At 32.1% G+C, this 57,671-nt stretch carries 60 protein-coding genes (2 of these 60 only partly in view); 31 read left to right on the top strand and 29 right to left on the bottom strand.

The genetic code is table 11. The features are described 5' to 3' along the window. The 3 genes from E9099_RS10445 to E9099_RS10440 form a co-directional block, all read right to left on the bottom strand. A protein-coding gene (locus tag E9099_RS10445; protein WP_205960996.1) for a hypothetical protein crosses the window boundary here: on the bottom strand, positions 1 to 1,249 show its 5' portion. The gene continues 1,106 nt to the left of window position 1, outside the view; 1,249 of the gene's 2,355 nt are visible here — the first part of the coding sequence; its start codon is at positions 1,247 to 1,249; its stop codon lies off the left edge, out of view. A gap of 43 nt (positions 1,250 to 1,292) precedes the next feature. Continuing rightward, a complete protein-coding gene (locus E9099_RS19205) occupies positions 1,293 to 1,439 on the bottom strand; it encodes a hypothetical protein (RefSeq protein WP_168800738.1) in 147 nt (48 codons plus the stop codon). Positions 1,440 to 1,517: 78 nt separating this feature from the next. Then, positions 1,518 to 4,031: a leucine-rich repeat domain-containing protein gene (locus E9099_RS10440; protein WP_136583566.1), complete on the bottom strand. Its 2,514-nt coding sequence runs from the start codon at positions 4,029 to 4,031 to the stop codon at positions 1,518 to 1,520. A 219-nt stretch (positions 4,032 to 4,250) separates the two neighbouring features. Between E9099_RS10440 and E9099_RS10435 the strand changes: the two genes are divergently transcribed. The 11 genes from E9099_RS10435 to E9099_RS10385 all read left to right on the top strand — a co-directional run bounded on the left by E9099_RS10435 (position 4,251) and on the right by E9099_RS10385 (position 15,897). Continuing rightward, positions 4,251 to 9,251 carry a DUF4132 domain-containing protein gene (locus E9099_RS10435; RefSeq protein ID WP_136583565.1) on the top strand — a complete coding sequence of 1,667 codons (5,001 nt, stop codon included), beginning with the start codon at positions 4,251 to 4,253 and terminating at the stop codon, positions 9,249 to 9,251. Between the two features lie 285 nt (positions 9,252 to 9,536). Then, complete coding sequence (locus tag E9099_RS10430; RefSeq protein ID WP_136583564.1) at positions 9,537 to 9,950, top strand: hypothetical protein; 414 nt, start codon at positions 9,537 to 9,539, stop codon at positions 9,948 to 9,950. An 11-nt stretch (positions 9,951 to 9,961) separates the two neighbouring features. Beyond that, on the top strand, positions 9,962 to 10,303 hold the full coding sequence (locus E9099_RS10425) for a hypothetical protein (protein WP_136583563.1): 342 nt from the start codon (positions 9,962 to 9,964) through the stop codon (positions 10,301 to 10,303). Positions 10,304 to 10,324: 21 nt separating this feature from the next. Beyond that, positions 10,325 to 11,056, top strand: a complete 732-nt coding sequence (locus tag E9099_RS10420) for an SIMPL domain-containing protein (protein ID WP_136583562.1) — start codon at positions 10,325 to 10,327, stop codon at positions 11,054 to 11,056. 130 nt (positions 11,057 to 11,186) lie between these two features. Further along, a complete protein-coding gene (locus tag E9099_RS10415; RefSeq protein WP_136583561.1) occupies positions 11,187 to 11,861 on the top strand; it encodes a DUF1444 family protein in 675 nt (224 codons plus the stop codon). A 218-nt stretch (positions 11,862 to 12,079) separates the two neighbouring features. Continuing rightward, positions 12,080 to 12,739: a hypothetical protein gene (locus E9099_RS10410; RefSeq protein WP_136583560.1), complete on the top strand. Its 660-nt coding sequence runs from the start codon at positions 12,080 to 12,082 to the stop codon at positions 12,737 to 12,739. A gap of 380 nt (positions 12,740 to 13,119) precedes the next feature. Further along, positions 13,120 to 13,743: a hypothetical protein gene (locus E9099_RS10405; protein WP_136583559.1), complete on the top strand. Its 624-nt coding sequence runs from the start codon at positions 13,120 to 13,122 to the stop codon at positions 13,741 to 13,743. 92 nt (positions 13,744 to 13,835) lie between these two features. Then, positions 13,836 to 14,210: a hypothetical protein gene (locus E9099_RS10400; protein ID WP_240788881.1), complete on the top strand. Its 375-nt coding sequence runs from the start codon at positions 13,836 to 13,838 to the stop codon at positions 14,208 to 14,210. 326 nt (positions 14,211 to 14,536) lie between these two features. Beyond that, on the top strand, positions 14,537 to 14,890 hold the full coding sequence (locus tag E9099_RS10395; RefSeq protein WP_136583558.1) for a hypothetical protein: 354 nt from the start codon (positions 14,537 to 14,539) through the stop codon (positions 14,888 to 14,890). After that, positions 14,796 to 15,308, top strand: coding sequence for a hypothetical protein (locus E9099_RS10390; protein ID WP_168800737.1), 513 nt, complete (start codon positions 14,796 to 14,798; stop codon positions 15,306 to 15,308). The genes E9099_RS10395 and E9099_RS10390 overlap by 95 nt, the downstream gene beginning before the upstream one ends. A 193-nt stretch (positions 15,309 to 15,501) precedes the next feature. Then, a complete protein-coding gene (locus tag E9099_RS10385; protein WP_136583556.1) occupies positions 15,502 to 15,897 on the top strand; it encodes a lysozyme inhibitor LprI family protein in 396 nt (131 codons plus the stop codon). Between the two features lie 111 nt (positions 15,898 to 16,008). Here E9099_RS10385 and E9099_RS10380 read toward each other — a convergent pair whose 3' ends face one another. From E9099_RS10380 to E9099_RS10310, 15 genes are all read right to left on the bottom strand, one after another. Then, positions 16,009 to 16,440, bottom strand: coding sequence for a hypothetical protein (locus E9099_RS10380; protein WP_136583555.1), 432 nt, complete (start codon positions 16,438 to 16,440; stop codon positions 16,009 to 16,011). An 18-nt stretch (positions 16,441 to 16,458) separates the two neighbouring features. After that, positions 16,459 to 16,971, bottom strand: a complete 513-nt coding sequence (locus tag E9099_RS10375; protein ID WP_136583554.1) for an endonuclease V — start codon at positions 16,969 to 16,971, stop codon at positions 16,459 to 16,461. A gap of 20 nt (positions 16,972 to 16,991) precedes the next feature. Next, positions 16,992 to 17,786 (bottom strand): alpha-ketoglutarate-dependent dioxygenase AlkB, encoded by a 795-nt coding sequence (locus E9099_RS10370; RefSeq protein ID WP_136583553.1) that lies wholly within the window; start codon positions 17,784 to 17,786, stop codon positions 16,992 to 16,994. A 17-nt stretch (positions 17,787 to 17,803) separates the two neighbouring features. Then, positions 17,804 to 19,021, bottom strand: a complete 1,218-nt coding sequence (locus tag E9099_RS10365; RefSeq protein ID WP_240788880.1) for a hypothetical protein — start codon at positions 19,019 to 19,021, stop codon at positions 17,804 to 17,806. A 2-nt stretch (positions 19,022 to 19,023) separates the two neighbouring features. Beyond that, complete coding sequence (locus tag E9099_RS10360; protein ID WP_136583551.1) at positions 19,024 to 19,482, bottom strand: hypothetical protein; 459 nt, start codon at positions 19,480 to 19,482, stop codon at positions 19,024 to 19,026. Positions 19,483 to 19,567: 85 nt separating this feature from the next. Beyond that, the gene (locus E9099_RS10355; RefSeq protein WP_136583550.1) at positions 19,568 to 19,996 is read right to left on the bottom strand and encodes a hypothetical protein; all 429 of its coding nucleotides are present in this window, start codon (positions 19,994 to 19,996) and stop codon (positions 19,568 to 19,570) included. A gap of 107 nt (positions 19,997 to 20,103) precedes the next feature. After that, positions 20,104 to 20,760 (bottom strand): suppressor of fused domain protein, encoded by a 657-nt coding sequence (locus E9099_RS10350; RefSeq protein ID WP_136583549.1) that lies wholly within the window; start codon positions 20,758 to 20,760, stop codon positions 20,104 to 20,106. Between the two features lie 41 nt (positions 20,761 to 20,801). After that, positions 20,802 to 21,407 (bottom strand): SMI1/KNR4 family protein, encoded by a 606-nt coding sequence (locus E9099_RS10345; protein WP_136583548.1) that lies wholly within the window; start codon positions 21,405 to 21,407, stop codon positions 20,802 to 20,804. A gap of 12 nt (positions 21,408 to 21,419) precedes the next feature. Continuing rightward, a complete protein-coding gene (locus E9099_RS10340; protein WP_136583547.1) occupies positions 21,420 to 21,839 on the bottom strand; it encodes a hypothetical protein in 420 nt (139 codons plus the stop codon). Between the two features lie 20 nt (positions 21,840 to 21,859). Beyond that, the gene (locus E9099_RS10335) at positions 21,860 to 22,618 is read right to left on the bottom strand and encodes a DUF2314 domain-containing protein (RefSeq protein WP_136583546.1); all 759 of its coding nucleotides are present in this window, start codon (positions 22,616 to 22,618) and stop codon (positions 21,860 to 21,862) included. 25 nt (positions 22,619 to 22,643) lie between these two features. Further along, on the bottom strand, positions 22,644 to 23,171 hold the full coding sequence (locus E9099_RS10330; protein WP_136583545.1) for a hypothetical protein: 528 nt from the start codon (positions 23,169 to 23,171) through the stop codon (positions 22,644 to 22,646). A 16-nt stretch (positions 23,172 to 23,187) separates the two neighbouring features. Beyond that, positions 23,188 to 23,895, bottom strand: a complete 708-nt coding sequence (locus E9099_RS10325; protein ID WP_136583544.1) for a DUF1963 domain-containing protein — start codon at positions 23,893 to 23,895, stop codon at positions 23,188 to 23,190. Between the two features lie 285 nt (positions 23,896 to 24,180). Continuing rightward, entirely contained in the window at positions 24,181 to 25,338 is a 1,158-nt protein-coding gene (locus E9099_RS10320) for a DUF4831 family protein (RefSeq protein ID WP_136583543.1), read from the bottom strand. Between the two features lie 73 nt (positions 25,339 to 25,411). Further along, complete coding sequence (locus E9099_RS10315; RefSeq protein ID WP_136583542.1) at positions 25,412 to 26,053, bottom strand: hypothetical protein; 642 nt, start codon at positions 26,051 to 26,053, stop codon at positions 25,412 to 25,414. Positions 26,054 to 26,254: 201 nt separating this feature from the next. After that, complete coding sequence (locus E9099_RS10310) at positions 26,255 to 27,160, bottom strand: DUF6892 domain-containing protein (protein ID WP_136583541.1); 906 nt, start codon at positions 27,158 to 27,160, stop codon at positions 26,255 to 26,257. 182 nt (positions 27,161 to 27,342) lie between these two features. Here E9099_RS10310 and E9099_RS10305 point away from each other — a divergent pair, with 182 nt between their 5' ends. The 7 genes from E9099_RS10305 (at position 27,343) to E9099_RS10275 (ending at position 36,329) form a co-directional block, all read left to right on the top strand. Further along, positions 27,343 to 27,693: a hypothetical protein gene (locus E9099_RS10305; protein ID WP_136583540.1), complete on the top strand. Its 351-nt coding sequence runs from the start codon at positions 27,343 to 27,345 to the stop codon at positions 27,691 to 27,693. 2 nt (positions 27,694 to 27,695) lie between these two features. Next, positions 27,696 to 28,559 carry a hypothetical protein gene (locus tag E9099_RS10300; RefSeq protein WP_136583539.1) on the top strand — a complete coding sequence of 288 codons (864 nt, stop codon included), beginning with the start codon at positions 27,696 to 27,698 and terminating at the stop codon, positions 28,557 to 28,559. After that, positions 28,560 to 29,687 (top strand): adenylosuccinate synthetase, encoded by a 1,128-nt coding sequence (locus tag E9099_RS10295; RefSeq protein ID WP_136583538.1) that lies wholly within the window; start codon positions 28,560 to 28,562, stop codon positions 29,685 to 29,687. Positions 29,688 to 29,816: 129 nt separating this feature from the next. Continuing rightward, positions 29,817 to 30,881 carry an SMI1/KNR4 family protein gene (locus E9099_RS10290; protein WP_136583537.1) on the top strand — a complete coding sequence of 355 codons (1,065 nt, stop codon included), beginning with the start codon at positions 29,817 to 29,819 and terminating at the stop codon, positions 30,879 to 30,881. 52 nt (positions 30,882 to 30,933) lie between these two features. After that, complete coding sequence (locus E9099_RS10285) at positions 30,934 to 33,423, top strand: hypothetical protein (RefSeq protein ID WP_136583536.1); 2,490 nt, start codon at positions 30,934 to 30,936, stop codon at positions 33,421 to 33,423. A gap of 3 nt (positions 33,424 to 33,426) precedes the next feature. Further along, the gene (locus tag E9099_RS10280; RefSeq protein ID WP_136583535.1) at positions 33,427 to 34,086 is read left to right on the top strand and encodes a DUF1266 domain-containing protein; all 660 of its coding nucleotides are present in this window, start codon (positions 33,427 to 33,429) and stop codon (positions 34,084 to 34,086) included. After that, on the top strand, positions 34,083 to 36,329 hold the full coding sequence (locus E9099_RS10275) for a tetratricopeptide repeat protein (RefSeq protein WP_136583534.1): 2,247 nt from the start codon (positions 34,083 to 34,085) through the stop codon (positions 36,327 to 36,329). Before E9099_RS10280 ends, E9099_RS10275 begins: the two co-directional genes overlap by 4 nt. 123 nt (positions 36,330 to 36,452) lie before the next feature. On the opposite strand, the gene E9099_RS10270 is transcribed toward E9099_RS10275, so the two are convergent. The 4 genes from E9099_RS10270 to E9099_RS10255 all read right to left on the bottom strand — a co-directional run bounded on the left by E9099_RS10270 (position 36,453) and on the right by E9099_RS10255 (position 39,457). Then, positions 36,453 to 37,142: a uracil-DNA glycosylase family protein gene (locus tag E9099_RS10270; RefSeq protein WP_136583533.1), complete on the bottom strand. Its 690-nt coding sequence runs from the start codon at positions 37,140 to 37,142 to the stop codon at positions 36,453 to 36,455. 178 nt (positions 37,143 to 37,320) lie between these two features. Further along, the gene (gene tssD / locus E9099_RS10265; protein WP_136583532.1) at positions 37,321 to 37,728 is read right to left on the bottom strand and encodes a type VI secretion system tube protein TssD; all 408 of its coding nucleotides are present in this window, start codon (positions 37,726 to 37,728) and stop codon (positions 37,321 to 37,323) included. A 24-nt stretch (positions 37,729 to 37,752) separates the two neighbouring features. After that, a complete protein-coding gene (locus tag E9099_RS10260) occupies positions 37,753 to 38,442 on the bottom strand; it encodes a hypothetical protein (protein ID WP_136583531.1) in 690 nt (229 codons plus the stop codon). A gap of 136 nt (positions 38,443 to 38,578) precedes the next feature. Beyond that, on the bottom strand, positions 38,579 to 39,457 hold the full coding sequence (locus tag E9099_RS10255; protein WP_136583530.1) for a phosphodiester glycosidase family protein: 879 nt from the start codon (positions 39,455 to 39,457) through the stop codon (positions 38,579 to 38,581). Positions 39,458 to 39,702: 245 nt separating this feature from the next. Here E9099_RS10255 and E9099_RS10250 point away from each other — a divergent pair, with 245 nt between their 5' ends. Continuing rightward, positions 39,703 to 39,840: a 30S ribosomal protein THX gene (locus E9099_RS10250; RefSeq protein ID WP_136583529.1), complete on the top strand. Its 138-nt coding sequence runs from the start codon at positions 39,703 to 39,705 to the stop codon at positions 39,838 to 39,840. Here the strand turns inward: E9099_RS10250 and E9099_RS10245 are convergent. From E9099_RS10245 to E9099_RS10230, 4 genes are all read right to left on the bottom strand, one after another. Further along, positions 39,830 to 40,168: a hypothetical protein gene (locus E9099_RS10245; RefSeq protein ID WP_136583528.1), complete on the bottom strand. Its 339-nt coding sequence runs from the start codon at positions 40,166 to 40,168 to the stop codon at positions 39,830 to 39,832. The two genes, E9099_RS10250 and E9099_RS10245, sit on opposite strands and share 11 nt — an antisense overlap. Next, positions 40,125 to 40,883, bottom strand: a complete 759-nt coding sequence (yaaA, locus tag E9099_RS10240; protein WP_136583527.1) for a peroxide stress protein YaaA — start codon at positions 40,881 to 40,883, stop codon at positions 40,125 to 40,127. The genes E9099_RS10245 and yaaA overlap by 44 nt, the downstream gene beginning before the upstream one ends. A 316-nt stretch (positions 40,884 to 41,199) precedes the next feature. Then, on the bottom strand, positions 41,200 to 42,234 hold the full coding sequence (locus E9099_RS10235; RefSeq protein WP_136583526.1) for an RluA family pseudouridine synthase: 1,035 nt from the start codon (positions 42,232 to 42,234) through the stop codon (positions 41,200 to 41,202). A 2-nt stretch (positions 42,235 to 42,236) separates the two neighbouring features. Beyond that, complete coding sequence (locus E9099_RS10230; RefSeq protein ID WP_136583525.1) at positions 42,237 to 42,800, bottom strand: PASTA domain-containing protein; 564 nt, start codon at positions 42,798 to 42,800, stop codon at positions 42,237 to 42,239. Positions 42,801 to 42,927: 127 nt separating this feature from the next. Between E9099_RS10230 and E9099_RS10225 the strand changes: the two genes are divergently transcribed. From E9099_RS10225 to coaD, 3 genes are read left to right on the top strand one after another with little or no spacing between them, the layout of a single operon-like run. Beyond that, complete coding sequence (locus E9099_RS10225) at positions 42,928 to 43,902, top strand: D-alanine--D-alanine ligase (RefSeq protein ID WP_136583524.1); 975 nt, start codon at positions 42,928 to 42,930, stop codon at positions 43,900 to 43,902. A gap of 43 nt (positions 43,903 to 43,945) precedes the next feature. Further along, a complete protein-coding gene (locus E9099_RS10220) occupies positions 43,946 to 44,554 on the top strand; it encodes a hypothetical protein (protein ID WP_136583523.1) in 609 nt (202 codons plus the stop codon). A gap of 10 nt (positions 44,555 to 44,564) precedes the next feature. Then, positions 44,565 to 45,023: a pantetheine-phosphate adenylyltransferase gene (gene coaD, locus E9099_RS10215; protein ID WP_136583522.1), complete on the top strand. Its 459-nt coding sequence runs from the start codon at positions 44,565 to 44,567 to the stop codon at positions 45,021 to 45,023. 211 nt (positions 45,024 to 45,234) lie between these two features. On the opposite strand, the gene E9099_RS10210 is transcribed toward coaD, so the two are convergent. Continuing rightward, positions 45,235 to 46,896, bottom strand: coding sequence for a SulP family inorganic anion transporter (locus tag E9099_RS10210; protein WP_136583521.1), 1,662 nt, complete (start codon positions 46,894 to 46,896; stop codon positions 45,235 to 45,237). A gap of 95 nt (positions 46,897 to 46,991) precedes the next feature. Here E9099_RS10210 and E9099_RS10205 point away from each other — a divergent pair, with 95 nt between their 5' ends. From E9099_RS10205 to E9099_RS10185, 5 genes are all read left to right on the top strand, one after another. Further along, the gene (locus E9099_RS10205) at positions 46,992 to 48,725 is read left to right on the top strand and encodes a M14 family metallopeptidase (RefSeq protein WP_136583520.1); all 1,734 of its coding nucleotides are present in this window, start codon (positions 46,992 to 46,994) and stop codon (positions 48,723 to 48,725) included. 78 nt (positions 48,726 to 48,803) lie between these two features. Further along, positions 48,804 to 50,330 carry a carbon-nitrogen hydrolase family protein gene (locus tag E9099_RS10200; protein ID WP_136583519.1) on the top strand — a complete coding sequence of 509 codons (1,527 nt, stop codon included), beginning with the start codon at positions 48,804 to 48,806 and terminating at the stop codon, positions 50,328 to 50,330. Between the two features lie 107 nt (positions 50,331 to 50,437). Next, positions 50,438 to 51,883, top strand: a complete 1,446-nt coding sequence (locus E9099_RS10195) for a RimK family protein (protein ID WP_136583518.1) — start codon at positions 50,438 to 50,440, stop codon at positions 51,881 to 51,883. A gap of 2 nt (positions 51,884 to 51,885) precedes the next feature. Further along, entirely contained in the window at positions 51,886 to 53,118 is a 1,233-nt protein-coding gene (locus tag E9099_RS10190) for a glutamate-cysteine ligase family protein (protein ID WP_136583517.1), read from the top strand. A gap of 1 nt (position 53,119) precedes the next feature. Continuing rightward, positions 53,120 to 53,794 (top strand): N-formylglutamate amidohydrolase, encoded by a 675-nt coding sequence (locus tag E9099_RS10185; protein WP_136583516.1) that lies wholly within the window; start codon positions 53,120 to 53,122, stop codon positions 53,792 to 53,794. A gap of 181 nt (positions 53,795 to 53,975) precedes the next feature. Here E9099_RS10185 and E9099_RS10180 read toward each other — a convergent pair whose 3' ends face one another. After that, positions 53,976 to 54,557 (bottom strand): NUDIX hydrolase, encoded by a 582-nt coding sequence (locus E9099_RS10180; protein WP_136583515.1) that lies wholly within the window; start codon positions 54,555 to 54,557, stop codon positions 53,976 to 53,978. Between the two features lie 120 nt (positions 54,558 to 54,677). On the opposite strand from E9099_RS10180, the gene pyrE reads away from it, so the two are divergent. Both pyrE and E9099_RS10170 read left to right on the top strand, forming a co-directional pair. Beyond that, positions 54,678 to 55,322, top strand: coding sequence for an orotate phosphoribosyltransferase (gene pyrE / locus E9099_RS10175; RefSeq protein ID WP_136583514.1), 645 nt, complete (start codon positions 54,678 to 54,680; stop codon positions 55,320 to 55,322). 66 nt (positions 55,323 to 55,388) lie between these two features. After that, positions 55,389 to 55,796, top strand: a complete 408-nt coding sequence (locus tag E9099_RS10170) for an SRPBCC family protein (RefSeq protein WP_136583513.1) — start codon at positions 55,389 to 55,391, stop codon at positions 55,794 to 55,796. Here the strand turns inward: E9099_RS10170 and E9099_RS10165 are convergent. Beyond that, on the bottom strand, positions 55,780 to 56,505 hold the full coding sequence (locus E9099_RS10165; protein ID WP_136583512.1) for a biotin--[acetyl-CoA-carboxylase] ligase: 726 nt from the start codon (positions 56,503 to 56,505) through the stop codon (positions 55,780 to 55,782). The two genes, E9099_RS10170 and E9099_RS10165, sit on opposite strands and share 17 nt — an antisense overlap. Before the next feature lie 95 nt (positions 56,506 to 56,600). Between E9099_RS10165 and rsfS the strand changes: the two genes are divergently transcribed. Beyond that, positions 56,601 to 56,972, top strand: coding sequence for a ribosome silencing factor (gene rsfS, locus E9099_RS10160; protein WP_090841523.1), 372 nt, complete (start codon positions 56,601 to 56,603; stop codon positions 56,970 to 56,972). 9 nt (positions 56,973 to 56,981) lie between these two features. Continuing rightward, positions 56,982 to 57,671: the 5' portion of an ATP-dependent zinc metalloprotease FtsH gene (ftsH, locus tag E9099_RS10155; RefSeq protein ID WP_136583511.1), read on the top strand. 1,278 nt of this gene lie beyond the right edge of the window; 690 of the gene's 1,968 nt are visible here — the first part of the coding sequence; it begins with the start codon at positions 56,982 to 56,984; its stop codon lies off the right edge, out of view.

Genomic DNA, 57,671 nt, shown 5'->3' with positions numbered 1-57,671 from the left:
AGTTTTCTAACTGCTTTATTTTTGAAAACACATTAGGAAAAATTCTAACAGCTAATTTTATATCTCTAGTACCTGACTCTTGAAATCTGTATAATTCTACATTTTTAAGTTTTGTACATTGCTCAATTCCTTCAAAAAGCCAATCTAATTTATGTTCTAGTTTATAATGAAGCGTTGTTAAATTTTTAAATGCAGCTAATGCTATTTTATGCGGAATTTCTGGTGCTTCACAATCTACAGTTATCGTCTTTAAATTAGGAAAAAACGACGCATTATCTAACACAAAATTAAGTAGTTTTGGCGAATTTATTTCTATAGATTCTTGCAGACTAACTTCCGTCATTGGTGATATATTAGTTTCGCTATATGTAATTTTTGTTTCTAATTTAGGTCTAGGCGTTTCTTCAAAACATCTAGACGCATCTCCAAAAAACAAAGTAGACGATATGGAATCTATCTTAGGCGCATTAAGTTGAAAAAGTTCTAGTTTTGGTAAATCTTCAAAACCATTTGGTAAGCTAGCTATGCTTTTAGATAAAACCTGAAACTCTTTTAGTTGCTTTAAATGACTAACATCTTTAGGCAATGCTGTTAATTCACCTAAGCAAAAAAATTCTATTTGTTTTAAGGTTGCTGGAAACACAACTTTAGACAAATCTTGAACACCGACAAAACGCAGTTTCAATACTTCTAATTTAGTAAGGTTTGTAAGCCAATTAAAATCAGTTAGATTCATATTGTCATTAGTGCTAAGGCTTAAATAATCGCCTTCAATACGTAATTTTTTTAAGGCTATTAATTGAGACATTGTACTTGGAAACCTTTTTAGACAAGGCGCAACAAGCTTTAATTTATTTAAATTTAATAAATTACCAAAATCCTCTGGTAGTTGTTCATAATCACCTTCTAGATCTATTTCTTCTAAAGACGTTAATTTTGATATTTCTTTAAGGATACTATCATATTTATTGCCTTGTCCTTTTAGATGAATTTTTAAGCTCTTAATACCGTTAAATCGGCTTAATATATGAGGATGTTCTAACAAGCGATCTAAAAAATCTGTTGAAGAATGAAAAAACCATAGTTCTAATTTCCTTTTAGCAGTTCGTGGCCAACTCGTTATTAAGTTATGTAATTTAAAAAGGTCTAAGTCTTCAGATAGCAATCCATATTCTAAAAGAGAAATCATTCTAGCGACGCGCTTTCCTTTTTGTGTTATTTTTTTTCGGCTTTTAAAGGCTAATTGCAAAGCTTCTGGGGCTTGTTTTTTTATAATATTAGCACATTCTGTTCTATTTTTTTTTATCTGAGGTTGTTTTTGCTATTACAAAAATTTCATAATAGAAATCTTCTGGAAAGTTTTTAAAGGCCTTAATAACGTCATAGGTTTTGTCAATTTCAAAAAAATTAAAAACAGGGTTTTCTATTAGTTTTGTCATAGTAATCGTTAATTTTTAAAGTATATTTTTTTTTGGGAAACAGGTTTTTCAGATACAGTACGTTGTGCTTTAATTTCTTTAGCAGTACAGGTTATATTTTTCATCTCTGTTATCAAAATCCTCTTTTAAGATTTTATTTCCAGCTAATGCGTAAGATTTAGAGGATTTCATATTGTTTCCATTAAATTTTGAATACCTGTAAATTAAATCCTCTAAATTCAAATTCTTAAATTTATCAGAGACTTGCTCTGTAAAATCACACCTTCTAATGCTCATTATTTTTAATTGGGTTAATTCGGCTAATTCTTCCGGTAATGGGGAGTACTTAAAGCTTTCTATACCTAAAACTCGTAAGGATTTCATTCTTCCTATCCATTTTGGGATTTGTCTTTTAGTTAAAAATCCATCAATAAAAAAGGTGTCTAAATTTAAGTCTGCAATGGTCTCTGGGTAGATTTCAAGATCTTTACTAATGTGTTCTAACCAAAGAAATTTAAGCGTTTTCCAATGCGATGCCGTAACCATAGCATCGTAACCAAAATTGTCACAGAATAAAACTTTAATGAGCTCTATGTTAGGCACTGTTAAGTTCTCTATAGACTGTATATCATCGCTATAAAATAATTTCAGTGTTTTTAGTTTGTTTAAAGTAACCTTAGGTAAATCTGCAAGTCCTACACACTCGTAAATTTCTAAAAATTCTAGATTAGGCGTATGCTCCAATAATAACTTAATAACATTAGTGTTACCATTAAAATTTTTAATGGTTAAGTTTTTTAAATTATGGTGCGTATAAGCGGTTAAACCATTGTTTTGTTCGGCATTATCTTTATTAAAATCAATGGTTAGTGATTGTAAATTACAAAGTGTTTTTAATGCTTTGTCTAAGCCTTTTACATTACTATTAAATATAAAATCTTTAAAGCTTTCAGGGTCTTTAAAATTATCAAAATCTAAAGTCTCATTTTTAACACTGTTTACATCGTCTAACTTAATTTTTTTAGCACGTATTACTGAATAAAATTTTTGCAATGCGGTAATAGGTGTACCTACTACTTTTATATGATTTACCTCAAAATATTCAACACCTGGCTCAATGACTTTTATATCTGTAATGGTAAGACTGTCTGTATTTATAGGTAAATAATCTGTATTTAAAACAAGTGCTTTTGCACTGTGTACGCGTAAGGTTTGTAAATGCTTTACTCTAGAAAATGCTTGAGGGAAATTAACAACATCTGCGTTCGTTATTTCAGCATCAGCTCCACTATATATACCATAAATAAAAACGTCCTCTAGCTTTTCACATTCGTGAATATCCTCTAAAACCCATTCTAAATGATGCGCTAACTTATACTTAAGGTTTTTAAGTTTTTTAAATGCAGAAAACGTATGTGGACTTCTTCTTTGTGGTGCTTCACAAGTGATTTCTATCTCTTTTAAATTAGTAAAAGACAAGGCGTTATCCAATACAAAACTAAGAAGCTCTGGGTTGGTAAAAACGATTCTTTTTAGTTTAGTTACAGGTGTTACTCCATAAGGCATAAATTCTGTATACAAACCTAGTAAACGTTTAATATTTGGTCCAAAAATAAAAGATGCAGGAACTTTTTTTAATTTTGATAAATGAGTAACTTCTAAAACCTCTAACTTTTTAAATTCACTAACGGATGCAGGAAAGTGTTCTAACGATTCCATACCACTTAGCCTCAATTTTTTTAGTTTTGGTAAGTGACCAAGTGTTTCTGGTAAAGCGGTTATATTTTCTAGCCTAAAAAACTCTAATTTTTTTAAACTTGCCGGAAGCTCTACAGCAGAGAGGTCTTGTACCGTAAAAGAACCTATTCTTAAATGCTTTAAACTGGTAAGTTCTGTAAGCCAAGTAAAGTTAACTATGTTAGGGTTAGGCTCGTCATTACCAAAAGGAAAACCTCCTCTAAACTCCAACTTTTTAAGTGATTTTAGCTTGGTTATTCCTACGGGAACCCATACCAAATTAGGTGCTGCTAGTATAAACTCTTTTAAGTTAACTAATCGTTCTAGTTCTTCTGGCATGTATTTATAATCAATTTCAAGTTCTAGTTTCTCTAATGAGGTAAGTTGCGTTATGTTGTTTACAACGCTACTAAAACCTTCTTTCTGTCTAAAGGTGCTAATTGTTAATTCTTTAATACCATTAAACTGACTTAAAAGACGTGGTGTGTCTATAAAAAGTTGAACCACTTCTTTTTTTGAATATTTAATGGAAAGTGATAAACGCTTACAAACAAGTGTGTATAGTTTACAAAGGTCTAAGTCTTCTGAGAGTACGCCATACTCTAATATAGCAATCAGCTTATTGTTAAAAGAAGAAGAATCCTCTACTAACGTTATTTTTTTTCGACTCTTAAAGGCGAGTTGTAAAGCTTCTGGTGCCTGTTTTTTTATGATATTGGCACATTCGGTTCTAATTTGCTTGTTTTTAGTAGATTTAGCAAGTACAAAAATCTCATAATAAAAATCTTCTGGGTAATTTTTACAAGCTTTAATCGTTTTATAAGATGCTTCATCATTATTAAAATTGAAACCAAGTTCGTGTTTAGCAAATATCATAAGGTTGTTTATTTTTGATGTTACAAACCTATTTTAAAACACGGTGTTATTTGTCACTGTATTCTGTGATTTTGAAAATTCTAGTTAAATTTTTATAAAAAATATCATTAAATACAGTGAGTAAAAAAAGAGTGTTTACTTTTATCTTGCGATCAGTTATTATCTTTTTTTTTAATAGAAATAACTAACATTTATAATATTCATAAAGTATTACAAGATATGATTCCAGTAGAAGACGCTAAAAAATATATAGAAAAACATAAAAAACCAGAAGTAGATCGGTTTGAATTTCGTCAATTCTCTGAACCCTATCGCGTTTTAGGTAAAATTTTAGGTCGTATAGATAAAGATAAAAGGGTCTATTATAATAGTAATGATTTTATCACCGTATTTGATGATGCTATTACCGTAAACCCTTGGAGAACTCAAGAAGGTATGCGTTTAGGAATGCAACTATATGGTATCATTCAAACACCATATTTAGCAGACATGTGGGACTTTATGGATACGCTTCCTTATCAAAGAAATTATAACAGAAAAGCCTTTAGATCTGTAAAGACAAAAGATACATTACGCAATAAATTACAATTTCTTACTAGCTTTTTACAATTAAGCAGAACTGGCTATGGCGGCTTAACACTACACGAACACTTTCAATTCAGCACCTATTTCCAAGGTTCCAATAGTTATTTCTTAGCCACATTACTACATAATGGGAATGGTGTTTTTGATGAATTATTAGACGATATTATTCAAAATGAAGATGAAATTGGAGGTATTAGCGCAGATATTATAAAAGCGTTATTACTTTCTGAAGATGAAAAACATTGGAAAATGGTGGGTAAATTATTGCTCGCTGCCCAACGTCAAGAAGGTTTAAGACAAACTATTTTAGAATCTCTAGACGTTTCTAATCTTGGCGCTTTAAAATATATGATTACTATCGTTTTAGAAAATGACTTAGCTCGTTTTACAAGTGTAAACAGGGCTGTTTGTACTTGGTTTGGATTAAAGTGGGAAACGCCTAAAAAAGCAGTAATTAATCGAGTGTTAGAGCTAGCACAATCTTTAATTCTAAATTCGGAAGACGTTGACACCCTACTTAAAAGTAAAGATAATTTAGAAGTTTTAGTGGCTTTATGGTCTATTGCTATTATAGATGTGGACAAAGCCAATGCAAAAGCTTTGGACATTGTTTATACTTCAGAAGATCGAAATAAAAAGATTCTAGCTTTATATTTTATTCATACAACTGATAAAACCAACCAATCTTTAGTCGAATATTTCAAAAAAGAACTTGGTAAAGATTACGCTTTAGACCATTGGATGGCGGTAAATTTACCTCTAACAACTTTAGACAATGACACCTTCATAAAATTATTTGAAGTTGCAAAAACAGCAGAAGACAAAGGTAAAACTTTCGAGAGTAAAATATTTTCATGGTGGAGCTTTACGCCTTCATCTTATTATTTCTATCAGTTTTTAATTAATGGCGCCAATGAAGAACAATTAGAACTAATCGCGAATGATTTAGACCTACTTCCTACAGAGTTTAGAGAAAGCTACATCCGTAAAGTATTCCCCAAAGATTATAGCTATTCCTTTTATAATTACGAACAGGATGCAAAGAAAAAGGACCGTTTAAATTACGATGAAAATTCTTGGAAAAGAGCTTTAGCAAGAAAAGCCATTTACAACCGAAATGAGTTATTAATGGCCACAGGACTTAACTTGTTTAGTAGAATGCATTTGTATGATAAAGATTTAGAGATTGCTGAAGATTTATTAAGACGAAAACATAAAAGCTTACGGACCTCATTAATTAAATTATTAGTAGAATTACCAGCCGACCGATTAAGAACGAGTGCTACAAATTTAGTAACGGCAAAAAGTATTGATCAGCGTATAGCAGGTTTAGAACTATTAACCCTATTACACGACGGAAATAAACAATCTAATTTTGTAGAAGACCAAATCCGTTTGTATAACGAACGTCCTAAAATAACCAAAAACGAACAAGTCTATTTAGATAAGTTTACGGACAATGCGGATGAATTTGATTTTAGTAATGGTTTCGGAGCTATTGATTACGATAATTTAACACCGCTATATATCCCAGAATCACGTTTTGAGAAAAAGACGAGTTTCTTTGATAAATTAGGAATCACCACTTCAGAATCATCAGGATTTAAATTCAAAGATTTTATAGATGCAAATAAAATTATAAAGGAAGTCAATAAATTAATTGATAGTGTTACTAAAAATGGAAATCACGAATATCAAACACAACTATATAAAGGAGAAATAGCAACCACTTATATAGACAAAGGCATTCGAGATATAAAAAATTTAGAAAAAGATGCAACACCAGAAGAACTGTTACATAACCTCCCGTTAGCTAAAGTGTGGATTACTTGGTACGAGCAAAGTAAGCTTAACGATTTTGAAATGTATGCTGCCATTCGTTACATTATTAATCATGAGAGTCCATTTGGAGCTTATAAAGATTTTGAATCTTTTGCTAGACAGTATTATCCAGATTTGAGTGGTTTAAAATTAGATAAGGAAAATCGTTACAATTCAAAATCTGATGCCTATAATAAAATTTTAATTCGTCTATTTAATGTCTATGCAGAAAAAAGAGTTATAGCTAATTTTAAGTTAGATATGATGGAAGATATGATCGCTAATTTTCCTAAAAAACTCAAATCTATAAAGTTTCAAACCTCTAATTATCGCTATAATAAAAAAACGTTTAACTGGACAAATGTTATTTTACCACTTACACCAAGTTTAAGTATTGATAATTTAGAGTTGCTCACAGAAGCGCAACTTCAAAAATATTGGGGTACTTATATGTATTTAATAGCTCAAGATATAGTCTATCCCAATACGACGGACGATGTAAAAGTAATTACTAAACAATTTCGTAGACCAGGTATTGTACCGTTCCCAAGTATCGCTGTTACTTTAAGACTTTACAAAAAAGGCTTACTAAACGATGACGATTTACGCTTTCAAGCCTTACATTCTCGAGAATTAATGGTTCTTATGGATGGTGGTTATAATTCTAGAATAAATTATAAATGGTTAGAAAAAGACAGCGTACCTAAACATGTTTTTTCAGCCTTAAAAACCAACTTATTAGAAACAGAATTAGAACGAGGCGATTTAGAAACCACTGCCACAGGATACATGAACGGTATTCACTGTGTGGAAGGTGTAGATTATGTCTTTAGAATTTTAGAACGCTTAGGAAAAGATAATTTTGAACGTGGTTATAGTTATTACGGTGATAGTAAAAAAACAATTTTTAGTGGCCTTCTAAAAAAATCTCGTTTAAAAGACACAGAAAGTTATGCCGATTTCGCAGCGCGTGCAGATGCTTCTAAAGTAACTAAAAAACGATTAATAGAATTAGCCTGTTATGCAACACAATGGACTGGTATAATTGGTGAATATTTAGGCTTAGAAAAACTTGAAGATGCCGTTTGGTGGTTTCAGGCACACGCTTCAGATTATATGAATTCTGAGAAAGAAACCATTATTTCGCGTTATTCTAACATTCCAAAAAGTGATTTTGCACTTGGAGCGATAGACGTCGATTGGTTTAATAAAGTGTACAAAACTATTGGAAAAACCAATTGGAAATTACTACACGATGCAGCCAAATACATTACAGACGGAAATGGACACAGACAAGTAAAACTCTATTCTAGTGTGATGCTTGGTGAAGTAAAAATCACCGAAACGCTAAAGAAAATTAAAGACAAACGTGATAAAGATTACGTGCGTGCGTTAGGTTTAATTCCGTTAAGTAAAACCATACCAGAAAAAGATTTATTAAAGCGTTACAATCTCTTGCAAGATTTCTTAAAAGAAAGCAAACAATTTGGAGCGCAACGTCAAGAAAGTGAAGCCACAGCTGTAGAAATTGGTTTAGATAATTTATCTAGAACGGCGGGTTACCAAGATCGCGTACGTTTTAGTTGGGCTATGGAAGCAAAAGCCACACAAACCATCATGAAAAATGCCGTAATTACTATAGAAGAAACGGTGATAGAATTAGTGATTAACGACCTTGGTAAAACAGAATTTAAAGTCACCAAAGCCGGGAAATCATTAAAAAATATTCCTGCTAAATTAAATAAAGACAAACAAGTTATTGCCTTAAAGGAAAACAAAACCTACTTGTCTAGACAATACAGTAGAACGCGTTTATCGTTAGAAAACGCGATGGTAAATGAAGATGAATTTACAGCACAAGAAATTCATAATATGATGCAACATCCTATCGTTAAAGTGATGTTGAGTAAATTAGTAATGTTTGTTCCAGAGAAAGAAATTTCAGGATTTTATAACGAAGGTATTTTAACAGATGCCACAGGAAAAAAACACCAATTAGCAGAAGACGATGTATTACTTATTGCCCACGCTTCACATTTATACAAAGCTGTAGAGTGGGATATGTATCAGAAATACTTATTTGCAGAACGTTTAGTACAACCATTTAAGCAAGTCTTTAGAGAGCTGTATTTAATTACCGATGACGAACGCGAACACAGCACACGTTCCGAACGTTACCAAGGCCACCAGATTCAGCCTAAAAAAACTGTAGCACTTTTACGAGGTCGCGGTTGGACGGTAAGTATGGAAGAAGGTTTGCAAAAAGTATATCATAAACGCGGTTTTATAGCAACCATGTACGCTATGGCAGATTGGTATTCGCCGTCTGAAGCCGAAGCGCCAACATTAGAAGATGTCTGTTTTCATTCTGTAGATACGTATCAAAGAATTCCGCTTACCGAGATTCCGTCGGTCGTTTTTAGCGAAATTATGCGAGACGTAGATCTTGTAGTAAGTGTTGCTCACGTTGGTGGCGTAGATCCAGAAGCGAGTCATAGTACCATGCAAATGCGTGCTGCCTTGGCCGAAGAATCTGCACGGTTATTCAAACTTAAAAACATTACCGTTAAAGAGCGTTTTGTGTTTATAAAAGGAACCTTTGGTGAGTATAGCATTCATTTAGGAAGTGGTCAAGTCAGTAAAAACGGACTCGCCTTATCTATAATTCCGGTGCATAGTCAGCATCGTGGACGTATGTTTTTACCATTTGTAGACGACGATCCAAAATCGGCAGAAATTATTTCTAAAATGAAATTACTTTCAGAAGACAACAAAATTCAAGATCCAACAATTTTAGCACAGATCAATAGCTAATTAAAAAATAAGAACAAATGAATTTTAAAATGATTGATGAGAAATTTGAATTACTTTTTCTTAATATGAAATAGAAAATCTAATCATAGCCTTAGTTATGGTTCTATTTTATATTAAAATATTAAGGAAAAAGAAACGAATTTAATCGATCATTTTGATGTTTATTTGGTATAACAAGGGCGTTACCTCGCTTAGGCGAGGTCGGGCTTTCTGTTGCAAGTCCGCGTGCTATCGCACTGTGGGCTTTCCACGTCAATCCCTAACGCAAAAAACATCCGTATTCAAATGGAACTTACATTACAACTAAAAAGACTTGGCAAAAAAAAGGTAAAACAAGTCCCTTTTACACTAGAAGAAACCCCTAAAAACTTGGAAGATTTACTAATTGGTTGTGTTAAAAATCAAGTAGAAGCTTTTAATAAAAAACGAACAGAAGTTAATGTCGTTGGATTTTTAAGTCCAGCCGAAATTCAAGAAAAAGCCCAAAGCGGAAAAGTAGAATTTGGTGAGTTAGCCAATACGGATTTAGCGAATTTAGAAAAAGCAATCGAAAATGTATTATTAGCTTTTAAAGACGGATTATTCGTTGTTTTTGTAGACGACGATGAAGTAACAGACTTAAAAGCACCACTAGAAGTAACTCAAGACAGTGTCATTGCTTTTATAAGAATGACCTTTTTAGTGGGCACGTATTGGTAGATTTATAATTCATGACAATCAAAACCATACAACTTCAGTTAGCAGAACAAATTTCTAATCATAATAAAATTTGGGGAAATTTATTAGCCAATCTAGATTTTGGTAATGAAGCTCCCTCCTATTGGGATGTAAAATTAAAACCAACACATATTTTTGTAGATCGTATTAATAAAACTTTCACTTTTAAAAATGCTGCGTTCACATTCGATGTTAATTCAGGTGTTTCTTATGGCGATGATCATAGTCTTTTTACGAAACAACTTTCTGGGCGTGGCACATTTCTATTCATAAATAAAACAATTCAACTTCAAACATTAATACTAAATAAGGCTTTAGCCATTCAAAATAAATAAAAACTATAAATAACATAAATTATGAAACAAAACACAAACGCAATCATTTTTGCAATAGCCATAGTTACATCCTCAATTTTCTTAGGAAAGGCATACACAGATAGAAATAAAAAAGAAGGAGAAGTTCAAGTTACCGGATTAGGTAAAACAGATTTTTCTTCAGATTTAATTGTTTGGGAAGGGAGTTTTAGTGCGGAAAATGCCGATTTAAAACAAGCTTACTTAACCTTAGAAGAAAAAAAATCCACCATAAATAGCTACTTATCTAAAAAAGGAATTAAGCCGGAAGAATTAATTTACAGCGCTGTTAAAACAAATGAAAAGTCAAAACAATTATACACGCTTACTGGAGAATATGCTGGTCAAGAATTTGTTGGTTTTGAACTGACCCAATCTGTACAAATAGAATCTAAAGAGGTCGATAAAATAGAAAAAGTCTCAAGAGAAATCACCGAATTATTAAATCAAGGTGTTCAATTTTACTCTCAAGCTCCAAGATATTATTACACAAAACTTGCCGATCTTAAAATAGAAATGATTTCTAAAGCCACAGAAGATGCTAGATTACGTGCCGAAAATATTGCTAAATTTTCTGGAGGAAATTTAAGTGATTTAGAATCTGCTAAAATGGGAATTTTTCAAATTACTGGTCAAAACTCTGGTGAAGATTATTCTTGGGGCGGAACGTTTAATACAAGTTCTAGAGAAAAAACGGCTTCTATTACAATGAAATTAATTTATAAAGTAAACTAAACCCCCGCCATACTTCCCTAAATTTAAAAAAGGTATTTACACTATTGTAAATACCTTTTTTTTTATGGATTAAAACACCCTAAAGTAACACTATTCTAAAAACCACTAAATACAGAAATAGCTGAATACCATGATTAAAAAAAGTATAAGCTTCTCTAATTTTGTATCAAATAATAAAACACACAACATTATGAGCGATACAGTGTCAGGAAACGAAAAATCTCAAGAAGCAATAGAGAAAATCATAGAACAAACAAAAAATAGTGATCAAAAAATATATCCTATTTTAAAACCAGGCGATTGGGTTGGATTAAAAGCAGGAGCTTTAAGTGCTACTTTAATACCTGCAGAAAATGGAGCGGAAGTAGTCATTGCATATGGTATGGATACACCAGACAACTTTGTGTTTTTAACTAAAAAACATCTAGAAACTATGGATCCTAAACAAATTACACAACAAGCCTTTCAAAATTTAGAAAACTGCGAAACAGGATTAGAACTTGTTGCATCCTTAGATAATAAGGCAGTTGGTGCTAACGGGAATGACTTTTCAAGCGAAACAATTCTTTCTAAAACACATATGCAAAAAGCACATGCCATGTTAGACGCTGAAGAATTGCTCGTATCTATCCCAAGAAGAACCTGCATGACCATTATTTCAAGAGAAGCAGATGAAGAAACAATGAATAAATTTGTTTACTTACACAACTATACTTGGGAGGATGACAGCTTTGGTAATGCACCTATTACCAATTCTCTTTTTATAGTAAAAGATGGTAATATCGTAGGACATATCCCATTATAATTCAAGTTAAATAAAGACATCATTACCGGTGTTTATAACATGTTTTAAAATTACTCAAGACATTCTTATTCTAAAGAATGTCTTTTTTTTTTATGGCTCTAACTCTCTATTGTTAAGCGTCACAGCTAATTCCTTAAATATTGAAATAGCAGAATCCCGTGATAAATAAAGTTATAGGCTTCTTTAATTTTGTAGTACTAAATAAAAAACACAACAGTATGAGTAATATACTTTACGGAAAAGAAAAATCTCAGGAAAACATAATTGAACAAACTAAAAATAGCAATCACAACATCTATCCTATTTTAAAACCAGGATATTGGGTTGGACTTAAGACAGGAGCAATAAATTCTAATTTAATAAATACGGAAGCTAGACGAAAAGTGGTTATTGGTTACGGTATAAATACGCCTGATAGCTTTGTGTATCTAACGCAAAAGCATTTAAAAAGTATGGATCAAAAACAAATGACAAACGAGGTTTTTAAAAATTTAGAAAATTATCAAACGGAATTTAGATATTCTGAAATGTTACAAAACAAAGGACTAATCGCTAGCGGGAACGACTTTTCCAGTGAAAAAATCCTTTCTCATTCTCATATGTTAAAAGCACACGCTATGCTAGGAGCAGACGATTTATTAGTTTCTATCGCAAGGCGCTCTTCTATGATAATAATTTCAAGAGACACAAATGAAGCATTATTGGGTGTGTTTTTAGACATGCACAGCGCTATCTGGAGTGATGATAGTTCTGGAAACGCACCTATAGCCAATATTCTTTTTACTGTAAAAGAAGGACACATTACAGGGCATATAGCGTTAGATGATATCACGCCAAACATAAAAAAAGACCATTGTATATCTCCGCTTTATACTTAATTCTCCAAACTTTAAATAAAAAAAACACGCTAACCCTGCTTAATACCCCCATAATTAACTATAAATAAAAAGAAGAATTCTGTATTCCATTTTACTGTTTATTTCCATTATTTTTCTTTTTATGTTATGTATTTCTATCAATAAATGTGAATGGAAAAGTTATGGTAGACATGCCGACGATACAATAAAAACCATAAAAATGATTAATTGTATTAGGCTTCAATAACAAAAGGTATTTATAAAAAATAAATACTTTTTTTTATGCATTAAACTAAAAAAAATGGTCTCGTGACATAAACTACTAAATCCTGAAATGGCTGAATACAGTGATTAGAAAACTTGTATCCTTCTTTAATTTTGTCGTAAAGAAAAAAAACAAGATGAAGATTAATACACTTAATAGAAAAGATAATTTAGCTGAAATTAACGCTATCGTTGAAAAAGCAAGTCAAGGAGAATACAAAGTTTATCCTATTGTAAAAGCAGGAACTTGGGAAGGGTTAGATGGTGAGATTTTACAAACTACTGCAGTAAAAGGCGATAATGAAAACGATCCGTCTAAAATAGTCGCTGTTTATGGGATAGATACACCAGATGGATTTGTGTATTTAACTATGGCCGATTTAGAAATTTACGACGGAACAAAATTACTTGATGATGCTTATCAAAACTTAGACAATCTAGAATCTACTTTAGAATACGCTGAAGCGATAAACAATAAAGCACTTATTGCAATTGACTCTTATTTTGCTAGTGAACGCGTTTTTAGCAAAGTAGAAATGAGCAAAGCTCATGCTATGCTAGAATCGGAAGAATTATTTGTATCTACATCTGTATATGGAGAGTTAATGATTATTTCACAACATGCAGACAAAGACACCAAAGATAAGTTTGCTTACTTACACAAATACAACTGGAATGATGATGAAAATTCTAACGAGCGCATAGCAGACCTTGTATATTCAGTAAAAAACGGAGCAATTGTAGGACATATTCCATTATAAGTCTAACAAATTATTGACACTTACACAATTCTTTATTGTTAGTTATTTAAAACTAACAATAAAGAGTTTTACCAATTTAAAAACCACAAGATTTGAAATATTTAGACCTTAGCACAAATAGAAGAGTTGAAAACTTAATGACTGATGTCTTTGAAGCCATAAGCACTTTAGAAAAATCCGAACTTAAAATCAGTGAACTCATGGAGACACAAAGTATCTTTGAACTTGTTTTTGAAATCGTTAAAGACACAGGGTTTTATAATCATGATGAAAATTTCAACTTAATTAAAGCATTAAATGTTGACACTAATGATCATGATACCGAAAATGCTTTATACACCACATGGACGGCAATGGGCATTAATCTAAATACATCAAAAACGCAACAAGAATTTAATGCTAAATTTGCTTTATTTGTACCAATTATTCTTAAAAACATGGGAGCTGTCAATGCTATTGCTGTTTAAAAGTAGAATCAAAACTTACGGATTCTCTCATTTATATGACAACTATTTTATTGTCAATAAATCATAGACTTCACGATTTTAACTCGAAAATCTTATCGTTTTTTATAAAGACTAAAAAATCAACAAAGATTTACCCAAACTAAATTATTTATGCATTGGTGGTTGTAAATTTAAAAATGTGGTTCCTGAATATTGTAGAAAACTAAAACTGTAAGCACTTAAATATCACCATTTAATAACGCCAGGTTACACTGAATTAAAAAAAGAGTTTAGCAAAGAAGCTATTGCGTAACTTCTAATAAGATTTACTATTTAAAACAAAACTTATGAAAATAGAAAAATTAATAAAAACTCGTGAGCCTTATCAGGAAATGTTATTTGACAGTTTCTTAATCGAAAATATAAATTCGTACGAAGAACTTATGGAGGTTTACCAAAATTATAAACAAGATAATCCAGACAAAACCATAATATTAACCCTTGATGATTTAGGTCAAGCCGAATATACCAGTGGGCATGCATGTGATTGGAATTCTCTGCTAGATACAGATGGCTATGATTTATCTGGACTTGACAAAGCTTGTTATGATGAAGATAACGAGCATTTGGGACATCTTTCTACACCATCGGAATATTTCATTATCCGAGAAATTTTTTTTAAAACGCACAAAAGGGATTGATTTTAAAACGGTTTGTGAAAGAAATATAGACAATTCTGAAGACGATGTTTTAGATTTAGAAAACATGAATGACTCCCCATTAGCATTTTTAGACCAACAGGTCATCCTAAAAATCCTTCCCGTAGAAAAACCATACGAAGGACTTACCGGATTTCCGAATGGATACTTTAGTGCAGATTTAAGTCCTTTTGAAAATTACGCTTTATCCAAACACCTATTTGAAAAATACAATTTTGAACTTTTTGGCATAGGTGCTTCATTTTTAGGATTTATTAAAAATGAAAAATTAGAAGAAAATAAAGTAACAGAATTAATTGCTGATTTGGCTAAACTGTATAATACAACGGAATCAGAATTTGATAAATTAGCAGAAATCATTAAAGATAAAAATCATTTGTTTTTAAGATATACTGAATAATTCTGGTAATAAAAAGAATAGCAAGTCACAACCTATTTAGCAAACATTAAAGCGGTCTGTTAATCACAAATTTTAATATATTTAGGCAATCAAAAGAGCTTTTGATTTAGTTAAAAACTAAATAGTTTAGCAAATAAGTTAAATACGATTTTTCCTTATTTGTCTAATAACTAAAAAACAAAACACTAAAAAGATGAACCGCATAGTAATCATATTATTTCTGACCTTTAATTTAACTTGTTTTTCACAGTCACAATCTGAAATGAACAAAGAAGCAAACAATGACTATAAAAAAGCAGACATTGAACTAAATAACGTTTATCAAAACATATTGACTGCATATAAATCTGACACGCTTTTTATTGATCGATTAAAAAAAACACAAAGAATTTGGGTGTCTTATAGAGATGCGGAATTAGAGATGAAGTTTCCAGCGGAAAATAAACAAATCGTTTATGGAAGTGTTTACCCAATGTGTGTGTCCTTCTTTTTGAAAGAATTGACTGAAGAGCGGATCAAAAAATTAAATGTCTGGATAAATGGCATCGAAGAAGGAAACGTGTGTTCTGGTTCAGTAAAAACAATGTAACATACTAACCATAGCACTACTGACTAATTTGCCAAGTTATAACACATAAAAAAAGCCCAATTATAAATGTATAATTGGGCTTTTTTATTATTTAAGATGAGCTAATAAAATTTACTCAGAAAATTGTTTAATAATTTCGAATAAGGTTAATTTAGTTCTCATTATACTACCATCATCGTGACGAAACAAGTGTACTTTAGTGTTATCATAAGATCCGAAAAACAATAAATCACCTTCAGAATTAGCACCAATAGCCTTACCTAAAGCTAATTTTTCTAGACTCCACTTGTACCCATTTAAATCATTAAATATAGGATTAATAAATTCACTTAATGTTTTAACATACGGGTTTAATGCGTAAATCTTACTGACTTCCATTCCATCTATGTTGGTAAGCTCCATCATCTTTTCAAAATTATATAACTTAAATTCCTCTTCCTCAAAAATAACAGTCCTTGGTTTTTCTGCAATAAATTCTCTATAATTTTTTCTAAACATCGGTTTTAGTTCGTCTACAGATGTTATAATTAAATGGCCGTTCATAGTTGTAATTTTTAATAATTAATTCTTAGTATTTTCTTTGGTCTTAGTATCTACAATTTGCAGTAATGTTGGCATTCGGTATTTACCGTGCATACGTTCTATGGCATTACAAACCTCATCCTTATCCGTACCAATAGCCGTTACATACAATGGTTTTTTGCTTTCACCTCGAAAGACCTCTTTAAATACAGAAGTTTTAGACACAAACTCAGATTTAGCAATACCAACAACCGGAATTTTATGGCCTAAAGCTTTGTATAGATAACCACCTAAGCCTAAGTGTTTTTCTTCTAAAATAACGTAACCATCAACGATAATTAAGTCTATTTCTTCTAGATTCACTTGTTTAAGTAGACTTAAAATACATGGCAATTCTCTTTTGTAAAAAGAACCAGGTTCATATTCGGCAACACCTTCTATAATATCTGTGTAAATTTGTATTGGTTCGTCATCTTCCCAATCATTAAAGCTTACCGCAATGGTTTTAGCTTTTCCGTCGTAATAATAATAAGTATCAAAAGCAAGTTTCATAATTCTTATTTTTTTTGTAATTACTGTTCTGCCTTTAAAGGCAACATTAAATCAGCTTTACTAAGTGTATATTTTAAAGGCGGATAAGTGAAATTTAAACTTCTATTTTCTTCACCTCTCAATTTGTAAAATTCTTTTTCTTGTGCTTCATTGGCTAATTCCATTAATGTTCCATCTTCAAAATAAGGAATATCATTATTGAAGTTCACTAAAGTTTTAGACGTTCTAAATGTGATGCCCAACCATTTATTATCAGCTAATTTTAAGGCGTTTCTATCAGGATGTTCTAGAATTATTTTATGTGAATATTTAGCATTAGTTTCAACAGAAAATAAAACTAAAGAATTATGAGTTAGGCCAATATCAAACTCTTCTTCGGTAGATTTATCTTTAATTCTAAGAATACGAGTGATTGTATCTGTTAACTTTTCTGGGTGTTTATAACACGAAAACAAACCAATATAAGTATCTGGCTCTAGATCTAAATTTTGATCTGAATGATAGCCCATTTTTGTATAATTCTCGTCATACATTTCAATAAGTCCACAGTTAAAAGCTGTTTTTGGTTGCTTTTCCGCTGTTAAAATATGATCAAGATAATTTAAAATATCAAGATGATTTACAGTAAAATAATGCGCAGGAATAGTAAACTGTGTTGTTGTTCTTACAATCGGAATACCATCATTAATAGACTTCGTAATAGTATTACCAGCACGACCTTTGCCAAGAGTTTCAAAAGTAATTTCTTCGGATAAATCTTTAAAAAGCGTACTTTCTAAAGGAAGTGTTGTTTTATAAAATGGCTGATTACTCATAAGATTATACTTTCAAATTAATAGATTGGTTTTTTATAATCTCCAGTATTCATACTAAAGTGCACTTTACCATAATCTACACGTTTTACGGTCTTGTTTTCTTGGTAATAAGACGTTCTTAAATCTTCTAGGTTTTCGGTAACCATTGGTTCTAATTTAATCAGTTCACCTTCATTTTCAATATAGGTTTGATCGTTTGTGTAAACAGCTTCTAGATTAGAACAACGAATGACATAGCCCATTCTAATCGGAATTAAATCGATATCTAAAACAGATGGTCTTATCTCGTGCGTGTATAACCTGTTGGTAGACAACGGAATTAAAAACACAGAATTTGGGTACAAAGTCACCGAGAATTCTTCAACTAAAGTAGCATCGTTTACAGAGGATTTTAATTTAAAAAGCAATCTGCTTAATCCGCTAGATTTACCATAAATTCTATCGAACTTATTAGTTTTAGAAGGGCTCAACTTATCCAAATTAGTATTATCATAAAAAGTACAAAAGGCAATTAAACCTTCCTTTGGCATATCTTTAGTTTTGTCAGAATGCGCTTTAATCTTGGCTTTTACATCTTTTGGATGGTCTTTATCTTTCTTTTTATTCTGGTAAATCTGAGCTAATACATGGTTTAATTCGGTGTCTTTTTCAAAATCAAATTTTACTGCTGCGTTAATTTTATTAACTATATGCGTATCTGTTGGTCTAAAATTATCTGTTGGTCCTGTTAAGTTGGTAGAACATCTTAATAATTTAAAATGAAGTTGTTCTTCGTTTTTAGTCGATTTTTCTTTTGTGATTTCACTTAGATAAATGCCCTTTCTTAAGGCTACAGATTGTTTGGTAGACTCGGTTAAATTTTGAAATTGATGTTCTTTTTCTATTTTTGAAAAGTAATTATCGCCTTCAAAAAACTGACGATAAAATACACCTGCATTGTATACATTTATTGGAACTTGACCTTCACTTATCACTTTTAAGTTTGGCGTTGTAAGGTCTTCGTAATTAGAAGAAAATTCTTTGATAATGAAAACATCTTCAGATTTAGCGTCTAACAAACTTATATCTCCCAGTGCAAAAATTTGGATTGATTTTTCGGTAGTGGTAATATCAGAATAACGCTTTACCACAACACCATTAAAATGAGTTAACACGTATTGTAATGCTTCTGAAACAGCTTCGGAAGTACTTAAATCAATTAAAATATTTTTAGTTTTAGAAAGTGCGTTTTCCATGTTTATCCTTTTTCAGTTTGATGTTCGTAATAACTCAATGCTTCAACTCTAACAAAATCGGTATAATTTCTATTCTCAGAAATCGCTTTTAATAAATCGATATATTTTTTACGTTTCTGTTCTTTTAAACCATTGATAAACCGATTCAATAAAAGGGTAGCCGTAGTAGTTCCGTTTTCTGTATTGAATTTTAGCAACTCAGCATTATAAATCTTGTAGTCTGGCTTGTCTACATGTTCTATAAAATGGATGAAAGAAAAGTTTTCTTCTAACTCTGGATCTTGACGTTTTAGAAAATCAAAAAGCACCTGAATCAATTGTTGCTTTTGAGAACTTGTAAACGTTTCCACATCAGTTAATTCGTCGCCAATAGCATCAAAAAACTCACTCATTTCATAAGCTTCCATATCATCATTGACATCGAAGTTTTGAATTTTTATGATGGCATTTTCTAAATCCATATTGTTATTATTCTATTAGAATTATTACTATTTATTTATGAAAAACTCACCTAAGCGTCCACTTAAACGTCTTATCTAAATACGTTTATTCTTTCGTTTCGTAAAAGCTAAAATTGTTCAAATCAATTTCGTAGTTTAAAGCTTTCACATCATTTACAGCCGGTTGATTAATACTGACTGTGTTGTTTTTCTCATGCCATTTAAAAGTTGTAATTCGAGCATAAAATTTTAAAGGAATATAGAATAATGCCTTCGGATTGTTTTTCTGCAATTTTGATGGAAACGTCCCTTCTTCCTTTAAATTTGGATACACTTTTGTATCAAAAAGGAAAATTTTGCAATAAGCATTATCATCAACATTTGCAGATTCCATATATAGCACTAAACTACCATCTAAAGACTGAGAAACATGACTTTCATCTACTTTAAAATTTTCTCGATTGGTATAATGAATAATAGAATACGTTATTAAAACAACAAGAAATATGGTAAGCGAGATTACTATTTTTTTCATATCCAATATGGATTGCCCCTTTTTAAAAGTTTTCACTTTGTACCAACGGTATTACTAAATCCATTTAATACGGTTTAAATAGGTTATATCTATTTTTTAACTTGAAATTATTCTCTATCTAAATCTGTTATTAATAACGGGTTTTCTTTTTTCAACTCATTAATTAACTTTTCAACTTCCGTTGTACTTGGGGCATCCTTTAATCTTTTTAGTTCATCTGCTGTAATACCTACCAATTGTAAAAACGTAACTTCCCCATGTGGTGTTTGTACTTTTCCTAACTCTGGATCAACTGCAAAAACAAAACCGACAAGTTTAGTATCAGTATTTAATTTAATAGGTCCGTTTGCTGGAATAAAATGATTCTCTTCAAACCAATTTCCACTTTTATACATATACCGCGCTAAATTATTCATGACCTGAATAATCCATGTCGGTTCGTCTTTATTGTTTACACTTGTTTTAAGCCTGAAAGTAAATTCTAAACCCCATTTACTAAATTCGCCACCTGCTTTATCTTCATTATAATACAACTCTGACATTCCATAACTAACCACATGTTTATGAGACTCTTGTGCCTTAGAGTTATAAATACTAGCACCATCTATTGGATCTTCTCCTCCTGCACTATAATGAATACCACATAAAGGACCATAATGTTTAGGCTCAGAATCTCCATAAATTTTCTCTAAGGCTTCATCTATTGATTTCCATCCAACAGCATCATCTTCTGTAAATTTATTTTTGTAAGTCTCTTTATCCATATTAATTTTAATTAAATTTAGTTTACCATTTAAAGATAGTACTAATCTAAATTATCTTCACGTATAAAATTGAATTCGTAATCTATTAACATTTGCAAATAGTCGTCAAAACTATCTGCAATGACTTCAAACTCATTTGGGTCATGAAGAAATCTCACTACTTGACCTATTTTTCCTTTTTCAGAAGGACTATAATCTATGTAAAGTTGAGACGTTCCGCCGTTATTTGTACAATCTGAAAAATGAAGCCAATTAAGGTCCTTTGCATGTTTTAATATTTTTTCATCTATGTCTACTACATCATATTCTCCATATAAATAATCTTGAAAATTATATGGTGCATCACCTTGATTTTTTAAAATTTGCTGAGACGATAATAAGTAATATCGACATTTAGATAAATCAGAACCCAATAAGGTGAAAGCAATATCTTCGTCGCCATAAGTTCTCCAATACGTGCCATCTACATACTGTAATAAATCAATTAATGCCTTAGGAATAGAAGAACAATCGGCTTTAAGTTGATCTAAATCTTCTTGAGATGCACCGTGTTTTATGTTTTCAAAATGATCCCAGATGTCTTTGGCTTTAGCATTGTAATAGGCTTTTTTAAGTCCTGAAATGTATGTCTCTGCTATCGTATTCATTTCATCTTTTTTTTAGTTTTCGACTTGCTTATTTTCAGTTATAAACACTAAAGCATCAGAATTCATTACATGATTATATGTCCCATCTTTCAGTTCTTGCTTATTGATATCAAAATCTAACGATTTCATACTATAAACTTTAATATGCCCTCCGTTTCCTTCCTTTACCCAGTCTTGAAAACTTCTTTTCATTGTATTTTGGTTATCCCAAACATAAAGTTTACCTAAGGATTTTTCGATAATTCCAAATTCATTATAATGTGCTACGTCGGAATCCCCTGTATTAACAGAACGAAAAACAAGGTCTCCATCAATAATTTTTTTATCAAAAATTAAATCCAGACTTGCATCTTCCTGATGCTTAAAAAACAACCAAGAAAGTGCAATAATGGATAAAACCCCTATAAAAATGGATGTGAATTTTGTTTTCATTTTAAAAATGGTAAGTTACATTATTGTAAAACAGGTATAAGGTGTGACCAATTTAAAGCTATAGCAAAATCTAAAGCTGTTTTCCCTGTATTGGTTTTAGCATTTTTATCTGCACCTAGTTCTAATAAAATATCGACAGCGGTTTTGTTTCCCGCAATAGTTTCGCTATGTAATCTGGTTACTCCATTTTCATCTGCAGCTTTTACAACATCTAAATTCCCGGTAAAGTAATCCCTAGCTGGCTCTTCCATAGCTTTGCTCATTGGGTGCTCAATAAGGTTTTCTTCATTTTCTTCCTGCTGATAAGCCACTAGAATATTATTAGGGTCTCCAAAATCTAATCCCCAAGCATTATCGTGTTGCTTTCTTGCTTCCTCTGTCATACCCGAGCGTAGTACTTGAATAGTATATCCGCCGTAAGTTTTACGGTCTATAGATAACATCCAATCTGATATTTCTGATAGTTTTCTGGTAATAGTATCGCCTTCCGCAACATTAGTTAATTTATTTGGTGAGTTTTTTAAAACGCCTGTAATTAATTCTCCATCAAAATCAATGTCGCTAATCCACATATGCTCTACCAATGGCGTTTCTCGGCCTTCAACGACCTGCTGAAAAGGAATTTTCACTAAAGCTAAATCGTGTGCAGGAACAACTCTTTTACTTTCCCAATATACTTCACGCCAGAAGTAATTAAATGTTGCCTGTGCTTTAACATAGGCCTCTTCCATCTTTTTGTTTTGCTCTGCATAAAAAACAGTTTTATTTTCTTCTTTCATAACTTGATTTAAATGTTTTTTTAATTTATTTTATTTGAAAAAAAGTGCCAGAATCAGTCATTCCTATTGGGGATTTTGTGCGTTCTGTCCATTCTTCGTTATTTAAGATTGCATTGGGTTGCATTTTGATTTTAATCTCTAAACTTTTTCTACCTACCAATACTATTTTATCTTCTATATTGGATTTTGTTGTATTGAAAACGTCTAAATAGTTTTCATTAAAATGCATAAGCATAATTTGTGTTTTATTACCGATTTTATAAATATCTAACACCTTAAAATAAGCACCAGAAGTAATTATATGAAATCCATATTTTGCAACATCAGGATTTATTTCGCCTAAATTTGATGCTGCATTTGAAGCAATGGCAAACCTAACATTTTTACTTAAACCTTCTGCACGGTTAGACACGTCTGCAAACCCTCTTTCTTGTATAATTTGGTCTATTTTATAGGCAGAAATTAAATGTTCTGTAAGTTCGCAATCTCTATAATACATGGTTAATCCTGAAAACGTACTTTGATAAGCTTGTTCTATTTTTTCATTTTTCATTTCACAATTTATGTTATTAATAAAAATCGTAATAAACGCTCCATTGGTTAGTGTCACTATTTTTAGCAAACATTAAACTACCATTATCTATCACGTTAAAATTTGCCTTCTCATCTGATGAAATCTGAAAAACAAACTCAAAGCCTTCTCCAAACCCATCAGAATTACCAATTCCTGATTGACAAAACGAGGGATAACCACCTATTTTATGGTCATATATATGTTCGGTGATATCAAAATAATCTTCAATAATGCCTTCATTTTCGAACCTTAAAACTTCTGCTTCATCTTCCATAGATAAACCACCACCATCCCATAAGGGAAAATCATTTTCGTCTAATTCTGCCTGTAGCGGAAATGCTTTTAAAAATGAATTAGGGTTTTCTAATTTTTTAATTTTGATAGTATCTAAATTTTCATATTCTCTTATCACCCAATTCTCTCCCATTGGTTCAAAACAGTCTGGTAAGTCTGCCGAAATAAAAACAGTTATTAGTTTTGTGTTGCTAATACGTGGGTGAACATAAGGCAAATTAGGAAGATAAAATTGCGCCAAAGGAAACATTAAATCTCCGTTTTTATCTTTCGGAATCTCTTCGTCTTCATTATAAGCAAAAACACGCCCTATCCAACTTTCCTCAATCGTATTTTTGGGTCTAAAACCACCTGCACTAAATTTGGTAACAGGTTTAACTATTTTATTTTTAAGGTCTTCTACTGTCATTTTTTCGTTTTTTTACCCGAACATACCATCTTCATTATAAAATACCTCAATTAAATCTTTTGACTAAAACTTAATCTGTATTGCAAAACGATAATCACCAGACTGGTCTTTAGGCCATTCAAAATATACAAACACCTCTGGTTAAACTCCCTGCTTACATAAGTCTATAAATTATTTTGAATAGTTTTCATTTTCTACTGTTATAGAGGCTAACATAATAGGTTTTAAAATAGACGTCTTTTTTATGTATCGCTTTTTAGTAATTTTATAATTTAGAAGAATTACTTAAAGTTCTTTTTCTAATTCTTGAAGTTTTAAGATTAGTAAATCAATATTTTCTATTTTATTTTCATATTCACGTCTAAGCATTTTTTGTGATGCTTCTACAGTTTCATTGGCGTCAAAATGTTCTGCTGTATTATGAAGTTTAAAAAGTTTATCATTTTTAAATTGCAAACTATTTTCTCCTTTTGATTTGAATAATAGAACAGATGAATTTGCTTGACTTTTTAAATCTTTTACAGCAATTATTTTAACAGTTCCTAATTGAGCTATTGCTAACGAATCCTTTACAAGCGTCTGTTTATTTAATGAAACTGTTACCTTTCCTGAAGCAGGGCTTCGGTAAACAATACCTTCTGAAGACTTTTGATTAATTAATTCTGAGAATGACGCTGTTTCTGGTTTTTGAACTTCTATCGTTATAACATCACTCAAAACCTCTTTATCTTTAAAAAGATGTTTAGGAGCAATAGTATGGCTGATTTTATCTCCCTTAAGCTTAGACCAATTTCCAGGATTAGAATAAAGTTGAGCTGGATCAATAATCACCGTATATTTTATTTTAGATTTTTTAATATATGGTTTAAAATCTTTACTGGTCCGAGTTGATTGGTCTTTGTACAAATTCAGTAAGTTTAATGTGAATTCAGCCTCATCTTTAGTTTTAATTTTCGAAATATTATTCTTTATTTCTAACACAGAATTATAAGCTCCTACTTCAATATTAGAGTCCGTTAAAAAGGCTAATTGCAACTTATTAACAGCCTCTATCTTTCCAGAAGAAATAGTGACGCTATCTTTAATAATAACATCCTTTGCTTTGTCTCCAATATTTACGAAAGCATCATCCGATAATTGCTTCCCTTTAATAAAAAATGTTTGAGACTTATCCGCTACTAAAAGCTTGGTTATTTTAATAGGATCCTCTATAGTTACCTGAGTCTCTTTTAATTCTAATGGTTGATCTTGACCATTTTTTTGTACTCTTGGTTCATTTACAGTGTACACAATCTCTAATTTTAAAAGATTTTTAGATAAATGATACTTAATCTCATCTCCTAATAAAATAGAATCTTCACTATAAAGTGCTGTGTAGCTTTTTTGACTGCAAGATGAAAGCATTACGAGTAATAGGATAAAATAAGGCTGAAGTGTTTTCAATGTGAATACGTTTTATTAAAAATTATAATTGATTAATTGCTTATTGTAAAATTTACAATTAGGAGATTTCTGTCTAATTAAAAATAAGAGCTGTTTTATTTGTAATACTATATTTTGCAGCTTCTATAAGCGTAACACAAACTAATATTTCAATCCAAAAAGGCCCCTCATTCTCAATAATTGTATTTAATTCTGATAAATTTGTAATGGTATCATTTTCGTCTAATTTGATACCTAAATACGTTGTCACATCTTTCAATTCTTTTAAAAGATTATAAGACGATCCTATCATTGCTCCAGGAACAGGTGCTTCATCAGTACTAAAAAGCACTTCTGGCAACTCTACAGGAAGATAGAAACCTTCAGAATCAGAATGCGTTAATAAATGGCTAGACATATAAGAATAATGATCCTCCAAAATAGCATCTTCTGTTGGATCTTCTTCAGCAGAAAAAGGCGAAGGCGACCAAGCATCATTATCTTCGTTTTCCCAAGTATGGGCTAAAAAACGTCTTAAATGATGTAAAAAACTATAAGAAAAACCACCAACATGTAAAGGTGCTTTTTCTAGAACATCAGGCTCTTGATGCAGCTCTAAATTATTAGAAGCCAATATCACATTTATATTTTCAAAAATATTTTTATAGGCTTGATATCCTTCTGGTTCGTTCTCTATAAAGTCTACTAAAATTCCACTTGAAATTGTTAATCCCATAATATTATTGTTATTGTTACATGACAAAATTAGGATTAATGTAGGCCCTCCCTATCACTGAAATCAGTGATATCAATAAATACTGAAATAGCTTTTAAGTTTTAAGCATAAAAAAAAGCACACAGTAATTAGCGTACTTTTTATAATTTTAAATGTTCTTTTTAAGTATCAATAATTATTTACAGATATAAGCTTAAGTGATTATAGCCATTCTGCATTTATACCCATTGCTAAAAATTCGTTATAAACATGCTCTTTGGCATAACATAGTGTTACTTTTTTTAAATTAGGAAACTGTTTAGCATCAGCACTAAGTTCAATATCCCAATCGGATTCACTACCACCAGAAAAAGGTGCCAAATTCATATAAATATCGTTCCCTCCATCTTGATAGATTTCTGTAATTTCCGAAGCGAATCTTTTAGGTATTGGTAAATCTTTAAAATATTGTACAACCTCAGCAATAGGCTCATAGCCTTCTTCATCAATATCTATTTTACGGTCTTTGTACCACTTTGCAAATTCGTAGATATCAAATTTAGGTTGCAATAATTCCTTCACATACATTAACTCCTCAATAATAGACAGTTTAAATCCTAAATCTGTAAACGTGATTTGCTCTTCATCAAGTTGTTTTATAGTGTACTTATCTTCCGCAATACCTGCCGAACGTTGATATGGTTCGTAATTACTTATTTCAATAGCACTAATAATAGTATCATTAACATCAAACCAGGCACTAATATTATGTTGTACCAACGCTCCACAATCATCACCTTCAAACAGCTCTACCCGCTCCGACTTATGGCTTTTATAATAACTAGTAATCTCTTCATCATTAAAATAAAACGTTCCGGAGAATTTTTGTTTTGGACTAAAATCGTAAGCATCTGGTTCGAATTCTAAAGTTAGGGAATCTATAAATTCTCCATTTTCAGAATACCCTAAAATCCCTAAATCATCCCACGTAAAAATAGAATTATTTTTCGCTTTAAATGTTCTAAAATTATTATCTAAACTAGATATTAAAGTATGTATCGAAACGGGAAATGTAATAGAAATTGAATTAATTAAAAACCCCGTTGAAGATAAGTGTATTGTTGTCATAAATCCTTTTTAAGAACACCAAAGATAATCACTTAACAAGTAAATTAAGTCTTCTTTTTCGGAGATATTAGGACATCTAAAAATAGTTGTTAAGTTACTTTTTTAAATAAAAAGTAAAATCACCCTTTTCAGGGATTAAAAAAGCAAGTTGTAATGGTTAACTTTGTTGTAAACTTTTTTTTATGGAAGACAATGTTAAAAGTGCTGCTTTTTTAGATTCATTAAAGCGTAATAACGAAAAAATAAGAGACGATCGTGCCAATGCCATTGCAGAGGATGCACAATTAATGTACAAGCGCGAAACAGAAGATTTAGCGTTGTCATTAAGACGTCTAAAACGCGAGCAAGAAAACATGTTAGACATGAGTCCGACAGACGCAAACAGTTTAGTTTTAGCCTCAGATTTTGATGCAAAAAATTATGTAATCAAAGACTTAGAAATGTCTGTTAAAATTAGAAACTTAGAAATTAAATTAGAATTAGCCAAAAAACGTTACTCGCATTTATTTGGCGCAATCATAAACGACATATAATTATGGGAGGAGGAAGATTTAGTAACGACGCTTATAAACGATTACGCAAAACTAAAAATTACAGTAACAAATCTAGAGAAGAAATATTTACATCTAGACAAATAGACCCAGAAATGGATCCTGTAAAAGCAGTTGTAAGAGAATCTAGAGATTCTGAAGAACATCCTGAAACTGTATCTATTATTGTAGCATTAGATGTTACTGGAAGTATGGGTTTTGTGCCAGAACATATTGTAAAAGAAGCCCTACCAGACCTTATTGGTTCTTTAATGGAAGCTGGGATTGAAGATCCACAAGTCTTATTTTTAGGTATTGGAGATTTTATTTATGACAGCGCACCTTTACAAGTTGGACAATTTGAGTCTTCTGCCGAATTGTTAGACCGTTGGTTAACACGCGTCTATTTAGAAAGTGGCGGGGGCGGAAACAATCAAGAAGGTTATAACTTGGCACATTTGTTTGCTGCACGTCATACCGCTATTGATTGTTGGGAAAAAAGACAACAAAAAGGCTTTTTATTCACCATTGGTGATGAGCCTGTTTTTCCTACGATTCCAGCAGAAATCATTAAACGATATACCTGTGCTGATGAAGCAGAAACCATTACTTCAGAAGCGATAATAAAAGAAGCTCAAGAAAAATATAATGTGTTTCATTTACATTTAGAGCATAATGATTATGCCAAGCAAGACAGAAGAAAAGGTAATTGGAAGGCACTTTTAGGTGATAATTTTATAGAAATTCCTGATTTTAAAACCGTAGCAAAACGCATTGCAGATGTAGTCATTCAAAATCACAAACCATATAACGCTACAACAAACACCAATACGTCTTCTGATAATACAGAAGTAGAAAACATGTTATAAATGCCAAAGTGCAGTATAGTTATAGACTTAGGATTTGGAGATGCTGGAAAAGGGTTGACTACCGACTTTCTGGCATCTCAACATCCTGAAAAAAGTGTAGTGATTCGATTTTCTGGTGGTCATCAAATTGGGCACACAGTAAGTACAGATAAACTAACACATACCTTTAGTAATTTTGGTTCCGGAACATTATTGGGAGTTCCAACGTATTACTCGGAACATACGACCCTATTTCCGCCTGCTATTTTAGACGAAGGTGATTTCTTAAAAACCTATCAGCCTAAATTATATTTTCATCCCTTAGCGATGATTACTACATTTTATGATATTGCTTTTAATAGAGCGATAGAAAAACAACAAAATCACGGCTCCTGTGGTTTAGGTTTTGGAACAACCATTGCTAGAAATAAAGATGAAGTTTATTTGTACGCAAACGACTTACAGTTTGAATGGGTTTTAAAACAGCGTTTACAAAGTATCAAGACCTATTACGAAACAAAGCTAAAAAGTCAGCCAAAATCGGTACAGGAGTATTATCAAAATGAACTAAAGGAGTATAACGAAAACTATTTTACCGACAGTTGTTTAGATATTAAAAAGTTTTATAGTGTAACATCACTTTCAGAATTAGCGACAACATTTGAGCATTTTATTTTTGAGGGCAGCCAGGGAATTTTACTAGATACCCAACATGGATTTTATCCACACACTACTTGGAGCTACACCTCTTCTAAAAATGCTATTCAACTTATAAAAACACATTTAAGCAATGCAACACAAGTTGATATCTTTTACGTTACGCGTTGTTATCAAACTAGACATGGAAACGGTCCAATGTCTGATACACTTGCAGTAACGTTACAAAACAACGAGAATGAAGCCAATATAACTAATGAATTTCAAGGTGAATTTAGAGCCAAATCATTAGACCCAAAATTGCTTAATTATGCTTTAAGTTGTGACGCTATTCATCATCAGGATTTAAAAATCTCTAAAAATTTAGTTATTACCTGTCTTGATCAACACCCTTATTTTTCTCTCTCAGACTTACTTAAAAGCATAATGCCTAGCTTCAAATCCACTTATGCCAGCTATGGTCCCATGCGTCAATTTATAAAGAAAACTTGATGTAAGCAAAAGCCAGTTATTGTTATTTATTTGCTAAAAAATATCTTGTAATAAATAAAATCATCGTTTTCGGGGATAGTCCGACCGATATAGCCAAGTACCTTAGCAGTCTAATAATAAAAATCGGAAATGAGAAATATTACTGCATATACAGCTAATTTAAAGGAGATGAAATGGAATGATTTTAATTTTGATCCAATCACCATAGACACACTTGCAAAACTAGAAACCCCCGAGCATTATAAAAATAGTTTTGCTTTTAGAGATGCGTTGTTAAAAGCTGTGCAAAAATTTTCAAACCAAGAAGTTTACAAACTATTAGTCATTACTCCTGACAACATATCTACTAGCAATTTTTATGGTATTGCCTTTTTGGAAGGTAAAAACATCTTAACCTTACAAATTGAAAACACTCCAATTTTTAAAGAATGGTTTGATGACATCGATCTTGACGAAGACGATGCAGATAAAATCACGCCTAAAATCTATTCTTTTGCAGAGAATTTGTACAGCAGTCAATCAACTTCAAATCTTACAGAAGGATTAATTTATAACGATACAGGTGCCTTCATTACTCAATTTATTCCCAATCAATTTATTGCTGAAAAATTAGCTAAAGAAAAAGTAGATTTCCTAGAGCCATTCATTCAATTAAATGCCTACAATAATTTTGAAGAGCTCTCCCAGAACTTTAAAAAGCTAATAGACTCTAAACAACTAAACGTTTGTCCTCCAAAAAACAATGAGGCTATTTATAATCAATTTGAGAAAGAAGCTAACTTTCCATTCCCTTCGCTAATTAAAGATTACTTATCGTTACACAATGGGATTGAAAACTTTCCAATTATGAGTGCCGAAAAAATAGTAAAAGAATGGAAAAGTTGGAAAAATGTTTATAACAACTGGACACAGGACGAGTTATTAGATACATATAGCACAAACAAAGGTAAAACCTTACAAATGTACACAACACCTTATTGGATTCCCTTTTTTGATTTAGAAAACGGTAATTTTCTAGCATTAGATTTTGCTCCAAACACTTTGGGTACTTCAGGTCAAGTTATTCGTTTTGGTGCCGACCAAGACATTGGCTATATCGAAGCAGACAGTTTAAATACCTTTATCAAAAGTTTATTAGGAGAACAAGTCGAAATGGAAGATGAGAATGATTTAGTAACAACTAATAGGTCTTAAAACAGAAGTGTTTTCTAAAAAGCAAAATATTAAATTTGAATACCCCCAGCACATGTCTGCGATTTTTAAAGAAAAAATAGTACCCAAATTAAAGTTAGAATCTTTAGCCCCACCTGAAGTGAAAGCACTACTTCAAGTTTTAGAATTAATGGACGCTACAGATACTGATGTTTTTAGAAATGCTTTAAATAGCAGTAAACACGAAGGTGTAACAGCTGAGTTCACAGAAAACACAGCACAACACCTCTATTTTCACCCAAAGGTTTATGCCAATGAACAGGAAGGTTTAGAGCTTGTTGGGTCTTGGTTTCCAATACTAAAAAAAGGTTTTTTCCCTGATGAAAAAAGCACGAATAAGCTCATCGAGTTTTTAAATTTTAGTTTAAGTTATTTACAAACCGATGCCGTTTCTGAAGATTTAAAAACACAAATATTTCAGGTTTTAAAAATGCTAATACAAAGTGAATCGGAAGCCTCTCTTCCTATCGCTCGTTTTTTAGTGGATCGGATTTTTGATATTCGTGATGTGTTGAGCTCAGATTTTCTAATTCAATTTTGCATTAGACACCAAATTTTAAACGAAACATATTCGGTTGTCCATTCAGATAAAACAATAACTAAATTTCCGTTTAAAATAGACAACGATTTTATTGAATATTTTTTTGATAATGACTGGCGTAAATTTATCTCTGAATTTCATAACATATTACCTGTAGGTCGCGTATATGTTACTGGTGCTTACGATTTAATGCTACCTTGGTTTACCACAGATTTAGCAGCTTATTATTACAATAGCTTAGAAGTTATTTATGAAGCACATAAAGCGATAAAAGAACGCTTGATTTTTGGAGACGTTAAAAGTTTAGAATTACTTAATTTAAAAACGGCTGAAGGTTTCTATCCGTTAATTGCCGCATTAGGTCCTAGAATGTTATGGGATTCAGGCGATGTTTTATTATTTAATAATCGTGATAAAAGTATACCGCAAGAACAGTTAGATGTTTGCTATTTAAGATTTATTGATTGGTTAATTGCCGATGATGGAAGCAATTTTTATTCTGAAGCTTTTAAAGATTATGGTAAACTAATTTTCACGGAGAACACGGCAGAAGCACTACCCCTGCAATGTATTCCGTTTTGGTTTAATAAATGTCATCCAGAAACAGGTATTAAAAACCAAACAGAAACATATAATACCATTTTTTCAGACCTATTGATTGAAGAGCGACAAGGAAAACTTCCTGTGATGCGTTTTGATCACAAGGATTTTCAAATGACGGGTGAATTTTTAATTAAAAACGTTTTTCAAACTAAAGATAACTTAAAGGGGTTTCTTCATGGTTTTATTAAAGAAAGTATTAAAAATCCCTTAAATCAATTTTTAGTTCGCACGTTTTATGATGCTCGCGAGGAACTTTTCAATTTATACAACGCAGAACAGCAAGAGATTCTTCAGTTATATTTATTAGAAATGGCCTATTCTACAAGAGATGTTAGAGACGATATTAGAAAACAAAACCTACCGTTAATCACAAAAATACTCATTACTTTATGTGTTGAACCAGGAAATTATTCTCGTGTAAACGAAATTGGGGCGCTTAAAAGTATTGATGCTTGTGTGGCTAAAATTTGTAACACGTTTGCTGGCGGACATTATATCAACGAAGCGCGTCCGTTAGAACTGAACATAATTCAAGCGTGGTTTAATTATTTAGGCGATTTTTATTACAGTTCTAGACAAGAAGCTGTTTGGGTTTCCGATCTTTTAACTACGCAAGGTGTAAGAACAGCAACCTATTTTAATGATCGCAAAGATGATACTAGTTATTTCTTAGATAAGGCTATCAACCGTATCATCACTTTTCATAGAAAATGTAAACTAAAAGCTTCTGAAAATGTTGCTTTCGCAGAAATTTCATCAGAAATTGAAGTGTATTTAACCTACTTTTTAGTGACGTTAAAAAAAGATAAGCTAAACGTAAATACTACTAAATATCTTTCTGAATATAGTCAAAGTGAGTTAGCCGATTTCAGTAATCATACAGAATTAGTAACGGCTATTGAAGCTTTTTACAATGTCCACTTTAAAGAAGAAACAACAACAGAACCATCTACAGCTGTTGATGGTTCTCAAACCATTACAATTGAAATGGAAGTTACAGAAATCAGTCAAAAATATGTAGATGCTGTACTTCATAATCTAGAACATTACAGCGAAAACGGAAGTTACGATACCGAACTTTTACAACCTTTAGATGAAAAAATAGAAGAATTTAAAACCTGGTTACTTGACGATGAAACAGCAATACAAGTACGAATGGGTCAGGCACTTTATATGACTTTACTAGATACTAATTTAGCACCAGGAACAGCGCAAGAAACCTACGGAAATCTTTGCCGAAGTTTATTTGTACACTTAGTAAAAGACACTCAAATGGCAGCTTCATACGGCATGGGATTACAAGCAATGGCAAAATCTGGAGCCTATTCAGAAGATTTAACAACCGCTTTATTACAAGTTGTTGACGACTTAAACGCTTAGATAATGACACAAGAGATCACACCCGAAATACAAGACCAATTAAATTTATCGGCCTTGATATTAAAGAAAAATTATAAAAACGCAGATTTAACAAGTTGGTCTGGTTTCGATTTAGAAGACCAAATGCATGTAAAGCAAGCCAAACGCCTTTTAAGTTTATTTGGTATAAAATCTGGTTTGCACTTACGCAATAGTTTACAACGTTATGAAAGCGGACAAATGGTATCTCATCAATTTGATAAACTCGCTTCAGAGTTTCGTATGATTACCTCTACCGATTTTGATGCCAAATACAATGCTGAAGAAAATCAAATAACAAAAGCCATCTACAAAATGGTGTGGAAATACCGTTTTAGCTTAAGAAAAGAGAAACTTATTGGGTACGAAATGGCCTTTTATATTTTTCAAATGCGTTTAGGTCATGTATTAGGTTTTATCGGTACAGATGAAATGATTTTACGTTTAGAAGAAGCTAACGACACTATAAAATCGACCTTTTCTAGTTGGAGCGATTTTCACCGTAACGTATGTTTAGGCGATGAATACGTTTTGGGAGCAACAGAACAAGATGTTAGTAAATTTCCGGGAACAGCGACGCTTTGGGAATGCTACCAACGTTTACATATAGAACATGCCGATTGGTTTAAAACATGGAAAAAATGAGTTTAACAAGAAGAGAAGTTATAAAACAAATTGAGCATGCAGAAACACTTTATAAAGCCAATCTTTCTGCGCCTTTACAATCTGTAATAAATAATATTCAAGAAAATTTTGAAATACTAGGAGATAACAATCTTGCCGATAATGCTAGATATTATCGTATTTATATGCTTTATCTTGGTGCTTTTGAAGAGTTAAATATGGACGTTATGGAGTCTTATTTACAAGCTTTAATCGACATAGATGAAGTATTACCTTCCGATTACGAATATGTTTGTAGTTACTATAAACACTGTAAAGAATGGGTGTATGAAACAGCATTAATGACGTATTCATATAATGAAACCTTACACATCCATTACGCATTAAAATTGCAAGAAGACAAACGATTTGAAGAGGCAATTATCACGCTTAAATATGTTTTAGAATGTTATCCTGCGTTAACAGAAGCGCGTTTATTACTTTGGAATATTCAATCGGCTCTATTAGAGCAATTATGTGAATCTTCCGAAGAAGCAGACTGTTTTCAATTATTAGATTTAGCATCGGCTACTCATAATAAAACGGTTTTAAAAGGCTTACAATTAGATAATCGTTTGGATCAAGCTGGTAAAAACCTGGCCATGATACAAGTCGAGATTTGGTCAAAATGGTCGGCAGAAATAAAAAAGCTATGGGATAAAGAATGGAAACATTTTGATTTAACAGATCATACACGTTTATTATTAGCCGATTTTGCTAAGAGTTTTATGAAATATGATTTTATATCTCAAATAGTAGCAACACCACCTGAACCTCAGTTTCCGGAAGAAAACTACACCAATTTTGAGGAATATCAAACCTATATGGAAGCCTTAGCTAACTCAGGTTGGCAATCGGCACAGCATCAATATGTCCTGATAGGAAATTCGGGATATTATCATACAAAGCACAAACCAACTATTGAGGCTTGTGTAGAACAAGGCTTAGCTTTAAACCCTAAAAACCCGTTACTTCACGTTTTAAAAGCGAAATCTTTTTTCCTTGACAAAGATTACAACCAAACAGGAGCTGCCTACCACGACGCTTTTAGAAACGGACTCAGGATGAGTGAGTATTTGCAGTATTTACTAGAGGTTAATGGCCGAATAGAAAGCTGGCAAGGCATTTTAGATATCGTTGTACAGTTTCATCGCAGAGAAACACCAACGCTTAAAACCTTGTTTTTTCAAGCACGAGCCTTATTTAGATTACATAGATTTGATGAAGCGCTTGAAGTAATTAATGAAGCGCTTGCAGATTTTCCGCTACCAAAACATTCTTTCGCACCTTGGTTGTATAACTTACGAATGAATATTCATAGAAGAAACCATAATTACACGGCCTTTTTTGAAGATATGCATGCAGAAGTTGAGTTTTATGAATTCGATGACAATGATTATTGCGGCACCATGAATATGTGTATCGAAGCACTTGTAGAAATGGGTGATTATGAGGAATGCCATAAATATGCCATCTATAATTTTGAGCAAAATAAATTATCACCAGAATTGCGTCCTGTATTTCAATGGATTTGTTATTATACGTTTCTAGAACACCCAGAAGCATTAGGTAAAGCTACAGCTGACGATTTAATAGATGACCCAACGAGATTTAGTGAATACAGAAACAACGGATTTATTCAATGGATGTTATTCGATTATACTGCTGGAGCAGAATCTTTAAAAAAGGCAGCAGAACTATCGACTAACAAAGCCTGTTATTTAAAATTAGCTTTAAAATGTTTAACCGCAGGCTTTGATAATAAGGCAACTATTGCACTTTGTGAAACCATAAAAAAAGAGGTGCCAGAAACTAGAGATTGGAAACTAGATTTTGATTATGCCAATACTTTAGAACAAGATAAAAGATATAAAGACGCTAAAATTGCGTACGAAAATCTATTGCAAAGTTATCCAAAAGAAACATTTATTAATTTCCCTAAAGACCAATATCATATGATGTTGAAAGTATTTAAAGATACTTCAAAAGGGTTGAACAACATAGCGGATTACACTAAATACAATGCTATGTTTTTAAGTAAAGATCATCCGTCTGAAATGGCTTTATTAGAGCATTTAGAAATTGCACAAAACCATCATAAAGAGGATATCTTTCTTCAACATAATTTACTAGAACCCATTTCTAAACTAAGTATAGAATTTGAAAATGGAGAGCTAGAACAGTTAAAAGAAATAAAGTCTAGAATAAAAGCTGACTATTTTTAAACTTTACAATTCATTCCCTTCAGAACAGACTGTCGGGAATGCGACAAAGTAATCAGATATTTTTAAATTGATGGAGAAAATGCATATCGTTAAAAAAAATACTAACTAGATACAAAACCTTTATTAGAAGAACTCCCGATACTGCAACACCCTAAAATTAAACGTATTAAATTTTGGGTTGTTAGCTTTTAGCTGCTTATACAGCGGATTACTGCCTATTGCGATATTTGCTGCTCCAGATCCGGAGGTTAAAGACACCGTTTTGATAAGTCTTTTTTGATCAAGAGATACCTCATTTTGCGCCATAAGATTAGGCATCACAAATTGATGTATCTTAGGTGTTACTTTACTGACCAATTCTAATTTGATATTATAATCCTTTATGTGTTTTCTAAAAAAATACTCTGGCCCATTTTTACTATTTCCTCCAGTAAAAAGCAGCGTATCTATGTTGGGATATTTTTGCAAATACCTTATGACATCCCTTAGTTTGATATTTGACATTCCTAAATCGGAAGCATCCATTTTTTGACGCTCGGCACTCTCCACAATATCACAGACTCCAATTTTATGTGCAATTAAAAATGCTTTCCGTTCTTCAATAGCTTCTTGAGAGTTATCAAAACGCAGACCTAAATCATGAATTTTATCGATAAACAGCCACAAACTATTATAGTAACTCCCATAACAAAAATCAACATCCTTTTCCAATAAGTTGCCTGTTGTAAAACGCGGTGGAGGCAACGTCCCGACAATTAACTTTTTGCTATCCTTTTTTATAAAAGGTTGGTATGGATGCGTATGTTTAAACATGGTATGTCTTGCGTAAAATATAAATGTTTTTTATTTTTTTATAGCCTTGAGATTACAATCTTAGTTAAAAATAAAGGATTAGCACCTTATACATACATTTTACAGTAAAAATATGCACTAAAAAAAACGCCTTAAGAAAAAAATCTAAAGACGTTTTGTTACCCTATTATGTTATACCTTAATTTATTTTTACATCATTTAAGACAACACCGGAAAGAATCGCATTGAAGTAAGAGTAAGATCGCGCATACTCATCCTCAGCGACAAAAGATTGACTAAGACTAGTCACTATCGCTTTTTCAAAATTAAAGAAGACACTAGGCGCCTCTTGGTTTTGATGATAAACTTTTAACGATCCAGACCAGTCTCCTGGGTGATTAGACATCCATTCTAAAAAAAAAGTATCAATATCCTCATTGATTGTCCCTGAAAGATTAACATCTAAAGTCCGATCTTGTTCATCTTGCTCTGAGTAATAATTAGATGAAAAATTATAATCACATTGATTCAACGTAAATAACTTTTCGTTATTAGCTTCTTTTTTTATTAATAATTCTATGCGTTCTATTGGTTTTATTTCTTTCATAATATATTTTATTATATAATTTTTTTAAAGACACTTTTCTATTTTATGCTTCAACTCCGTTTTAGAAGCTACACTTTTTAAATTTTTAGATATATCTAAAGTTATTAGTAATCCTTTATTTTTTAATTCTACTGTATTCTCTGTTCCTAATTTAAAATCGACAGTCGTAATCATTTCTGCCAATGTCGTTTTTACTAAATCATCTTCAGAGAGACTAATGATTGTTTCTTTTAACAACTCCACACCTTTAACTGCATAATACTTGTGGATATCACTAGGTGTATCATCGTAACTAAAACTGATAGCCATTTCTAAATCTAAAGCGTCTTTCAACTCTATTTCTACATTTTTCAGGTCTTTTTTTAGTTGGAGTATGGTCGGTATTTCATTCGCTGGCGGCATAAAAGCAATCTTTCCATCAGAAAAAAGATAAGTATAATTATTGATATTAGTCAAGGAAATAGAAGCAATAGCATGTGCCTGAATATATTGTAATTCGGCATTACGATCATATAAATCGCACAGTAAAATCGTGCGTTTTTCACTACTGTAATTCACAAAAAAGCCAGAAACATGACCAGACTGTGTACTGATAGACACCTTTGGCATACTCGGTTTTTCTTTACCGCGCTCTTTATCTGCAATCTCTTGAAGTAAACTTATAACTTCGTTAATATCTAGTACAGGTAATTGTAATAATGTTTTAAAATCCATAATCGTCTTTTATTTTAGATAATACTACAAAGTTGGAATATTCTATATAAAACAAGCTCACTGTATTCCGTGATATTATAGAATAACAATATTCAAACGGTCAAAATAAACACTGACATACGATTATTTTCCACAATTATTTTTTAGAGATCCCGATAACATTTGGAATATCCCAAAAATCGTTATTCTTATCATTCTCATTAAAACCCGTTTCGTAACTCCCCATTCTCTCGACCTTAGTTCCATTATGATTAAGATAAAAAGAAGCTTCTGGACCACCTTCTAAATACATTAAATTATATAAATCGAGAGAAGAGTTTGATAGTATATTAATAAAATTATGGACTGAATAAGGCGATCGGACAAAAATAAACAGGACATTTCCTTTTTTATCTTTTCCGATAACAACCATGCTCCACATTTTATTTTGTTGACTCCATTTATTCTTTTGATTACAATCCATCATTCTTATAGATTGTGTAAAGGAATTGTATTGTGTTTTTAACTGCTCCCAATTCTGGCATTTTAGATCAATAATCTGAAATTCAGGGACGCTATCATTTTTTCTATTAAAAGCGGCGATGGTATTATCACGACTGACCCTTCCATTATTAATAACGTCAAAATTTTTCATATAACCGACATTTGTAGAATGGTCCGTCATATACATTCCCGCATTAATTACAGCTATTTGTTTTTTTTGATCTAACCAATCTTTAGCAGTTCTAGTTTTTCCATCATTTTCTTGAGCTGTTAATAAATTTAGATTATACAACGATGGAGCAATTTTTAGGATATTAATTTTACTATCTCCAAATTTAGATTTAATTGGGGCGTCATACGCTGCATAATACAAACCTTCGTCAATTTTCTCCCAAGTAATATCTCCTTCAGAAAATTTAAAAGAGGATAGTAAAACTATTATAGTCGTCGCAAGTACTAGGTACAAAAAGCTTTTTATCACGTGGCGTTTATTAGACCTTAAAAGACTGACTTTTCCTTCAAATTTATTCATATTGGATTTTATATATAGACTTAAATGACAGTAAATCTATACTTTTTTATGATGTCACCTCACTAAATCGACATTAAAAGCTAAAACAATACTTTACATTATAAACGTTAAAAATTAGATCTAAAAAAGATTTATAACAACTTTAGGATTTTAATCTTGTCTAAAAACGGTGTTTTAGTTAACTTATAAAAAGTAATTTTAATTAACCTTTTTCACTGACGTGGAAATTAAAACAAACAAAAACTATGGGTAAAGGAGATAAAAAATCTAGACGCGGAAAAATTAACCGAGGAACTTTTGGAGTAAGACGTCCACGAATTAAAAAGCAAGTAAGACCAGAAACTAAAATTAGTATTGATAAAAAAGGGACGGTTAAACCTTAAACCTATCCCCTATTTTTTTTCCCATTACGTATGCACCATAGATTGCTAAAATCAAAATTACAATGGTGCAAAAGATATATAATGGATATAATATCACATCCTGTTGCGAGTTAAGACAAAACGTATCTGTAATACAAACAGACACATCCTGATCATATAACATTGGTAATAAAAAACTAACGACCAATAACACACCTATTACGGAGAACAAATATGTAACGTTTTTGTTCTTTTGTGTTTTTCCGGTAGCTTTAAATTGCTTACGTTGCGATTCTGTACGCTTATTATCTTGTAAAGACCAAGTCTTTTTCGGTTGAGAGGTTTCCATCAAATTGATAGTTATTATAATTAAATTGTTTTAAATCGTCTACGGTTTTTGCATTAGTATCAATAACATATCTAGTCATTAAACCACGCGCTTCTTTAGCATAAAACGATATTATCTTAAGCTTACCATTTTTAAACTCTTTAAAGTTAGCGGTTATTACTGGTACTTTTAGCGCTTTAGTATCTACTGCCTTAAAATACTCGTTTGACGCTAAGTTTAAAAATAACTCGTCATCCTCAAGTTCTTCATTTAAAGCTTTTACAATATCTTTTTTCCAAAATTCGTATAAATTTTTATTGCTTCCTACGGGTAACTTTGTTCCCATTTCCAAACGGTACGGTTGTATTAAATCCAATGGTTTTAAAACCCCGTAAAGCCCTGATAAAATCCTTACTGTGTTTTGGGTTAATGCTAACTTATCTTCTGGGATATTGTAGGCGTCTAAACCTTTATAGACGTCTCCGTTAAACGAATAAATAGCAGGTCTTGCATTGTCTTTAGTAAATGGTGTTGTCCAGTCTTGATTACGGTCGTAATTAAGCTGTGCTAACTTGTCGCTAATGCTCATCAATTTTGATAAGTCTTGCGGTGTTTGTTTTTTTAATACGGTGTTTAATTTTTTAGATTGCACTAAAAACAAAGATTCTGTCGTTTTTGTTGTTGGCAATTTAGATTCAAAATCAAGGGATTTTGCTGGAGATATAACTAGTTTCATGCTGTGTCAAGTTTACTATTGCGATCACGTTAAAAATAATGTGACCTTTTGTTTATAGCACGTTAATACGTACCATAACTTCTTATTTTACTTATCACGAAATTACAACTTACACTTTGGTTATAAAAGCTGATTGGATAGTAATTTACAATACTAAAATTTGATTTTACTATGGAAACTTGAGTTGCGTTAGCGATAGTAGTGGCATCCTTTTTTTGCTGCCATAAATGGCAAAAAAAGATATAATGGATAGCGCGACCCTTATCTTGATACTAAAAATCAAGATAGGGGTAACGTCCAAATTATTTAAAATTGATTATTCCATGTGTTTTGAATACCCTCTCCATTTTTCGATACAGTTTGCTATATCTTCTGGAATTGGCGACTCAAAGCTCATAAACTTATTTGTTGTTGGATGCACAAACCCTAAGGTTTTGGCATGTAAGGCTTGACGTGGTAATACCTTAAAACAGTTATCTACAAATTGTTTGTATTTTGTAAATGTGGTTCCTTTTAAAATTAGATTTCCGCCATAACGTTCGTCATTAAACAAAGTATGCCCAATGTATTTCATGTGGACACGGATTTGATGCGTACGTCCTGTTTCTAGTTTGCAACTCACTAAAGTAACATAACCTAAACGCTCTAAAACTTTATAGTGTGTTACTGCCGGTTTACCTTTGTCTGCATCGTCATCAAAAAACACGGTATTTTGTAATCTGTTTTTTGGGTGACGACCAATGTTACCTTCTATGGTACCTTCTTCCTCATCCATGTTTCCCCAAACTATGGCCACGTACTCACGCTCGCTAGTTTTGGCTTTAAATTGTGCTGACAGATGTGCCATAGCAACTTCTGTTTTGGCAACAACTAACAATCCTGAGGTATCTTTATCTATCCTGTGGACTAATCCTGGACGATCACTAGAGTTATTTGGTAAGTTATCAAAATGAAATATTAATGCATTTATCAATGTCCCAGAATAATTACCGTGTCCTGGATGCACAACCATACCTGCTGGTTTGTTAACAACTAATAATTGGTCGTCTTCATACACAACATCCAAAGGTAGGTCTTCACCTACTAAAAGATTTTCGTGTGGTGGATACGCTAGACGGACTGCAATGGCATCTTCTGGCTTAACTTTGTAATTAGATTTTACAGGAGTTTCATTCACAAAAATGCTTCCATTTTTGGCAGCATCTTGGATTTTGTTACGTGTTGCATTTTCGATTTTGTTCATCAACCATTTATCAATACGTAATGGTTTTTGACCTTTGTCTGCTACAAACGAGTGATGCTCGTATAACGTTCCTTCTTCTTCGGGTAATTCTGGTGTATAGTCGTTCATAATTAATTACCTCCTGGACGATTACCGTTACCCAAAACCACATCAATGACTGATGTTTTTGGTAGTTTTGTATTTGGCTCTAAAACATTGCCTTTATGACGTAGGCTTAAGACCATGTTTTTTCCTATATTATCGATATAAGTTGTTTTTCCAATTTTAAAGCCTAAAGCTTCTATCATTGGTTTTGCTTGTCTAAAACTTTTTTGACGCAAATCAGGCACTGCTATCTTACGGTATCCAGAGGGATTTAAGGTGATATATATTTTACGGTTTTCTTTTACTTGTGCATTTACTTTTGGGTCCTGCTCTATAACAGAAAACTTTGGATAATCAGGGTTAAAATTAGCCGAATCTTGTATTTGCATTACCAAATTGTTCTGTTTTAGCTCAATCTCTGCTACTTTAATAGATTTTCCTGTCAAATCTGGCACGGTTTCAAACTTGCCATTATTAGTCGTTATATCCAACCACTTAAGCATTAAAAACACGATAACAACCACTGCGACTACCGCTATTGCTAATTGTTTAAAAAACGCTTTACTTTTAAGAAAACTGATTACACTCATTTAACTATTTTTTTGTAGGCAAATATATAAAAACTAAAAGGTTTTATCTTCGGAATAAAATAAATGATATTTTTACCAAACGAATATTTTACTGGTTTATTGAATATCTGAAATAATTTTGATTTAAATGAAAAAAAACATTGCCATAATAATGGGAGGTTATTCTAGCGAATATAAGATCTCTCTTAACAGCGGAAACGTTGTTTATCAAAATTTAGACAACACAAAATATAATGCGTTTCGTGTTCATATTTTTAAAGACAAATGGGTGTATGTTGATGATAACGACACCGAGTTTACTATAGATAAAAATGATTTTTCTGTCATCATAAATGATATAAAAATAACGTTTGACTGCGTTTTTAATGCCATACATGGTAGTCCTGGAGAAGATGGTTTTATGCAAGGCTACTTTGCTTTAATAAACATGCCACAAACTAGCTGTGATATGTATCAAGCGGGTTTAACTTTTAATAAAAGAGACTGTTTAAGTGTTTTAAAACCTTACGGAATTTTAACCGCTGAAAGCTATTACCTTAATTTTGGAGATGTTATTAATGAAACCGAAATTGTTGCCAAAGTGGGCCTACCTTGTTTTGTAAAAGCGAATAAAGCTGGTAGTAGTTTTGGTATTAGTAAAGTCCACAAAAAAGAAGATTTACAACAGGCTATTGACGTTGCGTTTAAGGAAGATGATGAGATTATAATAGAGTCGTTTTTAGATGGTGTCGAAGTATCTGTTGGTGTGATTACTTATAAAGGTGAAACTAAAGTATTACCGATTACAGAAATTGTAAGTGAGAACGATTTTTTTGACTACGAAGCTAAATATTTAGGTAAATCTCAAGAAATTACGCCTGCAAGATTAACAAAAACACAGGAAGAACAAGTCAATACTGTTGCAAAAAAGGTCTATGAGGTTTTAAAAATGAAAGGATTTTCTAGAAGTGAATTTATTTTTAAAGATGGCGAGCCACATTTATTAGAAATGAATACCATTCCTGGGTTAACAACTGCTAGTATTTTACCTCAACAAGCACAAGCTGCTGGGATATCTATGCAAGACCTATTTAGTAGCGCTATTGAAGAAGCTTTAAAATAAAAAGCCTACATTTAAATATTAACTAAAACAAACCAAAACTAACATGATTTTTTACGGCAGCAAAGCTACCAAACTAAAAGACGGTACGCTTAATAATATTAAATGTCCCAATTGTGAAGATGGACGCACCATGCATTATGCTATTTTTGGAAAATATGCTTATTTGTATTGGATCCCAATGTTTCCAATAGGAAAAGAAAATATATTAGAGTGTGCTAGTTGCAAAAAAACTTACACATTAAAAACACTTCCTAATCAGATTAGGGAAAAGTTTAATATCGAAAAAGCGGATGTTAAATATCCTATTTGGTATTTTAGTGGCTTAGCTGTTTTAGTTGTTATTATAGCTTTATTAATATATTCTGGTAAGCAAAATGCTGAAAACGAAAAACGCTACATAGAAGATCCTGCGGTGGGAGATGTCTACGCTTTAGAAACACCTCAAAAAGGATATTACAGTACAATGAAGATTAACAAAGTTACTGCCGACAGTATTTTTGTAATTTATAATGATGTGTCTATTGACAAAAAATCAAAGACTTACAAAATAGACAAACCTGAAAATTATACTACAGAATTTGATGGTTATTCAAAAGCAGAAATAAAATCTCTTTTTGCAAAAAAAACCATTTACGATGTTGACAGAGACTAAAAAACAAACTATGAGACGCGCACTTTTTCCAGGATCTTTTGATCCGATTACATTAGGTCATTACGATATCATTAAACGAGGCATCAAACTTTTTGATGAAGTTATTGTTGCTATCGGTGTTAATTCTGAAAAAAAATACATGTTTTCTTTAGAAGACAGAAAGCGCTTTTTAGAAGACACTTTTAAAGACGAACCAAAAGTAAAAATTGTAACCTATAAAGGCTTAACTATAGATTTTTGCAAAGTTGTAGATGCCCAATTTATATTACGTGGTCTGCGTAATCCCGCAGATTTCGAATTCGAAAAAGCAATTGCACACACCAACCGTAAACTTTCTAAAATTGAAACCGTGTTTTTGCTAACTGCTGCCAGAACAAGTTATATATCGTCTTCTATTGTTAGAGAGGTTATTAGAAACAATGGAGACTATACGGTTTTAGTACCCGATAGTGTTAGGACAAAACATTAGGCATTAGGCATTAGGCATTAGGCATTAGGCATTAGGCATTAGGCATTAGGCATTAGGCATTAGGCATTAGGCATTAGGCATTAGGCAAAACTAAAAAAAGCATCACGATTTAAATCATGATGCTTTTTTTTAGTTAAAGACTATCTCTTTTGCCTTTTTACTTCTGCCTTATCCCCTTTAACTTCTGCCTATTCAAAGACCGAGTCAAAGCCTAAAACTTATATTCTGATAATGGCTTAGGGAAATCCTCAGGATTAGCTGCTAAATGGTATCTAGGATCGTCAATATCCTCTACAACCACTTCTCTAAACTTAGGGTTAGATTTATATAGTAATACTTTACAATCTTCGCTTAAGTGCTTTAAACGGATTTGCTTTCCTTCTTTCTCATACTTTTCGACTAAATTAAAAATAGCTTCTAAAGCAGAATGATCACTTATTCTTGATTCTACAAAATCTATTTCAATTTTATCAGGATCATTTTTAGCATCAAACTTCTCATTAAATGCTTGGATACTTCCAAAAAATAATGGTCCCCAGATTTCGTAAATCTTTGTTCCGTCTGCTTTGACACGTTTTCTTGCTCTAATTTTTGTAGCGTTTTCCCATGCAAAAACTAATGCTGAGATTATGACTCCAATAAATACAGCCACTGCTAAATCCTCAAACACAGTTACTAAGGACACTGTAATAAGTACTACTGCATCAGACTTAGGTATTTTCTTTAATATTCTAAAACTTGACCAAGCAAATGTTTCGATAACCATCATAAACATTACACCAACTAGCGCTGCAATTGGCACCATTTCTATTAACTGATCTGCAAATAATATAAAAGATAGTAATGTTACTGCCATCATAATACCAGATAATCTTCCACGTCCACCAGCATTAATATTAATAACCGTTTGACCAATCATACCACAACCTCCAGTACCACCAAATAGACCAGAAACAATATTTCCGGCACCTTGTGCAACACATTCTCTGTTTCCATTACCTCTAGTTTCTGTTAACTCGTCAACCAAATTCATGGTCATTAAAGACTCAATTAATCCAACAGAAGCTGCTAAAAATGCAGGTATTGCAATAAATTTTAAAGTATCTAAATTAAACGGTAACTTCTCCCAAAGTTCCATGTTTGGTGTTGGAAACTCACCTTTTAAACCTGTACCACCACCTTCAAGAATATAAGATCCAACGGTAGACACATCCATATTAAAACCAATAACTATTAAACTAGTCACCAATATTGCAGTTAATGCTGCCGGTAATTTTTTAGTTATTTTAGGTAATCCCCAAATAATACCCATAGTTAGTAATACTAACCCAATCATGATATATAATTCAGACCCTTGCATGTAAGTACTAATGTATTCTTTAACACCAGCGTCAGAAACTTGTAATGATTTATGAGAAAACATTTTTACCTGTGCCATAAAAATTACAATAGACAACCCGTTTACAAACCCCATCATTACTGGATGCGGAATCAAACGCACAAAACGTCCTAATTTAAAAACACCTGCTAATATTTGAATCACTCCCATTAAAACCACACAGGCCATCAGATAGAAAAACCCCATATTTTCAATAGGCGTATCCATCAACATTCCTTTAGTATGTCCATCTGCGATCATCGTTACAAAAATAACTGCTACTGCTCCTGCTGCTCCAGATATCAGACCTGGTCTACCTCCAAAAATAGCGGTAATTAAACCTATAATAAAAGCACCCGACAATGCCATTAACGGATCAATTTGCGCTACAAACGCAAATGCCACCACTTCTGGAATCATAGCTAGAGACACTGTTATTCCGGCTAATACATCGTCTTTTGCATTCGGGATTATTTTTCTAATAAACTCAGTCATATCTTCAATTTTTCAAGCTGCAAAAGTACGTTTAATTACAACAATCACAAGTCTATAGTATTATATTTGTGTAACCACGTTTTAAAAAACCACCAATGAAAAAAATATTAGTCCTTTTAATTTTAATCGTTTCGTGTAAACCTGCAACCAAAACTGACTTTGATTTTGAGACCGTATTTGAGAAGTCTAAGGGATTAGAAACGGCGACTTACAATCAAACTATTCAATTTTATAACAATTTAGCGACCGCGTTTCCTTCAATATCTATCGACTCTATTGGTAGTACGGACTCCGGAAAACCATTACATATAGTAATATTAAATCCTGATGGGAATTTCAACTTTGAAAACATCAAAAAGGACAAGCGTATTTTACTAATTAATAACGGAATCCATCCCGGAGAATCCGATGGGATTGACGCTACCATGCTATTATTTAGAGATATTGCGAATGGTACGATTGCCGTTCCAGAACATACTGTATTAGCAACCATTCCGATTTACAATGTTGGTGGAAGCTTAAACCGAAACACAGGCACAAGAACCAATCAAAATGGACCAAAAGCGTATGGTTTTAGAGGTAATGCCAGAAACTATGATCTAAACAGAGATTTTATAAAAAGTGATACTAAAAACGCAAAGACATTTGCACAAATATTTCATTTAGTACAACCTGACGTTTTTATTGACAACCACGTTAGTAATGGTGCGGATTACCAATACACCTTAACCCATTTATTTACACAACATAATAAACTAGGAGGATCACTGGGAGATTATTTACACACCAAGATGCAACCAAATTTAGAGCAAAAATTAGCAGACAAAAAATGGGACATCACACCTTATGTCAATGTGTTTAATACAGTTCCCGAAGCTGGATTTAGTCAATTTATGGACAGCCCACGCTATTCTACTGGATACACAACATTATTTAATACTTTGGGTATGATGGTAGAAACACACATGCTTAAACCTTATAAACAACGTGTAGAAGGCACTTACGAGTTAATGAAATCTATGATTGAAATTATAGAAGAAGACCATGAGCAAATAAAAACACTACGCCTAGAGGCGAATCAAAAACTGTTAGCTAAAACAACTTATCCATTACAATGGGAAATTGATACCACAAAAACCACAACATTACAATTTAAAGGTTTTGAAGGTCATAGAATACCAAGTAATATAACCGAAGCCGATCGCTTAAAATACGATACCAGCAAACCCTTTACAAAACCGATTGCCTATCAAAATCACTTCAAACCTAGTGTTGAGGTTAGTATTCCAAAAGCGTATATCATACCGCAAGGTTGGTGGCATATTATTGATCTTTTAAAGTTGAATAACGTAGAAATGAAAACACTAACAAAGGACACAACAATAACGGTACAATCTTATAAAATTGACACTTTTGAAACTAGAACAAAAGCTTATGAAGGACATTACCAACATTATAACACGTCCATAAAAGCTTCAGAAGAATCTATTATTTTCCAAAAAGGAGATGTTTTAATTGAAACCAACCAAACTGCATTTAGATACCTAATTGAAACTTTAGAACCTCAAGCTCCAGATTCATTTTTCAACTGGAATTTCTTTGATACAATCTTGCAACAAAAAGAAGGATTTTCGCCTTACGTTTGGGAAGATAAAGCCGAATCTTTATTGGCAAAAAACCCCGAACTAGAAACAGAATTTAATCTCAAAAAAAATAACGATAAAAATTTCGCAAGTAATTGGTACTCACAATTAGACTGGCTTCATAAGCACAGCGATAATTATGAAAAATCACACCTACAATACCCTGTTTTTAGAGTGAAAAAATAAATATAAAAAATATTTTTTTTGTTTGTTTTTTCAATTTGTTTTTAAACTACATTTACTTTAAAAATCAAGTAAATAAAAATGAACCCACAAGACATTGAAAATATAGAATTAGCATATCTAACTCTAGATGATTACCAAGAGTTAAAAGAAGCTATGCAAGAGGCATACAAATCTATGCCTCATTTATATTGGAGAGAACATCAAATTAAAACCTTAATAGACAAGTTTCCGGAAGGACAGGTTGTTATTAAAATCAACAACCAAATTGCAGGTTGCGCTTTATCTATAATAGTAGATTACGATAGGATTGAAGAAGAACATACCTACGAGGATATTACAGGTAATTACTCCTTTAACACACATACCAAATCTGGAGATGTGCTTTATGGTATTGATGTTTTTATAAAACCTAAATTTAGAGGGTTACGTTTAGGGAGACGTTTGTATGATTACAGAAAAGAATTATGCGAACAACTTAACCTAAGAGGTATTGTTTTTGGCGGTCGTATTCCAAACTACCACAATCACCAAGACAAAATGACGCCCAAGGAATACATGGATAAAGTGAAACGTAAGGAAATCCATGATTCTGTTTTAAACTTTCAAATATCAAATGATTTTCACCCACTGCGTGTTTTAAAAGGCTACTTAGAAGGTGATAAAGATTCTGGAGAATTTGCAGTGCTTTTAGAATGGGATAACATTTATTATAAAAAACCATCTAAAAAAGCAGCTACCAAGAAAAAGGTCGTCCGTTTAGGTCTTATACAGTGGCAAATGCGTTTGTATAAAGATTTGGAAGAATTAATGCAACAAGCCGAATACTTTGTGGATGCCGTATCTGGGTACCGTTCTGACTTTGCGTTATTTCCCGAGTTTTTTAATGCCCCTTTAATGGCTAGCAATAACCATTTACCAGTGTCCGAAGCTATTAGAGAATTAGCAAAACATACGGATGAGATTGCACAACGCTTTTCGGAATTAGCGATTACATATAACATCAACATTATTACAGGAAGTTTTCCAGAGATGAAAGACGATCTATTATATAACGTAGGTTATTTATGTAGACGCGATGGCACATTAGAACGTTATGAAAAATTACACGTCACACCTGACGAAGCTAAAGTTTGGGGTATGCAAGGTGGTAACAAGCTACAAGCATTTGACACCGATTGCGGAAAAATAGGAATTTTAATTTGTTACGATTCTGAGTTCCCTGAGTTAAGTAGATTATTAGCTGATGAGGGGATGGACATATTATTTGTTCCGTTTTTAACAGATACACAAAATGGGTATTCTAGAGTGCGTCATTGTGCACAAGCACGTGCTATAGAAAATGAATGTTATGTTGCTATTGCAGGTAGCGTTGGAAACTTACCGAAAGTACACAACATGGACATCCAATATGCGCAGTCAATGGTGTTTACGCCTTGCGATTTCGCGTTCCCTGCAAATGGTATCAAAGCAGAAGCTACAGCAAACACAGAAATGATTTTAATTGCAGATGTGGACATAGATTTACTACGCGAATTAAACCAATTTGGTAGCGTTAGAAACCTAAAAGACAGACGTAAAGACATTTTTAGTTTGACTAAAAAATAGACGTTATTATTTATTAAAAATTTAACTAAACTGGTTTTACTTTTTGTAAAACCAGTTTAAAAACAATATAACTTTACTTATAAATTATATCGCGATCATCGCATAAAATGAACAAATACATTGTTGTCAATCAACCTGAAAAATGGCATTTTTCGATTGAGAATATTACGGTAATTTCTTCTCAAGACTATCTTACCAATCCTAAATTTTCACTTTTAAAAAAAGCGAGAATATTTAACCTTTGCAAAGATTACAGCTACCAGTCTAAAGGGTATTATGTGTCATTATTAGCAGAAGCTAGAGGCCATTTAGCCATTCCTACGGTTACAAATATTGTTGATTTAAAAACTTTAAAATTAGTTAAGATTGTCTCAGACGAATTTGATGATGTTATCCAACAAAGTTTAAAAAGTATTAAATCAAGAGAATTTACCTTAAGTATTTATTTTGGACAAAATGTAGCTCAGAAATATAAAGAGCTAAGCAGCTTATTTTATAAGCATTTTCAAGTCCCTTTTTTACGCATTAAGTTTCATTATAACAACAAATGGAACATACAGAGTATTAAAGCGATTTCAGAATCCGAAATTCCTGCCGATCATATCGAAAGTGTCAATGTATTCGCCAATCAATATTTTGCAAAAAAACGTTACGACACCCCTAAATTAACGACGTCAGATTTTGACTTAGCTATTTTAGTTAATCCAAACGATCCCGCACCTCCAAGCAACCCTAAAGCCTTAAAAAAGCTTATTGATATTGCTGAAAAAATGAATATTTATGCCGAAATCATAGAACCTAAAGACTTAAGTCGCTTGTCCTCTTTTGACGCATTATTTATTAGACAAAGTACTGAGGTTAATAATGAAGCTTATGCTTTTGCTAGGAAAGCACAACAGGAAGGGCTTGCCATTATTGATTATCCAGAGGCTATTTTAAAATGTTGTAACAAAGTGTATATGGCAGAAGCTTTAAACAATGCGCATATTGCAACGCCAAAAACAATTATTGTACATAAAGAAAATAGAGCGTTAGTTTTAGAGCAAGTTGGGTTGCCATGCGTTTTAAAAGCGCCAGATAGCACCTTCTCATTTGGTGTAAAAAAAGCAAAAACAGCTGAAGAATATAATACGCTAGTGTCTGAAATGCTTAAAGAATCTGACTTAATTATTGCGCAAGAGTTTTGCCCGTCTGATTACGATTGGCGTATCGGAATTATAGACGATGTCCCTTTTTATGCTTGCAAATACTACATGGCAAAAGGACATTGGCAAATCTATAATTGGAATGCCGACAAAAAAAACGATCAAGATGGTGATGCCGATTGCCTACCTATAGAAGACGTACCAAAAACGGTTATTACTATGGCTATAAAATCGGCTAAATTGATGGGCAAAGGTTTATACGGGATTGATATAAAAGTAGTAGACAACAAACCAATGGTTATTGAAATTAACGACAACCCTAACATAGACTTTGGAGTTGAAGATGCCTTTTATGGTGATCTAGTTTACACAAAAATATTGAATGCTTTAAAAACAAGATTGGAATAATTATGAGTAAAAAGTATCACTTATTTGAGGTCTATGGGATAGAGCTTGAATATATATTGGTTAACACTAATAGTTTTAAAGTGGCACCTATTGTTGATGTCTTATTAACTAAAAAGAATGGCGAATTAACTTCTGATATTGAAAACGGAGCAATTGCCTGGAGCAATGAGTTGGTTGCCCATGTGGTTGAGTTAAAAACCAATGGACCGACTGGCAACCTAGATAATCTTGCAAATGACTTTCATAAAAACGTATTAGAAATTAATGCGTTATTAAAACCGTTACATACTAATTTACTCCCTACAGCATGTCATCCAACAATGGATCCATTAAAGGACACGCAACTTTGGAAGCATAGTTATAGCGAAGTGTATGAGTTGTACAACAGGATTTTTGACTGCAAAGGTCATGGTTGGAGTAATGTCCAGAGCACACATATTAACCTTCCTTTTTATGATGATAAGGAGTTTGAAAAGCTACATGCAGCTGTTAGAGTTATTTTACCTCTAATACCTGGGTTATGTGCCAGTTCACCAATATTAGATGGAAAAGTAACAGGTTTTAAAGACTCTAGATTAGAGTATTATAAAACCAATCAAAAAGAAATCCCAGAAATGACCGGATTAGTTATTCCGGAACGCGTATTTACTAAGGCAGATTACCACGCTACTATTTTTGAACCTATAAAAAAGGCCATAAAAAAACACGATACTAATAATATTTTAGATCATCATTTTTTAAATAGTCGCGGTGCGATAGCTAGATTTGACAGAAATGCTATTGAAATAAGATTAGTAGATATACAAGAATGTCCAAAAGCAGATATTGCCATTTGCGCATTAATTATTGAAGTTTTAAAACTTTTAGTAAATGGAAAAACGGTTAATCTAAAAAAGCAAAAAAAATGGTTAAAACAAGATCTTTTTGCCATTTTGAATAATACTATAAAAGATGGAGAGCTGTATATCATCTCTGACTTAAACTATTTAGAACTATTTGACTTAAAAGAAGCTGCCACAGTAAAAGAGATATGGAAACATCTATACAGCTTAGTCAAAGAAAATATTTCTGAGGACTATCAAAACGCGTTAGAAACGATCTTTATGCATGGCACATTATCTACAAGAATTATCACGGCTTTAAAACAGGACACTTCAATTAAACATATAACTCAAATTTACAACCAGCTAGCACAATGTTTGCAAAACAACACGCTATTTATACCAACGGTTTAAAATGAAATTAGTTATAACTTGTGAACATGGCGGAAATACTATTCCTGAGGAATACAAACTCCTTTTCCCGGACAACACTGTACTTGAAACGCACAGAGGTTATGATTTAGGCGCTTTAGATGCCTTTAATTATTTACAGCCATTAGCGGATTATTCTAATTACAGCACCACTAGTCGCTTGCTAATAGAGTTGAACAGATCTTTACTGCACAAAAATTTGTATTCAGAGTTTAGTAAAAAGCTTCCTATTAACACGAAAAAGCAAATTATTAAAAAGTATTATACAATTTACAGAAGTGCAGTATCAGATTATATTGAAGCTAGTATTAAAAACAATAACGCCGTAATACATTTATCCATCCATTCCTTTACACCACAATTAAACCAGGAGATAAGAAACTGTGATATCGGCTTACTATTCGATTCAAGAAAAGTTAACGAAAAAGAAATAGCAGTTGCTTTAAAAAAGAGTATTCTTGCTCAAAATCCTAACTATCGTATTAGGTTTAACTATCCGTATTTAGGCAAAGCTGATGGATTTACCACTACTTTAAGAAAACAGTTTCCTGAGCATTATTCTGGAATTGAAATTGAAATAAACCAATCTTTTAGTAACAACAATACAATGCCCGAAAGCATTAAGACTACTCTAAAAGAAAGCATCCTTAAAATTTAAAGCATAAAAAAACCGTTACATTTCTGTAACGGTTTTTTTTATAAACTCTTAGTGCTTATTTTATCACTACGCTCTTTTTAGTAAAGCTTCTTGTTCCAGAAGTCATTCTTAAAACGAAAAACACCTCTTTAACTAATTATTTACATCATATTCAACTCATAATCATAGACTTAGTGAGTAATTAAAATAACAGTTTAATATTAGCATAAGACCTATCTAATGCGGCGTTAACTTCCTGCTCATCCAGCCATTTAACCTCCGTTATACCCTCGTTTAATTGTGGATACAACTTCCCTTCAAAAGATGTATGCATCTTAAACCAATGGGTTATTTTAAGTTTAGCCTTACCATTTCTTTTAAAAACATGGTATGTTATTGGCAACGGATTAATTATTTTAAGCTTAGAGACCCCGGTTTCCTCAGAGACTTCACGTATTGCCGTCTCTTCTATAGTCTCTTTTTTTTCAGCCTTTCCTTTTGGCAAGTCCCATTTATCATTTCTATAAATAAATAATATTTCCCTTTTATCATTATATACTTTCCCTCCGCCAGCAATAACATTGGGTAGTTTTTTCTTGAATGACTTTAATAATTTGTCTTCATTATGTCCAATTAATCGAACAGACTTAATCGATTTTTTAGATAATGTCTGAAGTACGAATTCTATATCGGCATCTTTAAGCAAGAAGTTTTTAAAATCTGTTTCCTTTTCAACCTTTGTAGTTAGGTAAATCGGTTTATCGTTAACAAAAATACGTTGCATAGAATATTGAGACTAGTTTTAGATACGTAAAAATATTAAAATTAATGACATTGTCACTTTCTCTTTATTTATTTTAAATTTAATTTTAAGTAAAATTAAATAAAACTGTATTTTTGTCCTATGATTTTCAACAAACAAACCGCAAGGCAGACCGCCAAAGTTTTATTACAAATTAACGCTATTAAGCTTCAACCTAATGACCCGTTTACTTGGGCATCAGGATGGAAATCGCCAATTTATTGCGATAACCGCGTCATATTATCATATCCTCCAGTAAGAAATTACATCAGAGAAGAGATGAGTAAATTTATAGAAGAGCATTATGGAAAACCTGATGTTATCGCTGGTGTCGCTACTGGAGCCATTGGTATAGGTATGCTGGTTGCAGAATACTTAGGCCTACCTTTTATATATGTACGCCCTGAAGCAAAAGGTCATGGTAGAAAAAACCAAATTGAAGGCCATATCGAAAGTGGACAAAACGTAGTAGTTATTGAAGATCTAATTAGCACAGGAAAAAGTAGCCTTAATGCTGTAAAAGCTTTAAAAGAAGCTAATGTTAATGTCAAAGGTATGGTTGCCATTTTTTCTTATGGTTTTGAAGTCGCTAAAAATAATTTCGAAAACGAAGACCTAACATTACATACGCTGAGTAACTATGAAAACCTACTTACCGAAGCCGCATCAAGCAATTACATATCTGAAAAAGAAATAACAACCTTAAGTCTTTGGAATGCTAATCCAAGTGTTTGGAACGCTAATTGATATTAAAATATGTATTGTGCCTTTTTAGGACAATTCAATATTAACCAAATTAAAGTATACAAAATAATGAAATTACAAAGCCCAAAAGCAATCCTAGATAAATCTGCAGAAAACACATTCAACTTTTTAAGCGATGTTAAAAATTTTAAAAGCTTAATGCCTGATAACATCAGTAAATTTGAAGTCTTAGGTGAAGATAAATTTTTATTCGCACTAAAAGGAATGCCAGAAATAGTTTTAAAAAAGAAAGAAGTAACACCGCATAGCAAAATAGTTTTAGGTGCCGCAGGAGGAAAATTAGATTTTTCTCTAATTGCAGATATTACTGAAATTGAAGCAACTAAAACAGAAGTACAATTAACTTTTGAAGGCGAATTTAATGCAATGATGGCCATGATGATCAAAGGACCAATCAATAAATTTATTGAAACTTTAGCGACAAACATGCCAAAAGCAATTAATACAGTAGCTTAATAGTTTTTAAGTCAAAGGTTTCTAAAATTTGGTCCTCAACCATAACTTTTAAAAAACCTTCATTAGAAACACCTTTTATAATACCAGAAAACAAACCTTCAGCTTTTTCAAATGTTGAAGGTTTTTCTTTTCTAAACAAATAGGTTTCATAATTATCCTTAATAGCAGAAGACTCATTTTCAACAAAAGTTAACTCCGTTTTTATTTGATGTAATATAATTTGTAATACTTCATCCAAATTATAATTTACACCCGTTATACTTTTCAAGGAGCTTGCTTGCGGTAAATTATCAAATTTCACCTGATTAATATTTAAACCAATACCAATTATAGAAGACTCTATTCTGTTTTGTTTTATGACATTTTCTATCAAAACACCACAAATCTTCTTATTTGCTGACAAAATGTCGTTAGGCCATTTTATACTTAATTTAGGTATATTTAAACGCTCTAACGCTTTTACAATAGCCAAAGAAACTGCCATACTAACTTTAAATTGATCTTCAAATTTAACAACACCAAACTGTTTATACACACTAAAAGTAAGGTTTCTGAAGGGTTGAGATTGCCAATTAGTGCCCATTTGACCACGCCCTTGAGTCTGATCACTAGTCACTACTGTAGTAAAATCTTTGACCAGAGTTTCTAAACTTAGATTGCGAAGAAACCTATTTGTAGAATCGGTGGCATTAAGTTTGATTATACGCATATTTAATATTTATCTTCGTATTATAAAATCTTATGATATTTTTAGAGTATAAAGAACTTAAAAATAATAACTTTGCACAAATTTAAATATAATTAATGTCGAAAGAACAACCAAACATAGATGCCCTTATTTCAACAATTGTTGAAGGTATTGAGGATGTAAAAGGAAAAGAAATAAATATTCTTGATTTAAGAGAAATTGAAAATACTGTTTGTGACTACTTTGTAATTTGCGAAGGGACATCAAACACACAAGTTAACGCTATTGTAAGCGCAATCCAGAAAAAAGTTAGTAAAGCACTCAAAGACAAGCCTTGGCATATAGAAGGTGAAGATAATGCTGAGTGGGTACTTATGGATTATGTCAACGTAGTAGTACATGTTTTCCAGAAACAAATAAGAGAATATTACGACATCGAAAGTCTTTGGGGAGATGCAAAAGTGACCGTTATCGAAACAAACTATTAAACACATTACATGGCAGATAAAAACAAAAAAGTAGCTCCTAAAAAGCCTAAATTCAATATGTATTGGATTTATGGCGCTTTTATCGTTGTTATAATCGCACTTAATTTCTTTACAGGTAGTTCTGAAAGTGCAATTAAAACCTCTCCATCTCAATTTTTTGATTACCTAAGGGATGGTGATGTAGAAAAAGTAGATATAATAAATGAAACCACAGCTAAAGTTTATTTAACAAAAGAAGCCGAAGCCAAAGAGATTCATAAAAAATCTAAACCAACTTCTATTTTCCCTACAACCACTAAACTACCTAACTATTCTTTTCAGTTTGGTGATTTAGCCTTGTTTCAAGAATCAATAAAAGAGATTAATAACGGATTAGGCAAGGATAAAGCTGCCCAAGTCACATTTAGTATAGACAGTAACCCTTGGGGAGAATTATTATTTAGTTTGCTACCCTTTATTTTATTAATTGGTGTTTGGGTTTTTATAATGCGTCGTATGTCTTCCGGAGGAGGAGGTGGTGCTGGTGGACAGATATTTAATATCGGAAAATCAAAAGCCAAACTTTTTGACGAAAACTCTGAAGTTAAAACAACGTTTAAAGATGTTGCTGGTTTAGAAGGTGCAAAAGAAGAAGTTCAAGAAATTGTAGACTTCTTAAAAAACCCAGAAAAGTATACTAACTTAGGTGGTAAAATACCA

The organism is Psychroserpens sp. NJDZ02, from assembly GCF_004843725.1.
Lineage (GTDB): Bacteria > Bacteroidota > Bacteroidia > Flavobacteriales > Flavobacteriaceae > Olleya.
The sequence above is the reverse complement of the archived record's forward strand: the minus strand, read 5'-3'. Positions and strand labels throughout refer to the sequence as shown.

What these genes read in the sequence shown, in the direction of transcription:
- E9099_RS19205 (WP_168800738.1), bottom strand. Translation starts at nt 1,439, where the DNA reads ATGACAAAACTAATAGAAAACCCTGTTTTTAATTTTTTTGAAATTGAC.
- E9099_RS10440 (WP_136583566.1), bottom strand. Translation starts at nt 4,031, where the DNA reads ATGATATTTGCTAAACACGAACTTGGTTTCAATTTTAATAATGATGAA.
- E9099_RS10435 (WP_136583565.1), top strand. Translation starts at nt 4,251, where the DNA reads ATGATTCCAGTAGAAGACGCTAAAAAATATATAGAAAAACATAAAAAA.
- E9099_RS10430 (WP_136583564.1), top strand. Translation starts at nt 9,537, where the DNA reads ATGGAACTTACATTACAACTAAAAAGACTTGGCAAAAAAAAGGTAAAA.
- E9099_RS10425 (WP_136583563.1), top strand. Translation starts at nt 9,962, where the DNA reads ATGACAATCAAAACCATACAACTTCAGTTAGCAGAACAAATTTCTAAT.
- E9099_RS10420 (WP_136583562.1), top strand. Translation starts at nt 10,325, where the DNA reads ATGAAACAAAACACAAACGCAATCATTTTTGCAATAGCCATAGTTACA.
- E9099_RS10415 (WP_136583561.1), top strand. Translation starts at nt 11,187, where the DNA reads ATGATTAAAAAAAGTATAAGCTTCTCTAATTTTGTATCAAATAATAAA.
- E9099_RS10410 (WP_136583560.1), top strand. Translation starts at nt 12,080, where the DNA reads ATGAGTAATATACTTTACGGAAAAGAAAAATCTCAGGAAAACATAATT.
- E9099_RS10405 (WP_136583559.1), top strand. Translation starts at nt 13,120, where the DNA reads ATGAAGATTAATACACTTAATAGAAAAGATAATTTAGCTGAAATTAAC.
- E9099_RS10395 (WP_136583558.1), top strand. Translation starts at nt 14,537, where the DNA reads ATGAAAATAGAAAAATTAATAAAAACTCGTGAGCCTTATCAGGAAATG.
- E9099_RS10390 (WP_168800737.1), top strand. Translation starts at nt 14,796, where the DNA reads ATGATGAAGATAACGAGCATTTGGGACATCTTTCTACACCATCGGAAT.
- E9099_RS10385 (WP_136583556.1), top strand. Translation starts at nt 15,502, where the DNA reads ATGAACCGCATAGTAATCATATTATTTCTGACCTTTAATTTAACTTGT.
- E9099_RS10380 (WP_136583555.1), bottom strand. Translation starts at nt 16,440, where the DNA reads ATGAACGGCCATTTAATTATAACATCTGTAGACGAACTAAAACCGATG.
- E9099_RS10375 (WP_136583554.1), bottom strand. Translation starts at nt 16,971, where the DNA reads ATGAAACTTGCTTTTGATACTTATTATTATTACGACGGAAAAGCTAAA.
- E9099_RS10370 (WP_136583553.1), bottom strand. Translation starts at nt 17,786, where the DNA reads ATGAGTAATCAGCCATTTTATAAAACAACACTTCCTTTAGAAAGTACG.
- E9099_RS10365 (WP_240788880.1), bottom strand. Translation starts at nt 19,021, where the DNA reads ATGGAAAACGCACTTTCTAAAACTAAAAATATTTTAATTGATTTAAGT.
- E9099_RS10360 (WP_136583551.1), bottom strand. Translation starts at nt 19,482, where the DNA reads ATGGATTTAGAAAATGCCATCATAAAAATTCAAAACTTCGATGTCAAT.
- E9099_RS10355 (WP_136583550.1), bottom strand. Translation starts at nt 19,996, where the DNA reads ATGAAAAAAATAGTAATCTCGCTTACCATATTTCTTGTTGTTTTAATA.
- E9099_RS10350 (WP_136583549.1), bottom strand. Translation starts at nt 20,760, where the DNA reads ATGGATAAAGAGACTTACAAAAATAAATTTACAGAAGATGATGCTGTT.
- E9099_RS10345 (WP_136583548.1), bottom strand. Translation starts at nt 21,407, where the DNA reads ATGAATACGATAGCAGAGACATACATTTCAGGACTTAAAAAAGCCTAT.
- E9099_RS10340 (WP_136583547.1), bottom strand. Translation starts at nt 21,839, where the DNA reads ATGAAAACAAAATTCACATCCATTTTTATAGGGGTTTTATCCATTATT.
- E9099_RS10335 (WP_136583546.1), bottom strand. Translation starts at nt 22,618, where the DNA reads ATGAAAGAAGAAAATAAAACTGTTTTTTATGCAGAGCAAAACAAAAAG.
- E9099_RS10330 (WP_136583545.1), bottom strand. Translation starts at nt 23,171, where the DNA reads ATGAAAAATGAAAAAATAGAACAAGCTTATCAAAGTACGTTTTCAGGA.
- E9099_RS10325 (WP_136583544.1), bottom strand. Translation starts at nt 23,895, where the DNA reads ATGACAGTAGAAGACCTTAAAAATAAAATAGTTAAACCTGTTACCAAA.
- E9099_RS10315 (WP_136583542.1), bottom strand. Translation starts at nt 26,053, where the DNA reads ATGGGATTAACAATTTCAAGTGGAATTTTAGTAGACTTTATAGAGAAC.
- E9099_RS10310 (WP_136583541.1), bottom strand. Translation starts at nt 27,160, where the DNA reads ATGACAACAATACACTTATCTTCAACGGGGTTTTTAATTAATTCAATT.
- E9099_RS10305 (WP_136583540.1), top strand. Translation starts at nt 27,343, where the DNA reads ATGGAAGACAATGTTAAAAGTGCTGCTTTTTTAGATTCATTAAAGCGT.
- E9099_RS10300 (WP_136583539.1), top strand. Translation starts at nt 27,696, where the DNA reads ATGGGAGGAGGAAGATTTAGTAACGACGCTTATAAACGATTACGCAAA.
- E9099_RS10295 (WP_136583538.1), top strand. Translation starts at nt 28,560, where the DNA reads ATGCCAAAGTGCAGTATAGTTATAGACTTAGGATTTGGAGATGCTGGA.
- E9099_RS10290 (WP_136583537.1), top strand. Translation starts at nt 29,817, where the DNA reads ATGAGAAATATTACTGCATATACAGCTAATTTAAAGGAGATGAAATGG.
- E9099_RS10285 (WP_136583536.1), top strand. Translation starts at nt 30,934, where the DNA reads ATGTCTGCGATTTTTAAAGAAAAAATAGTACCCAAATTAAAGTTAGAA.
- E9099_RS10280 (WP_136583535.1), top strand. Translation starts at nt 33,427, where the DNA reads ATGACACAAGAGATCACACCCGAAATACAAGACCAATTAAATTTATCG.
- E9099_RS10275 (WP_136583534.1), top strand. Translation starts at nt 34,083, where the DNA reads ATGAGTTTAACAAGAAGAGAAGTTATAAAACAAATTGAGCATGCAGAA.
- E9099_RS10270 (WP_136583533.1), bottom strand. Translation starts at nt 37,142, where the DNA reads ATGTTTAAACATACGCATCCATACCAACCTTTTATAAAAAAGGATAGC.
- tssD (WP_136583532.1), bottom strand. Translation starts at nt 37,728, where the DNA reads ATGAAAGAAATAAAACCAATAGAACGCATAGAATTATTAATAAAAAAA.
- E9099_RS10260 (WP_136583531.1), bottom strand. Translation starts at nt 38,442, where the DNA reads ATGGATTTTAAAACATTATTACAATTACCTGTACTAGATATTAACGAA.
- E9099_RS10255 (WP_136583530.1), bottom strand. Translation starts at nt 39,457, where the DNA reads ATGAATAAATTTGAAGGAAAAGTCAGTCTTTTAAGGTCTAATAAACGC.
- E9099_RS10250 (WP_136583529.1), top strand. Translation starts at nt 39,703, where the DNA reads ATGGGTAAAGGAGATAAAAAATCTAGACGCGGAAAAATTAACCGAGGA.
- E9099_RS10245 (WP_136583528.1), bottom strand. Translation starts at nt 40,168, where the DNA reads ATGGAAACCTCTCAACCGAAAAAGACTTGGTCTTTACAAGATAATAAG.
- yaaA (WP_136583527.1), bottom strand. Translation starts at nt 40,883, where the DNA reads ATGAAACTAGTTATATCTCCAGCAAAATCCCTTGATTTTGAATCTAAA.
- E9099_RS10235 (WP_136583526.1), bottom strand. Translation starts at nt 42,234, where the DNA reads ATGAACGACTATACACCAGAATTACCCGAAGAAGAAGGAACGTTATAC.
- E9099_RS10230 (WP_136583525.1), bottom strand. Translation starts at nt 42,800, where the DNA reads ATGAGTGTAATCAGTTTTCTTAAAAGTAAAGCGTTTTTTAAACAATTA.
- E9099_RS10225 (WP_136583524.1), top strand. Translation starts at nt 42,928, where the DNA reads ATGAAAAAAAACATTGCCATAATAATGGGAGGTTATTCTAGCGAATAT.
- E9099_RS10220 (WP_136583523.1), top strand. Translation starts at nt 43,946, where the DNA reads ATGATTTTTTACGGCAGCAAAGCTACCAAACTAAAAGACGGTACGCTT.
- coaD (WP_136583522.1), top strand. Translation starts at nt 44,565, where the DNA reads ATGAGACGCGCACTTTTTCCAGGATCTTTTGATCCGATTACATTAGGT.
- E9099_RS10210 (WP_136583521.1), bottom strand. Translation starts at nt 46,896, where the DNA reads ATGACTGAGTTTATTAGAAAAATAATCCCGAATGCAAAAGACGATGTA.
- E9099_RS10205 (WP_136583520.1), top strand. Translation starts at nt 46,992, where the DNA reads ATGAAAAAAATATTAGTCCTTTTAATTTTAATCGTTTCGTGTAAACCT.
- E9099_RS10200 (WP_136583519.1), top strand. Translation starts at nt 48,804, where the DNA reads ATGAACCCACAAGACATTGAAAATATAGAATTAGCATATCTAACTCTA.
- E9099_RS10195 (WP_136583518.1), top strand. Translation starts at nt 50,438, where the DNA reads ATGAACAAATACATTGTTGTCAATCAACCTGAAAAATGGCATTTTTCG.
- E9099_RS10190 (WP_136583517.1), top strand. Translation starts at nt 51,886, where the DNA reads ATGAGTAAAAAGTATCACTTATTTGAGGTCTATGGGATAGAGCTTGAA.
- E9099_RS10185 (WP_136583516.1), top strand. Translation starts at nt 53,120, where the DNA reads ATGAAATTAGTTATAACTTGTGAACATGGCGGAAATACTATTCCTGAG.
- E9099_RS10180 (WP_136583515.1), bottom strand. Translation starts at nt 54,557, where the DNA reads ATGCAACGTATTTTTGTTAACGATAAACCGATTTACCTAACTACAAAG.
- pyrE (WP_136583514.1), top strand. Translation starts at nt 54,678, where the DNA reads ATGATTTTCAACAAACAAACCGCAAGGCAGACCGCCAAAGTTTTATTA.
- E9099_RS10170 (WP_136583513.1), top strand. Translation starts at nt 55,389, where the DNA reads ATGAAATTACAAAGCCCAAAAGCAATCCTAGATAAATCTGCAGAAAAC.
- E9099_RS10165 (WP_136583512.1), bottom strand. Translation starts at nt 56,505, where the DNA reads ATGCGTATAATCAAACTTAATGCCACCGATTCTACAAATAGGTTTCTT.
- rsfS (WP_090841523.1), top strand. Translation starts at nt 56,601, where the DNA reads ATGTCGAAAGAACAACCAAACATAGATGCCCTTATTTCAACAATTGTT.